The sequence below is a fragment of the Dysgonomonas sp. Marseille-P4677 genome, assembly GCF_016652235.1.
In the GTDB taxonomy this organism is placed as follows: domain Bacteria; phylum Bacteroidota; class Bacteroidia; order Bacteroidales; family Dysgonomonadaceae; genus Dysgonomonas.
On the sequence record NZ_JAEPKU010000002.1, the window covers coordinates 1 to 57,671 of the forward strand.

Below are 57,671 nucleotides of genomic sequence, written 5' to 3' on the forward strand. Positions count from 1 at the left end.
CTATTTATATTCTACTATATTCTTTGTACCACAAATACATACGACTAAGACCGTCTTGAATATTAACTTGGTGTTTCCAACCTAGAGAATTAAGCTTAGATACATCAGATAGTTTTCTCATAGTACCATCTGGTTTATTTATATTAAACCATAACTCACCATTAAAACCAACCATCTCTTTAATTAAGGTTGCAACATCTTTTATAGAAATTTCTTCTCCAGTTCCAATATTTATATGGGTATTCCGGATTTCTCTCCCTTCTATAACATCAGTTAAGTTCAAAAAGTTTACAGACTCCATAACAAAAACAGTAGCATCTGCCATCTCATCACTCCAAAGAAACTCACGCATCGGCCTTCCTGAACCCCACAATTCAACTTGAACCTCACCGTCCTCTTTCCTCCTCACACCATATTTTGCAATAATATCAAGAATATGCTTTTCCTCTGAATCGCCTGTTATTCCTTCTATTGGACGGAAATTTAAATCCTTTCTAATTATATCCCATGCACCCGTTTCCAAGCACTTACCTAAGTATATTTTTCGAAGCATAGCAGGTAATACATGAGATGTCTCTAGGTTAAAATTATCATTTGGGCCATATAAATTTGTGGGCATTACAGCAATAAAATCAGTACCATACTGAATATTATAGCTTTCACACATTTTTAGTCCAGCAATTTTTGCTATCGCATAGGGCTCATTTGTATATTCTAGAGGACCTGTCAACAAGGAATCCTCTCCCATCGGCTGATCCGCTTCCTTAGGATAGATGCAAGAACTTCCCAAAAATACTAATTTTTTGACATTATTTATATAAGATTGGTGAATAACATTATTCTGAATCATCAAATTCTCATATATGAACTGTCCTCGATACGTATTATTTGCTATAATTCCGCCAACTTTTGCTGCTGCTAAAAAAACATATTCCGGCTTTTCATTAAGAAAAAACTGTGCTACAGCATCCTGATTAGTTAAATCTAATTCAGCGTGAGTACGAAGGATAAAATTAATATAACCCTTATTTTTCAGATTTCTGAGAATCGCCGAACCAACCAATCCCCGATGTCCTGCTATATATATTTTAGCATCCTTATCTATCATCTAAATTCTATTTCTTATTCAAAATAGTTCAAAACTCGATAACCTCCATTTTTCAAAAACTCTTCTTTCTTCATCAACTCAACATCATGAGACATCATGTCTTGACAAAGAGCCTTTAAATCATATGTCGGCTCCCAACCTAATTTAGTACGAGCTTTCGTATTATCTCCAATTAACAATTCAACTTCGGTAGGACGATAATATGCTGGATCAACCCCAACAACACTTTCTCCTATTCTATTCTTAAATGCAGCTAAGTATTCCTCACCTACAACTTTAGAAAAGATTTCATCGTTAACATTTACTACAAATCCTTTTTCTTCTTCGTCTACGCCTCTAAATTCGACATCAACACCGACTTCCAAGAAAGACATTTTTATAAAATCTCGAATTGTAGTCGTAACCCCTGTCGAAATGACATAATCATTAGCAGTCTCTTGCTGGAGAATCAAATACATAGCTTTTATATAATCTTTTGCGTGTCCCCAATCTCGTTTACTGGACAAATTCCCCATAAACACTTTATTTTGAAGACCAAGAACTATTCGTGAAACAGCTCTAGTCACTTTCCGAGTCACAAAAGTTTCCCCCCTCAACGGAGATTCATGATTAAACAATATACCATTACTAGCATGCATTCCATATGCTTCACGGTAATTTACTGTAATCCAATAAGCATATAATTTCGCTACAGCATAAGGACTTCTTGGATAAAATGGTGTTGTTTCTTTTTGAGGTATCTCTTGAACCAATCCATAAAGCTCAGATGTAGAAGCCTGATATATCCTTGTTTTATCAGTTAGATTTAATAATCGAACAGCCTCTAAAACACGGAGAGTACCTATACCATCAGCATTGGCAGTATATTCAGGTATATCAAAACTTACCTTAACATGGCTCATTGCAGCAAGATTGTAAATCTCATCCGGCTGAATATCTCCAATAATACGGGTCAGATTCATACTATCTGTCATATCTCCGTAATGAAGAATCATATTTCTATTATCATCATGAGGATCTTGATATAAATGGTCAATACGATCTGTGTTAAACAAAGAGGATCTCCTCTTAATTCCATGAACTGTATACCCTTTTTTTATCAAAAATTCAGACAGATATGCTCCATCTTGTCCTGTAACGCCTGTGATGAGTGCAACTTTTTTACTCATAAAAAATACTTAATATGCGATGTATTAAGATTTGTAATTTAATTAATATTCTACACTATAAGTTCGATTCCAGTTTCCTGAATAGAACATACAAGACACAAAGATATAGTTTTTTTAACTAATTCAAATAAAATTATCTTTATTTTGGCCTATTTTCTTTAATTTCTCTTATTTTCAACACTAAAAAAATCAATATCACCAACTAAGGCGTAACGCTTAATGACTTTCTTATCTGCATCTAAAAGAAACATAGTCGGTGTGCTCATTACACCATAATTTATAAAATTACGTCCACCAAACCCTTTGAAGTCGCATAAATTATCTGAATTTGGCCATGGGAAACGAGCTGTATCTCGACTAAATGTTTCATTCTGCGTATCTGAAGATATAGCGACAATTCTAATTTTCCGTTTCTTCAAATCCGGATAAAGATTAATCAATTGATCTAATTGCACATGGCAATTATCACAATCCGGTGCATAAAAAATCAGCAAAGTCTTATTTGCGTCACTATTAATCAGAGGAAGAGACAAACCTTCCAATGGAGGAGCTTCTACTCCTTTTCGCACTTTTGCTAACGTAAATGCGACATACATATTTCCTTGTGGCACTTCTATCCTTCCCGTCTCTTGTATGTATGGCACAATTATATCAAAAGCATCATCCAGACCAAATTGCTGGGTAATGGTAATCAAATTATCTGCCAAGTGTTCAAATACTTCTTGTGATTTTATCCGCTTTAAAACGGTAATCATATCTTCTCCAAGCATTTGCTGACTGGAATTAAGCTTAACCATCCCATCAATTACATTATACCAGATACTACTTGTATATAATTTTTCCATATCTAACTGATTCAAAGCATATAATCGAGCTTTGGCTTTCTCCATGAGATTTACTCCTTGAGAAACCCGCTCCAATTGCTGCATATAACGTATCATATCAATAAAATGAAAAGCGTACAAAGATGTATCTGGAGCAGGCATAATACCACCTTGCATAATAGAGTATAAAAATTCATTTTCGGACGAATTTTCAAACACATATTTTCCTCCTGCATCTTGGGTTACACTAAAGTTTTCATGATTAATAATCACATTTAAAGGTTTGGTATCTTTAACTTGTAATGATCCCATACCAACATAATCTTTTTCATTGTTAGGAATATTTATTATCAAATCACCGGTAAAAGGTACGATACCCTTTTGTATAGTATCCTGTTTTATCCCTTTATTAAGAACAAATGCATATTCCTTATTCGAATTTTGTAGCAACGATATATTTATTTTCTGAGCATTCGACACGCTGGAACTCAAACAAAACATGGATATCAATAATCTATATATCAATTTCATAAATAATAATCGCTATGCTATAATAATGGAGAGAATAAACGAGTTACGGATTCTTTGAATTTCTCAAACCTAGACCTCTTATCCCATTCTTCAACTGACAACAATGTTGATTGCTCCATATCTTTAAAAAATATTTCTTTTGCTTGTTTACAAGTATCCTCATTATAGATGAAAGCATCCACCTCAAAATTATGCTCAAAGCTACGGGCATCCATATTTGCAGAACCTGTTATTGTTAGAGAATTATCTATAACCATTAATTTAGAGTGTAAGAATCCTGCTTCATAAAAAAAGACACTCACTTTTGCGTCGAGTATTTCTTTCAGAAAAGACATTGAGGCGATATGTACAAATGTGGTATCGGAATGACGAGGAAGCATCAAACGAACATCAACACCTCTCATCGAAGCCATTTGAATGGCTAATAATAAAGGATCGGTTGGAACAAAATAGGGGGTTTGAATATATATACACTCTTTTGCATTAGAGATTGATTGTAATATACCCAAATGTATATCTTTATATGGTCCTACCGGACCGCTTGTTACTAATTGCATTAAATTATCACCCCTACTTTCTAAAATAGGATAATATGAGTCTGAGGCCAAAAACTCCTTTCGGGAAGAATACCAATCTATGAGAAAAATAGTTTGTAAACCTGCCACTGCCTTACCTTCAATCTTAATATGACTATCGCGCCAAATTCCGAAACCAACTCCATCTATATATCTATCAGCGATATTCATACCGCCAACGAATCCTATTTCGCCATCGATTACAACAATCTTCCTATGGTTTCGATAATTCACACGACTTGTCAGAAATTTAAAAGCTACTTTCAAAAATGGTTGTACCTGAACGCCCTCTGCCTGCATCTCTTTGAAAAAATTCCGCTTAGCTTTCCACGAACCTACATCATCATATATTAATCGAACTTCAATCCCCTCTTTCGCTTTACGGACAAGAATATCTCGTACACGACAACCAATATGATCATCCAAGAAAATATAATATTGTATATGGATATGCTTTTTTGCTTTTTCCAGTTCTTCGAACAAAGCATCAAATTTAGTTTTTCCATCAGAATAAAATGTGACTTTACTTCCTCCATAAAGTGGGGCTCCTTTTAATCGGTTCAGTAAATTCACAAGCCCTTTATGATCTGTCGGCGGATTTAAAGTCTCCAACAACTCTTTCCTACCTATCGACCTCCTATTAAGCTTCTTATACATCTTGTGAGATATCAACCTTTGCTTCCGATTATCTTCTCCAAAAAAATAATAAATAATCAAACCGACCAAAGGCAACAATAGTAGGACAAGTACCCATGAAATAGTTTTCAATGGATTCCTATTTTCCGATATAACCACAATCATGGTTCCTAATGCAGTAACTACATAAAGAATTTGGAAAAAAAGAATTAAATTATTAGCTGCTTCCATAGGCTCTATTTGCTCATAAAATAGCTTATAAACCCAAAGTTATAACAAAATATGAGTTTTAAGTACAACCGTTTAAAATTAAATCGTCATTATCTAGTTTGTGTATAGATCCTTATTCTGAGAAATTTCTTCTCATAAAAAATTCAAATCACAGATATATCTACTTTCTGTATTTTTCCTCTGACTCTTCTTCCATCATACTTAAATAGGACTTATACCGGCTCTCACTTATACAGTGATTCTCTACTGCTTCTCTTACAGCACAACCCGGCTCATTCAAGTGAATACAATTATTGAAACGACAATATTTCGAGCATTTAAATATTTCGGGAAAATAATGGAAAATCTCCTCTTTTTCCATATCTACAACTCCAAAACCTTTTATACCAGGAGTATCGATAATAAAACCGCCTTGAGGGAGTTCTATCATTTCCGAAAAAGTAGTGGTATGCATACCTTTTCCATGATAATCGGATATAGCACCCGTTTTCAAATGGGTATCAGGTATCAGAGTATTTATCAATGTAGATTTGCCAACACCGGAATGGCCCGAGAACAGCGTTACTTTATTTTTTATTTTTTCTTGTAAAGTTTCTATTCCCTGTTTGTGTAAGGCTGATATCTTGATACTTGGATAACCTATATTATCATACAGACCTACCAGAGCATCCATATATTCAGTTTCATCTTCTGTGTAAATATCTGTTTTATTAAAAATCAAATTTACAGGTACGCGATAGGCTTCTGCCGAAGCTAAAAAACGATCTATAAACACAGTCGAGGTAACAGGATTATTCACTGTAACTATAAGAAAGCAAAGGTCTAAGTTGGCAGCTAAGATATGAGATTGCTTAGATAGATTTGACGAACGACGAACTATATAGTTCTTCCGATCCTCTATTTCAGAGATCAAGGCTGTACCTTCATTGTTTTCAACAATAGCAACCCTGTCTCCCACAGCTATGGGATTAGTGCTTCGAATTCCCTTTAAACGAAAATTCCCTTTTATCTTACATTCGATATTCAGCCCATCGTCTGTACGAACAAGATACCAACTACCTGTATTTTTTATAACAAGACCATGCTTCATATAATCATCTCACCAATAAAATATGCCAATGTGCCAATATAAAAACTTATTATTGACATATTGGCACTTTAGTCTATTGGCACATTTAGACTGTCAATATTTCTTTTTCCTTTATAATGAAGACATCATCTATCTTTTTGATGTACTTATCATGAAGTTTTTGCATATCATTTTCCGCATCTTTTCCAAGATCCTCGCCAACACCCTCTTTCACCGCTTTTTTGATAGAGTCAATAGCATCGCGACGGGCATTACGTATACTTACTTTAGCATCTTCCGCTTCTTGTTTTGCCTGCTTAACAAGATTTTTACGGCGCTCTTCTGTTAATGGAGGTATAGAAAGGCGTATAACCTCTCCATTATTATCGGGAGTGATACCTACATCAGAATTTAAAATAGCTTTTTCTACTTCTTTCAGCATTTGCTTCTCCCATGGCTGAACAATAATAGTTCGAGCATCGGGGGTATTGATTGATGCAACGCCACTGAGCGGAGTCAGTGTACCATAATATTCAAGCTTAATACCGTCGAGAATATGAGGGTTCGCTTTTCCTGCACGAATACGAGACAATGTTTCATCCAGAAACTCAACAGAAGCCTGCATCTTCTCTTCTGCTTTTTGTCCTATTTGTTTTAAGTCTACTGGCATATAAGTATATTTATATTTGATTTTCTTTAATTACGCATGTACATATGTACCTATATTTTCGCCTTTTATTAGTTTTTCCAGATTTCCAGGAGTATCCATATCAAAAACGACTATAGGCAGATTATTTTCTTTACACATTACGGTAGCTGTCATATCCATCACTTTCAAGCCACGATTATATACCTCATCGTAAGATATACGATCAAATTTGGTCGCTGAAGGGTCTTTCTCCGGATCTGCGGTATAAACACCATCCACACGGGTTCCTTTAAGCATAACATCGGCTTCTATTTCTATACCGCGAAGTGAAGAGCCTGTATCTGTTGTAAAAAAAGGATTACCTGTTCCACACGATAAAATAACAACTTCTCCGTTCTGCATAGACTCTATTGCCTTCCATTTGCTATAAATTTCACCGATAGGTTCCATTCTTATAGCTGTTAGTACGCGGGCTTTTTGCCCAATAGCAACGAATGCTGAACTTAAAGCCAGACTATTTATAACGGTAGCTAACATACCCATCTGATCACCTTTCACTCTATCATATCCTTTAGAGGCACCACTTAAGCCACGGAAGATATTACCTCCTCCGATAACAATACTTATTTGAACCCCCATATCAGCTACAGCTTTAATTTGTTCAGCATACGCATTCAGACGGGTCACATCGATTCCGTATTGTTGATTACCCATTAGTGACTCACCACTCAGTTTCAGGAGTATTCTATTGTATTTTATCATAATTTATTTTAGTAAGTGTACAGCAACCTTATTTATTTTGTAAGCAGTATCGACTCGCTATATTTTATTCTATGCAAATCTAGCATATTTTACTAAATAATGAAAACCAAATATTCCTAATCATATTTTATAACAGCAAAAAGATACTGTCTGATAAGTATTAACTATTTTTGCAATAGATCAAGGATAAAAATATATTATCAAAATATGATACAAAGTCTACTTATCATCATCTTTATTTTCTTATCAGTATTAATAGTTACAGGGACTGTAATATGGTCGTTAATAAAATGGAATAACAAAAAGAGTAGAGATACAGGATGTCTGATAGCTATACTATTTTTCATCCTAGCGTTATTAAGTGGAGGATATTTAATTTACAAAGGTGTAAATACAGTAATTAAGAAAGCTCCCGAAATTCGAGACCAAGCAATAGAAGTCCTTTCTGAATCCTTATCAATACACTTCAATGATACTCCATACATGGATAGCCTTAGAATAATGCAACCTATCGACTCTATTATCCCTGAAACATTTTTTACTTATGGAGGTTTCCGCGATAGCTATCGCATACCGTTGGTATATCCATATTCGATGGTGATGATAGACGAAATGAAGTATGGCTCCTTAAAGGATGAGAGTGGTATAAGTAATATCGCAACAGAAGTAAATAATTCTAAAGTTATAATATCTGGAATCACGTCTTTTGCCTTTGATAAAAATCATCTTTTAGCAAAAACAGAAGGAAAAACCAGTAAAGAAATTAAATATATATTATTTGATTTCAACTCTAAGCAAATAGAAATGTTCGACAGTCAGATCGATTTATTACAAAAAGCTAAAGAATCAGGCTTCGATATTTCAAACACGATGGATAATCCGCGTACGTATTACTATAATTTATTCTAAAAACATACCCTTTCTTTTTATTTTAAAACAAAATGAAAAAATATATACTAATCCTCCTAACATTATCAACCATAACTATGTGCAGTAGCAAACCCAAAGAACCTATTGTAGTTGTACAAACCAGCTACGGAAATATAAAGATCAAACTCTACAACGAAACACCTATTCATAGGGATAATTTCTTGAAATTGGCAGAAGAAGGTTTTTATAAAGATTTGACATTCCATCGTATTATAAAAGACTTTATGATACAAGGTGGAGATCCTAAGACTAGAAATAATCCTGATATGTCGTCGCAAGAAGACACAATAATGGGTAATACAATTCCTGCCGAAATTAAATTCCCTCTGTTTTTTCACAAACGAGGAGCATTGGCCGCCGCACGCTGGGGTAATGCCGAGAATCCGACAAAAGCATCGGATGCATCGCAATTCTATATTGTTACAGGCGAACTTAAATTTGATGACAAACTAAACGAAATAGAAAAACAAAGATTCGAGAGGCTTAAGCAAAGTATATATAATGACTTACAATCCTCGAACATGGACACTATAAAAGCTTTGTATAAAGAAGGAAACAGAGCCGGAATTACTGAATTGAGAAGCCAGTGGCAAAAATTAGCCGAAACAGAAGCTAATGAACGAAAATCAGAAATATTATACACGGAAGAGCAACGTGAGTTTTATAAAACCAGAGGAGGTGCACCACATCTAGATAATGAATATACAGTATTCGGAGAGGTGATAGAAGGGATGGATATCGTTGAAAAAATAGAGAATGTAAAAACTAACGAAAAAGACAAACCATTGAAAAATGTTTTTATGAATGTAATCATACTCGAAAAATAATGATCAAATATGAATCAAAGTAATATTTTCATCTTCCAAAAAGATATTGAATCCGAATCTGTCGGAGAAGGGATTACTCGTCAAATATTAGGGTACGACAAAAGCCTAATGCTAGTAAAAGTATCATTCATAAAAAGCAGTATTGGCGAGATACATAGCCATCCCCATGTACAATCATCGTATATAGAAAGTGGCACCTTTGAAGTCTCTATAAATGAGAAAAAAGAAATTTTAAAAACCGGTGATGCCTTTTTTGTCCCATCTAATATTAAACATGGCGTTATCTGCCTAGAATCGGGAACTATTATCGACACATTCAATCCAATCAGAAAAGATTTTTTATAAATACTATTATGAACAAAAGACAAGATGATAAGGCATGGAAAGTATTGAAAAGCGAATATATTTTTCAAGAACCTTGGCTTACAGTAAGACGAGAGCATATAAAACTACCAAATGGAAATGAAATTCCGGATTATTATTTATTAGACTATCCCAATTGGGTAAATATCATTGCCATAACCAAAGAAAAAGAATTTGTGCTCATTCGTCAGTACAGACATGGGCTAGGTTATTCTGCAATGGAATTATGTGCAGGAGTAGTAGAAAACTATGATCCGTCTCCTCTTGTTTCGGCTCAAAGAGAATTGCTAGAAGAGTCTGGTTATGGAAATGGAAATTGGGTCAAATATGCAGAGTTATCTGTGAATCCGGGAACTCACACCAATACAACATATTGTTTTTTGGCTACCGATGTTGAAAAAGTGTCGGAACAAAACCTTGAAACAACAGAAGATATATCTGTTCACCTGCTAACTTTAGAAGAACTAAAAGAAACTTTATTCAAGGACGGTATAAAACAAGCTGTTCAAGCAGCGCCATTATGGAAATATCTGGCAGAAAGCAAGTTGCTTTAAATAATAAGTGCTAGCCTGAATTTTATTAAGATTAAGTCAATAAAGCTCAGGCTAGCTCTTAAGAAATTCTAAAATTCCAGTTTATCTTTATAATTACGGGAATTAGGGTGCGGAACTCCAAAAACCTTCGTAGAAACAGAACTCATTTCCACTTTCCATACCCTAACATTATTTACAGCAGGAACAGAATAAGTGAAAACTCTTTCTGTATATTGTTTCATTATAATATTTAAAGCCTTTACTTTTTCATCAAAATCTTCTTCAAAGACTACATTTCCCCGGCATATAATACTTGCACCTTTCATTCGGTAACTACAGGCTACTTCTTTGTTTTGATATGTTAGAATAGGTTCTGTACAAAAGGTGATGCAAACATTCGAATTCTTTTCCAAAGCTTCTATACTTCCACCTTCTTGGGCCGAATGTAAATAGATAATATCATCTTGATAACCAAAATTCATAGGAATCACATAAGGCATACCATCAGGATCTATCATCCCCACATAACAAATCGTATTTTTTGCTATTATTTCTTCTATCAAATGTCTTTCTTCGACTGTTACTGTAATCATAGTATAGTATTGTTTCTTTATCCAAAACAAAGATATAAAGAAATTACGTCCCTTAAAATATCATTTCCAACCTCTCTATTTTTTCATTGTAATTATATAATTTCCCTGAGACAGAGATAATGTCTGTTTTGTTTTATGCTTATAAGCAGGATCGGGACTATATTGTTTTTCATCCAGAGGCTTTTTATTAATTGAAACCGACCAATCTCGATCTTCCGGCAAATAGATAATCCCTTTAGTTCCACGTGGTACGGTGATATTTAATGTAAAACCTTTTTCAGAATATGTATAGCTCGACTTAATTTCACCTTTCACAGAAGGAATAGTAAGAGACACACTCTTTAATGCGGTAAGACATGGTTCTACTTTAAATACTTTATAGCCTGGTTCGAGAGGATATATACCACAAAGATATTGACTTATAACAGTAAGTGCGCCACCACTCCATGCATGATTTACCGTTCCACCGCCAAAACCGCCGACTTCCCAACCTTCAAAAAGTGTTGTATAATCAATATTATTTACCATAGGTGAAAACCTTTTTTTCATCCTTTCCAATCCATAATCACCTTCACCCATAATGAAGAGAGCTTCCATTACATATTTTTCCATATATGGACTAGCGTGAAACTCGGTTCTAAAAACTTTTGATATTTCGGAATACTTCAGGTGATTTGCTATTCCTGATATTACCGCAAGCGCCTGTACTCGATCGTCTGTCTTTCCTTTATACTCTGGATGCCTATACGCAGTTCCATCCCAACAAGCATTATAACCTCCGGATACCTTCCCCATGATAGCTCTATAATTACTGGCATCGTCAATATATCCTAATTTATCGGCCATCAATGCAGCTCCCTTAAGTGCTAAATAATGCCATCCTGCAAAAATTAAACGCATATCCCGATTATTGCCCCAATCACCCCAGGCCCAACCTCCTTCTCGATAAGCAGTAAGGCCAGTTCTGTCTAGGCTCCATAAAGACAAGTATTTTTTCACGGCCGGATATACTTCTTTTATTGTCTCTAAATCTCCCGTATTCATATAATAGTTCCAAAAGCCATAATAACCAATACTGGCGAGCATCTGCCCTGGTAATTCTTGATCATAATTTCCTGAAGGTATAGGCGAGTACAAAACTCCATCGGGCTTTTGCCAACCAACCAGTTCTTTTATTGCTTTTTTCATTAAAAGGTGTGTGGATTCAGAATAGGTATAGAAACTCTCCCCCATAAGCATAACCACATCGCCCCACCATTGTGCCCGTTCACGGTCAGGACAATCGAAATAAGTATCACGCATATTTATATAAATAGTACGTAATGCTTTGTTCCAAAAACGCATAAAGAAGTCATCTTCACAGGTAAAAGCACCCTGAGGTGATGCATTGTAACCAGTTTCTCTATATTTTAAACTATTGACCTGTATATGAGACGGAACCACCAGATATATTTTCTGACCATTTAACCAACCTAACGACTCATATTCCTGTTTGCCTTGTTTTGTTATATACTCCGCCCTCAAATTTGTTTCACTTCCTCCGTGCAGATGATCTGTACAAATGGATATCAATTCTCCACCCTTAGAATCTACAATTTCTAAGATAGGAGTCATTTGCATATTATAGGGCAATGTACCTATTATAGTATCAGAGGTGTTACCTTTTATTCGTTGAAGTTGACCTACAGATTTCACACCAAAATCTTTCCAGAAAGGAATAGGTCTTTTTACTAAATTATTCCAAGGTGCGCTTCCCCAACTACCAATCTCGACTGCATTTGTAAAACCATATATCTTTTCACAATCTGCCGTTTGCCAGTCTATCATTTCTTTATTTGCATCGTATCGGATATTAGATTCGGGTAAACGATAATTAGGAAAAGGAGCTTCTGTATTGGCATAAGCGGGATGCATTTTACATAACCATGAATGATCTGTCGACAAATTAATTCCATCTTGCCCAGAATGCATTATAAATCCAGCTTTACCGCTATTTTTATGTGAAAAGCCGTCTTTTCCAAAATGCCATAAAAGTACAGCAATTTCATTCTTACCTTTTTTCAGAAAAGGGGCTAAATCTATTTCATCATAGTATGTATCCTGTGGATTAGGACCTCTTTTCAGTCCACCTTCAAAAATAACCATCTTTCCATTAACCCAAAGCCAATATTTGCTATCAACGGCTATTTTAGTCATAACCTTCCCAGGTACATTATTTATAGAAATATCCTTCCGAAAGCATACCCATTTATTAGCTGAATTTACATCAGCATCGGATACTGTTATCCATTTAGAAGCTATATTATCTGAATAAAGGTTTCCCACAGAAGAAAAAATAAGAAATAACAGATAAAAAATCTTTTTCATTTCGAACTCATTTGATGATTGTACAAAATCGTTAAATAATTTATTTTAAAACAAAAACGAATCAAACAAATAGATCTGAATTTTATCAGCCTTTTATGTTCTTGTTATATTACACAAAAAAGACATTCCTATAAAACTTGTCGTATACAAGTTTTACAAATCGAGTATGATAATTATTAATTGGCTCTATTTATTGCTTCAATAATTTTTATTTAAAGTGTCCATCCGTTCCCTTTCCCAATTGTGCTTTGCCTTCAAAATATTGGATGAATAAAATGAATCAAACAATATAATATTAAAGGTAGAGCTTTTAATCAACATAACAAAATGTTTTTAACATTAAATTTTAACAATTGCGATTATATATAATAATAAAAAAAGACGGAGCTATCGCCCCGCCTTTTACTATATTATTTGAATATATTACAATCTATCTTTTTTCGCTTTCAATGATGAATACCCTAAATAATATATTATAATAACATACATTACCAAAGCCAAGACTTCGGCAAAAGTACCACTCGCCCACTCTTCATTTACTAAGTTAATACCACCGAAGCGCATGGCAGCACTAACAACTCCCATCAATGCACCACCTGCTATAAATCCGGAAGCAAGCAATGTACCTTTCTCCAAACGAGCCGAATTCAAAGCCTCATCTTTACTTCGACTGCCCACATACCAATTGACAGCTCCTCCAATTAACAGAGGTGCGTTCAACTCCATGGGAATGAACATCCCCAAAGCAAAAGCCAATGCAGGCACTCGCAAGAAAGTAAGCAGTAGAGCTAACAATGCCCCTATTGCATACAATATCCAAGGAGCCCCGGCTCCCATCATAAGAGGCTCGATAACAGCAGCCATCGCATTCGCTTGTGGTGCAACCAAAGCATTGTCACCCGTAAATCCGTATGTTTTATTCAAAATAAGTATTACTCCACCTACTGTTGCTGCAGAAACCAACGTCCCCAAAAACTTCCACGACTCTTGTTTTGCCGGTGTTGTTCCTGCCCAATAACCTATTTTAAGGTCGGTAATAAAGCCTCCTGCCATAGAAAGTGCAGTACAAACCACACCACCTATTATAAGTGCAGCCACCATACCTGAAGTACCTTTAAGCCCTACCGCAACCATAACAACCGACGCAAGAATCAACGTCATTAACGTCATACCTGAAACAGGATTAGTTCCGACTATTGCAATAGCATTTGCTGCTACAGTAGTGAATAAGAATGCAATAATAGCTACAACCAAAATACCGATGATAGCATGGAATAAATTATGAATTACACCAAAGTAGAAGAATAGGAATGTTACAATAAGAGCAACAATCACACCAATCGATATAATCTTCATTGGCAAATCTCTCTGCGTGCGTTTATTTATCTGTTTAGTATCTGAAGCCACCCCTCTAAGTTCTTTCGAGGCTAAACCAACTGCACTTTTTATAATGCCCCAAGACTTTACAATACCTATAATTCCAGCCATAGCAATACCTCCGATACCAATATGACGGGCAAAAGTTGTAAAAATAGCCTCGGGAGCCATTGCAGAAATATCTCCCACAAAAGTAGGATTCAGCATCTGCAAAGCCGATTCCCCTAAAAAGGGTAAAGCTGGTACTATTACAAACCAAACCAAAGCCGATCCCGCACAGATAATAGCAGCATATTTCAATCCGATTATATATCCCAATCCCAAAACGGCTGCTCCAACATTTACCTTAAATACAAGTTTTGCCTTATCTGCTATTTCTGCTCCGAAAGGCAAAACTCGTGTAGTAAATGTTTCGGCCCATGCACCGAAAGTTGCTACAACGAAATCGTAAAGCCCCCCGATAAGGCCGGCCAAAATAAGAGGTTTTGCCTGATCTCCTCCTTTTTCACCAGACACCAGAACCTGTGTAGTAGCAGTGGCCTCCGGAAATGGATATTTACCATGCATATCGGATACAAAATACTTACGGAATGGAATGAGGAACAAAATACCAAGTATTCCTCCTAATAAAGAACTAAAAAACACCTGAAAAAAATCGACTGAAATTTCAGGATATTTAGACTGTAAAATATACAATGCAGGTAGGGTAAAAATAGCTCCGGCTACAATAACACCGCTACTGGCACCTATCGACTGGATAATAACATTCTCACCCAAAGCATTTTTCCGTTTGGTTGCACTAGACAAGCCTACAGCTATAATGGCTATAGGAATAGCCGCCTCAAAAACCTGACCAACCTTCAATCCCAAATAAGCAGCAGCGGCACTAAAAAGCACTGCCATCAACAATCCCCAAATTACCGACCAAGGGGTTACTTCTTTATATTGCTTTTCGGGCGACATAATAGGCCTATATTCCTCGCCCGGTTTCAGTTCTCGGAAGGCATTTTCGGGTAGCCCACTCACCTTTTCTTCATTTTCAGTTTTCACTTGATAGTTTTTTATCGGTTAAAAATGATTTCTACAAATTAAACACTACTTTATATTGTCTTACTCCTATTATAAATATACAAAAGTAACAAAAGACATAAGACCTCTAAGCTACAAAACTACATTATTTTCTTATAAAGAAAAAGCCGTCATAGAGACAGCCTTCTTATATCACAGTTTATTTACGAATCAATCGTTTTGATATGGGATATTTTTATATTCACACATTTCTACAATTTTCGCCTTTACGTTTTTCACATCATCATAAATAAGAACCGATAGGTCTAACTTTCGCTGCCTCTTCTCTCCATTAACTAAAAAGACTATATAGCTTACACCTATGTTGACACGACTTACACTTGTCCAATCGAAAGCAACTTTCCCTTGTTTTGGTAAATTAACGGCAATTATATTCGAGTCTATCTTTAATAGAGGTCCTGGCAACCACAAAGTATTACTTAACAATAATATAACAGACAAGATAAAACCTGCCATAGCGCAGAAAAACAATATTCCGTAGCGATTAGCTATGCCTTCCGTTATGCAAAAATAAAGGGTAAAGCCTGCAAGAAAAGCGCCGGTCATAACATTTACTATTTTTCTTATTTTAGAAATGCCGCTATAATCAATAATTAGTTCATTCATAAACCTTCGTTTTAAATTAAGATTATTACAAAAATACAAAAACCTTCGACGTATTAATTATTATTAAAAAAATGAATGAGAATATTTTTGGCTTTGATTATAAAAATTATGATTCTTTACAAATATCCTGTATAATCAAACCAGCCAATCTAAGACCAAAGGTCGCTGTTATATGCACTAAAGTTCCGTTGGTCTGTGCCTTGACACTCGGATTATCCTGTTTGAGTAATTGGGAGCTTTTAGATTCATCATTTTCATATTTGAATCCTCTATTTTCAAGTACCTCATCACTATATACGCACATAATTTTCTTAGAAGGTTTCATTCCTTGTTTCATTTTCCTACGCAAAGCAGCACCTAGCGGACAACCTTTCACTTTCCAAAATTCAGCGGTCTTAATCCTAGTCGGATCCATCTTCAAAGCAGCTCCCATAGAAGAAAAAACCTTTGCCTTTGTTCGAGTTGCCGTTAACAACAGATTAACCTTATGCTTAAGGCTGTCAATAGCATCGATGATATAGTCGTAATTTTCTAACTGAAAAGAGGCGGAATTCTCCTCACTATATACTCCGGCGATTGCTATTATTTCAACATCGGGATTAATATCTAATAAACGAGACTTTAAAACGTCGACTTTTCTTTGTCCTACTGTTTTAGTTGTCGCCATTAACTGCCGGTTGATATTAGTCTCACAAACAAAATCCGAATCAACAATTGTAAGATATTTTACACCTGTTCGAACAAGGCTTTCGGCACACCAACTACCTACTCCACCTACTCCAAACAGGATGATCCGTTTGCTGGCAATTTTTTCCATCAATTTATTACCAAGCAATAGTTCTGTCCGTTTAAATATTCCTTTTTCCTCTTGCATCGTATTTTTATTTTTTCGGGGTGTAAACTTACAATAAATATTTCTGTTTTTCATGTTAAGAAAATAATCATGTATCTTTGCTTTTCAAAGAATTAAGGTCATACTATATAACAATCATTTATGAATATACTATTACTAGGCAGCGGAGGCCGTGAAAACGCACTTGCATGGAAAATATTACAAAGCGAAAAAGTAAAAAATCTCTATGTAGCGCCGGGAAACGCCGGAACTGATTTGATTGCAAAAAACGTTAGTCTATCAATAACGGATTTTCCTGCGATCAAACAATTTGTTCTGAATAGTGACATCAACATGGTTGTAGTAGGTCCTGAAGAACCTTTAGTTAAAGGAATATATGACTACTTCGCCAATGACGCAGAAATCAAGAATATCCCTGTGATCGGGCCGTCTGAAGAGGCAGCTAAATTAGAAGGTAGTAAAGATTTTGGCAAGCAATTTATGTTGCGCCACAACATACCTACAGCTCGTTATAAAAGCTTTACACTAAACGAACTTAACGATGCTTGCCAATTTCTGGAAACTTTGGAAGCTCCATATGTATTAAAAGCTGACGGACTTGCTGCCGGAAAAGGAGTGCTCATCATAAATGACATAGATGAAGCAAAAAAAGAATTGAAAGAAATGCTTAGCGGCATGTTTGGCGAAGCTAGCAAAACTGTAGTCATCGAGGAATTTTTATCTGGATTAGAGTGCTCTGTATTTGTCCTTACAGATGGAGACTCCTATAAAATACTGCCAGTAGCAAAAGACTATAAACGCATTGGCGAAGGTGATACCGGACTAAACACAGGAGGAATGGGTGCCGTATCTCCTGTTTCTTTTGCCGATGACATATTCATGAAGAAAGTAGAGGACAGAATTGTTATTCCTACCGTAGAAGGACTAAAAAAGGACAATATAATATATAAAGGCTTTATCTTCCTTGGCTTGATAGAAGTGAAAGGGGAACCCATGGTTATAGAATACAATGTTCGAATGGGTGATCCGGAAACAGAGGTTGTTATGCTACGCATCAAATCTGATTTTGTATCACTACTTGAGGGTGTTGCGAATAAGACTTTAGGCGAAAAGAAAATGGAAATAGACACTCGCTATGCTACAACCATAATGATGGTTTCGGGTGGATATCCGGGTGATTACGAAAAGAATAAGGAGATTACAGGATTAAATCTGGTTGACGACAGTATTGTATTTCATGCAGGCACAAAGATTTCAGAAAACAAAATATTGACATGTGGTGGCCGTGTTATAGCAGTTAGTTCGTATGGAAGTACTAAGGAAGAAGCTCTTGCTACCTCCTATAAAAACGCAGAGAAAATATCCTTTGACAAAAAATACTTTAGAAAAGATATCGGTTTCGATCTGAAATAAATGGCAGCAATACCTAAGTCTTATAAGAAGAATGTTGTAGAAGGAAATGGCATTCTAATTTTTGCTATTCTTTTTTCTATTATTATCCGTTTTGTATATTATCTGAATTTCAATTCTATTGAAACAGATACAACAAGCGGATATATATGGGATATTCTTTCTCCTTTTTTCAATAACCGTGCGACTTCCATTATTTGTAGCGGGATATTTACTATTGGGCTAGCTCTTATCTGCGCAAACATAAACACAACACATGTATTAATAAGGAGGAAAACGATATTACCTCCTGCTATGGCAATATTACTATTTAGCTGTCACCCAATATTTATCAACATGTCAGCGGAATATATAAGTACACTCCTGTGCCTACTAATAATATCCATGCTTTTTATATCCTACAACGACAGTTATAAACAAAGAGCTGCATTCGGAACTAGTTTCATACTCACTTTAGGAAGTTTCTTTACATCTAGTCTCTTGATATATTTCCCTTTTCTATGGGTTGCATTGGCTATGATGAGGTGTATGAATTTCAAAGCGTTCCTCGCATCATTATTAGGTATTTTTATTTTATATATTCCGGCGTTTTCATTTTATATTTTCACCGATAATTTAGATACATTTCTTAGGCCTTTTACGTCTCTTAGCTTGCAACAACTAGTGCATATACCATCTATGAATCTGGATATTACACATTGGATTATCTTTGGGTTATCAATCATACTACTGGCCGTAATTTTCACTGATAATTATATCAATCGACATAAAGACAAAATCAAGACACGTGCATATCTAAGATTATTATCTACTCTAGTCGTGTTTAGTATATTAGCATACTTGTTTTTGAATATTCAACCAATGTTAAATATCTTCATCGCATTAAGTACGGGTTCACTTTTATTATCTCACTTCTTTGCTCTTGCCGAGAGAAAGATCACCGTAATTTTCTTTTACATTTCTATTATGGTTTATATTACTATTTGCCTTTCACCTTTTTTATTTTTATAAATAAAACATTTACAGGAGATAGCACGTTCTATTAATAAATAAAACAGAAAAGGGAGGATACTAAAATGAAGATCAAGACTATATTTATATTTATATCTATCTCAATATTACTTCTTGGTTGTAAGTCGGGAGATAGTTTAACTAAACAAGAGATAATAAACGATATTACTCAAAAACTAGAATCTCAAAACTATACATTTATACCCAGCACAGCTATCCCAATGGGAGGTAAATCTATACATCTAAATTATTCTTATTCTTTGAAAGTATCAAAAGATACGATTAATTCGTACTTACCTTATTTTGGGCGTGCATATGTAGCTCCATCTCCGACAGACGAAGGAGGCATAAAATTTGTCTGTACCGATTTTGTATACACAATTTCAGATAAGAAAAAAGGTGTATGGAATGTCGACATAGAAACTAAAGACGGGGTAAAAAAATACAAGCTCAGGCTGATTGTAGGAGACAGCGGATATACGACTCTATCTGTGCAAGATAACAGCAGGCAAGCCATTAGCTTTTATGGAAAGATCGAATAAATAAATAATATTTCACCTTCTACAACCGTTTTTTTAAGTATAAAAGTCATATATTTGGAAAATTATTATTTATTTCGCATCTCTCAACGGGACGCTAAATATTTTTGAATATTTTTTTATGCAAATATCCTTCACTGCAGAGCAAATTGCTACAGTATTAAATGGGACAATTGAAGGGGATTCTTCTGTTGTGGTAAATAATTTTTCCAAGATAGAAGAGGGTAGACCCGGGACTTTAACTTTTTTAGCTAACCCCAAATACACCCATCATATTTATACAACCAAAGCTAGCATTGTTCTTGTAAACAACGATTTTGTTGCCGAACAACCTATAAAGGCAACGCTTATACGCTGTTTTAACGCTTATGCCTCATTAGCCATATTATTAGATATGGTAGAAAAGACCAAGCCTAAAAAAAACGGAATAGAGCCGATGTCTTTTGTAGCTTCGAGCGCTTCAATAGGCGAAAATGTATATATAGGCGCTTTTGCCTATGTCGCTGATAATGTAACAATAGGTAAACAATCACAAATATATCCACAGGTCTATATAGGAGATGATGTAAATATTGGCGAAAACACCGTTATATATCCGGGTGTAAAAATATATGCTGGGTCTATAATCGGTAATAATTGCATTATACATTCTGGTGCTGTTATAGGAAGTGATGGATTCGGTTTTGCTCCTGAAAACGGAGTCTATAAGAAAATACCTCAAATGGGCATTGCAATTATAGAGGACGATGTTGAGATAGGAGCAAATACTACTATCGACTGCGCCGTCATGGATGCCACAATTATACATAAAGGTGTCAAACTTGACAATCTCATACAAATAGCTCACAATGTCGAAATTGGGGAGAATACCGTTATGGCTGCACAAGTAGGCGTATCAGGCTCTACAAAAGTAGGTAAAAATTGTATGATTGGTGGACAAGTTGGATTAGGTGGACATATAACAATTGGCGACAATGCTAATATCGGAGCTCAATCCGGAATTATAAGCAATATAAAGCCCGATTCGAAAATAATAGGATCGCCGGCTATTCCGGTTCGAGATTTTTTCAAATCCAGTGTTACATTTCCTAAACTACCCGACATGTATAAACAATTAGCACAACTACAGAAAGAAGTAGCCGAATTAAAATCTAATCAAAACAAATAAGAACCATTTATTATTGAATAATGAGCAAGCAACATACGCTTAAAAACAGTTTCACATTAGAAGGAAAAGGGTTGCATACAGGACTTCCTATAACTATCACATTTTGCCCGGCTCCAGAAAACCATGGGTACAAAATTAAGAGAGTGGATCTTGAAGACCAACCTATAATAGAAGCACTAGCCGAAAATGTTGGAAATACTCAACGTGGAACGGTTCTTATCAAAGACAATATACAGATAAGTACTATCGAGCATGCTATGGCTGCTCTTTATGCTTTAAGGGTAGACAATTGCCTGATAGAAGTTAACGCCCCGGAATTTCCAATTTTGGATGGTAGTTCGATAAAATATGTCGAAGCAATAAATGAAACCGGTATTGTCGAACAAAGTGAAGAGAGAGATTATTTTGTTGTTCGTCAAAAAATGGAGGTAATAGATGAAGAGACAGGATCAAAACTAACTCTACTTCCTGACGATCGCTTCTGCATCAACTCATTTATCGAGTTCGAATCTAAATATATTCCAAATCAGTCGGCATCGCTTGAAAACTTGGATAATTTCGTAAAAGATATAGCCAGTTCTCGTACATTCGTTTTTGTTCGTGAAATACAAAAACTTCGCGACGCTGGTTTGATTAAAGGAGGAGATTTAGACAACGCAATTGTAATCTACGAACGACAAATATCACAACCAGAATTAGATAGCTTAGCCGACCTGCTTGGTGTTCCTCATAAAGACGCATCTGAATTAGGTTATTTGAATAATAAACAGATACAATACCCTAACGAACCGGCTAGACACAAGCTACTTGATATCATCGGAGATATAGCGCTTATAGGAAAACCGATAAAAGGACGCATTATAGCAACTCGTCCGGGACATAAAATAAATAACAAATTAGCACGTTTAGTACGTAAACAGATAAAACTAAACGAAGTGCAGCCTCCTATATATAATCCAAACAAAGAAGCCATATTTGATATAAACAAGATCAAAGAGCTTCTTCCCCATAGATATCCATTTTTGATGGTCGACAAAATAATCGAGGTTGGACAGAAACATATCGTGGGTGTAAAGAATATATCGGTGAATGAACCTTACTTTCAAGGACACTTTCCACAAGAGCCTGTAATGCCTGGCGTTCTTCAAGTAGAAGCTATGGCACAGATCGGGGGACTACTCGTTCTTTCTCAAGTAGAAGAACCTGAAAGATATTCAACCTATTTTCTAAAAATAGATAATGTTAAGTTTAGAAGCAAGGTTGTACCCGGCGACACATTGATCTTTCGCCTAAATATGATTTCGGAGATAAGACGAGGCATTGCTATTATGAAAGGATATGCTTTTATCGGAGAGAAACTTGTATCTGAAGCTGAATTTACAGCTCAAATAGTAAAAAATAAATAATAAAATTTGGTATAACATGTCAAATATATCTGATCAAGCTTATGTTCATCCAGAAGCAAAGCTCGGTGAAAATGTAATAATTGAACCATTTGCTTTTGTAGATAAGAATGTAGAGATTGGGGATGGGACACTTATTATGTCCGGAGCTAATATTAGATACGGGGCACGTGTTGGGAAAAACTGCCGTATATCTCCGGGAGCTGTCATTGGTGGAGTTCCTCAGGACTTAAAATTTAAAGGAGAAGACAGTTTAGCAATTGTAGGGGACAACACATCCGTAAGAGAATGCGTAACTATCAACAGAGGTACAGCTTCCAAAGGACACACTATCGTTGGAAACAACTGCCTTCTAATGGCATACAGCCACATAGCTCATGACTGCGTTGTGAAAGACTTTGTAATTGTAGGAAATGCTACCCAGTTAGCTGGAGAAGTTGAAGTTGATCATCATGCGATTCTAAGTGGTGGAACATTGGTTCATCAGTTTACGCGCATTGGAGCACATGTAATGATTCAAGGTGGCACTCGCTTGGGAAAAGATATTCCCCCTTATATTATCGCTGGTCGTGAACCGGTATGTTATTCCGGAGTAAATCTAGTCGGTTTAAGAAGAAATGGATTTTCAAATGAAAAGATAAATGAGATACAAGAAATCTACCGTACAATATATCAAGCAGGATACAATTTTTCTGACGCTATAAACAAAATAGAAAAAGAATTTGAAGAGACAGATGAGATGAGATTTATTGTAGAGTTTGTTAAAAACTCACCTCGTGGAATAGTTAGAGGTTATATGGGATAAATATACTTAACGAAAAATAATTAAATCCATTTAGATGATCTAAATGGATTTTTTCTTATATAAAAACTGTATCTTTGCACCCTCAAATTATATATATGCAAAATATTAGAAACATTGCGATTATCGCGCACGTAGACCACGGCAAAACAACTATTGTAGATAAGATGCTTCTTGCCGGGCAACTATTCAGGGGCAACCAAACAACCGGAGAACTTATACTCGACAATAATGACTTGGAACGAGAAAGAGGGATAACAATTCTATCCAAAAATGTTTCAATCAACTATAAAGGAACTAAGATAAATATTATAGATACACCGGGACACGCCGACTTCGGAGGTGAAGTAGAACGCGTCTTAAACATGGCAGATGGCTGTTTATTATTGGTAGACGCATTTGAAGGACCAATGCCTCAAACACGCTTCGTTCTTCAAAAAGCGATCCAAATGGGATTAAAACCTATTGTTGTAATCAACAAAGTAGATAAGCCCAATTGCCGTCCCGACGAAGTACACGAAATGGTCTTCGACCTGATGTTCAGCCTCGATGCTTCTGAAGAGCAGCTGGATTTCCCTACAATATACGGGTCGGCAAAACAAGGATGGATGTCTGACAATTGGGCTAAACCAACAGAGGATATTACACCTTTGCTTGATGCAATAGTCAAATACATCCCGGCTCCACAGATACTAGAAGGTTCTCCTCAAATGCTAATCACATCTCTTGACTACTCCAAATATGTTGGACGTATAGCCATAGGACGTGTTCATAGGGGTGAGATAAAAGAAAATATGGATGTATCATTATGCAAACGCGATGGTAGCATTACAAAAACTAAAATAAAAGAAATCAATACTTTCGAAGGCCTTGGTCGTACAAAAGTCCCAAGCGTTCAATGTGGAGATATATGTGCTCTAATAGGAATAGAAGGTTTTGAGATTGGGGACTCAATAGCTGACATTGAAAATCCAGAACCACTGCCAACCATAGATATTGATGAGCCGACAATGTCGATGCTTTTCACAATAAACGATTCGCCTTTCTTTGGAAAAGATGGTAAATATGTGACATCGCGCCATATTCACGACCGACTAATGAGAGAACTAGACCGTAATCTGGCTCTACGTGTAGAACTTACAGAAAATGCAGATAGTTGGGTTGTTTTTGGTCGAGGTATACTTCACTTAGCTGTATTGATAGAAACCATGCGTAGAGAAGGATATGAACTTCAAGTCGGACAACCTAAGGTCATTATCAAAGATATTGATGGCGTCAAACACGAGCCAGTTGAACAACTAACTATTAATGTACCCGAAGAATACTCTAGTAAGATTATAGATTTAGTGACACGTCGCCGTGGTGAATTAACTATGATGGGTAGCAAAAAAGATCGTGTTTATCTTGAGTTTACAATCCCATCTCGTGGTATTATCGGCTTGAACAATACAGCCCTAACCCTATCAGCCGGCGAAGCTGTCATAGCTCACCGCTTTTTAGATTTCCAACCATGGAAAGGTGACATAGAAAAACGTAACAATGGATCTATCATAGCAAGTGAATCAGGTAATGCCTATGCCTATGCCTTGGATAAACTACAAGATCGTGGTCATTTCTTTGTTGAACCACAGACAGATATATACATGGGGCAAATTGTAGGCGAACATAGCAAGGAAGGAGATCTTGTAGTAAATCTAACCAAGTCAAAAAAGCTTACAAACGTAAGAGCATCTGGTACTGACGACAAAGCGAAGCTTGCTCCTGCCATCATATTCAGTCTTGAAGATGCGCTTGAATATATAAAAGAAGATGAGTATGTAGAGGTAACTCCTCATTCAATCCGCCTTCGCAAGATATTTTTAGATGAGAATGAACGAAAACGTATGGCTAAAAGTGGAAATTAAACTCAATTAGATATTACTTTTTCTTTTAAATGATATACAAACCCTTTCATAAAGAAAGGGTTTTATTGTCTTTACATAAAGACTCTTTTAACTATTTAGCCGACAACTATTTTGATAGCCTAAAATTGTATATCTCATAATAAAATCGTATCCTTGTATAAGAATACCTTTAATAGTTTACATCATGAAAAGAGTCATATATATAGCTTTCGTCCTGATCGCACTATTACCTTCCTGTAATTCTACATTTTTCTACTCTACGTTAAATACTGAAAATAAATATGTAGAAAAAGTTGACAACGGAGACTTTCTCCTTGAAACGGACAGCCTTTGGATAGCCTATTGCTTCAAAGGTGAAAGCGCACCAATACAAATTACAGTTTTCAACAAATTGGATAAGCCTCTATATATTGACTGGCAGCGTTCGGCCCTCATCATAAACAAAGTAGCATATTCATATTCAGGAAATAATGCTAGTTTCTCAGGTAAGAGCCAAACCTTCACCAATAGCTACAGCACATATCCCGGACAAACATCCAGTTATTCCGAAGGAGGATTTGATGGAAGTATGAATATGCCTCAAAATACTACATTCATACCTCCCAAAACAATGATTAGTCATATACCATTAAAACTTGATTTGAATTTTGATAATATAAATAAAAAGTCATTCAAGAAAGGATATATGGGCAACAAAAACAATGATGCCATAGGAATAAAAAGAATAGACTTTGATGAATCTAACAGCCCGTTACAATTTAGCAGCTACCTTACAATATATGCTAGTCCTGACAAACCCATGATATTCGAGCAAAGCTTTTACATGTCTAACCTAATAAAAACAAGCTCTATTACACCGAATAATCTACCTACAGAAATGGTTGACAGAGGAGATTTCTTCTACTTGGAAAAACCAGCAAACACGACGGCTCTAGATATCATTTTAGGCACAACCATTGTAGCTGGAGCAATAGCTATTGAGATTGCTGTGGATTCAGACAGATACTAGTGTAATCATCAGCGAATCTACCTAAGAATGGATAGATTTTAATTCGTTTTAATTTAAAGAAATAACTATCTTTGCGTCAATAAAAAATGCAACGAATTTGGTTATGGAATACAATTTTAAGGAAATAGAAAAACGCTGGCATCAATACTGGATAGATAACAAAACCTATAAGGTTAAAGAAGATAAAAACAAACCTAAATATTATGTACTCGATATGTTTCCTTATCCTTCAGGTGCGGGCCTACATGTCGGACATCCGCTAGGCTATATCGCTTCTGATATATTTTCACGATATAAACGTTTAAAAGGCTTTAATGTCCTTCATCCAATGGGATATGATGCCTATGGCCTTCCTGCCGAACAGTATGCTATACAAACAGGACAACATCCGGCTGTAACTACAGCTCAAAATATCAACCGTTACCGCGAACAATTAGATAAGATTGGATTCTCCTTTGATTGGAGTAGAGAAATACAAACCTGCGATCCAAGATATTATCATTGGACTCAATGGGCATTTATCCAAATGTTTAATAGCTACTATTGTAATGACGAACAACAAGCTCGTCCCATAGCGGAACTAATAGAAGCATTTGAAAACGTAGGAACAGATGGGTTGAATGTCGCTTGCAGTGAGGAGCTACACTTCACAGCCGAAGAGTGGAAATCTTACAACGAGGAGAAGAAACAAGAAATCTTACTTAACTATCGCATAGCGTACAGGAGTGAGACTTCGGTAAACTGGTGTGCTGATCTCGGAACTGTATTGGCAAACGACGAAGTTATCAATGGTTTGTCCGAACGTGGGGGCTACCCTGTGGAACAGCGTTTGATGCGTCAATGGAGCTTACGTGTATCCGCCTATGCACAACGCTTACTTGATAGATTAGATAAAATAGACTGGAGCGATTCGATCAAAGAAACACAGCGAAACTGGATAGGGAGAAGTGAAGGTGCAGAAATGAAATTTAAGGTAAAAGACTCGGATATAGATTTCGATATCTTTACAACTCGTGCCGACACAATATTTGGGGTTACCTTCATGGTACTTGCTCCTGAAAGCGAATATGTGAAGCTAGTGACTAAAACAGGCCAAAAAGCAGAAGTGGATGCTTATCTGGATACAACAAAACGCCGTACAGAAAGAGAAAGGCTAATGGATAAAAAGGTATCCGGTGTCTTCACAGGATCATATGCTATTAACCCGTTAAATGGACAAGAAATTCCAATTTGGGTATCAGACTATGTCCTTGCCGGATATGGAACCGGAGCCATCATGGCCGTTCCGGGACATGATAGTCGCGACCATGCCTTTGCCAAACATTTCGGTCTGCCTATCATTCCACTGATAGAAGGTTGTGATGTAACCAATGAAAGTTTTGACGCCAAAGAAGGTATCATGATTAATTCCGGTTTCTTAAATGGATTGAATGTAAAAGATGCAATAGAAAGGGCTAGACAGTATATCAAAGAAAATAATCTTGGACAAATAAAAGTAAACTATCGTTTACGTGATGCTATATTCTCTCGCCAACGATATTGGGGTGAACCATTTCCTGTTTATTACAAAAATGGATTACCATACATGCTGCCACTGGATAAATTGCCATTGGAATTGCCGGAAGTAGATAAATATCTGCCGACCGAAACAGGTGAACCGCCTCTAGGACGTGCAACAAAATGGGCATGGGATACTGTAAATAATGTAGTGGTAGAAACTTCTAAGATAGATAACAAGACTGTTTTTCCTCTCGAATTAAATACTATGCCGGGATTTGCAGGATCATCCGCATATTATCTGCATTACATGGATCCGTATAATGATAAAGAGTTGGTATCGAAAGAAAAAGACGAATACTGGCGTAATGTGGATCTATATATCGGTGGTACCGAACATGCCACAGGACACTTGATTTATAGCCGTTTCTGGAATAAATTCTTATACGACATAGAGGTTTCTTGTGAAGATGAGCCTTTTAAAAAGCTTATCAATCAAGGTATGATACAAGGACGCAGTAATTTTGTCTATCGTATAAATGGATCTAATAAATTTGTTTCTTATAATTTGAAAGATCAATATGAAACGACAGAACTTCATGTCGACGTTAATATTGTAAGTAACGATATCTTGGATATAGAAGCGTTTCGAGCATGGAGACCCGAGTTTAATAATGCAGAATTTGTTCTGGAAGATGGAAAATATATATGTGGATGGACTGTAGAAAAAATGTCCAAATCGTATCACAACGTAGTAAACCCTGACGATATAGTTAATAAATACGGGGCTGATACATTACGTATGTATGAGATGTTTCTAGGTCCTTTAGAACAGTCTAAACCTTGGGATACAAACGGTATTGACGGCGTAAACCGTTTCTTGCGTAAATTATGGAATTTATTCTACAAAGGAGATACATTAGCAGTAACCGACGAAGAACCTACTAAGGATGAATTGAAGTCTCTTCACAAACTTATAAAGAAAGTGTCGAGTGATATAGAAGGATTTTCATTCAACACCTCGATATCTGCATTTATGATCTGTGTAAATGAATTAAGTTCGGTCAAATGTAGTAAAAAAGCTGTTTTGGAAGACCTGATTATCCTAATTGCTCCATTCGCTCCATTTATAGCAGAGGAACTATGGCATGCACTAGGTAATACAACATCTGTTTGTGATGCAGAATGGCCTGCTTTCAATGAAGAGTATCTTGTAGAAGATGTTATCAACTATACAATATCATTCAACGGAAAAGCTCGTTTCAATATTGAATTCCCGGCAGATACGCCAAATGAGGAAATAGAAAAAACTGTTCTGGCACATCATAGTTCCGAAAAATGGATGGAAGGTAAAACTCCTAAGAAAGTAATTATTGTACCTAAGAAGATCGTAAACATAGTTTTGTAAGGGAAAACATGAGTGCTTTAAAAAGAATTGAAGCAATGCCAAAAAAATATCTTAAAGAATTTTATTGGAAAGATTATCTGAACATAACAATCGGACTCAGTTTATATGCCATTGGCCTGATTGGTTTTATTCGTCCAGGGGGTATTGTTACCGGTGGGCTTGCCGGAGTAGGACTCCTTATAGAATATGCTACTAGTGGTAAAATTGTTTTACAAGAAACTTATTTTGCCATCAACTGCGTTTTACTGATTGTTGCACTTAAGATACTCGGTCTTAAGTTTCTTGTTAAAACAATCTATGGAGTAGTTGTACTGACAGGTCTACTTACATTGGTGAGTTATCTTGTACAGAAACCAATTATAGCTGACGAACCTCTTCTTTCGGGTGTAATAGGCGGTATGATGTGCGGCGCAGGTATTGGATTGGTCTTTAGTGCCAATGGTAGTACTGGTGGAACAGATATTGTGGTTGCGATAATCAACAAATACAAGAATATTGCATTTGGACGAGGCATGCTACTATGTGACTTTATCATCATATCTTGTTCGTATTTTGTATTTCAGGATTTTAATAAAATAGTATACGGCCTGATTGTTATGGGTGTTATGACTTATTCGATAGATATGATCATAAACGGATTTCGTCAATCTGTACAAGTACTCATTATATCAGACAAATACGAAACCATAGCTAATGCAATAAACAAAGAACTCCACCGAGGATGCACACTACTGGATGGCATGGGTTGGTATACTCAAAAACCTACTAAAGTAATTATGGTTTTGGCAAAACGTACTGAAGCATTGGAAATGTTCAGACTGATAAAAAGTATCGACGAAAAAGCATTTATATCACAAAGCACAGTCAGAGGCGTTTATGGTGAGGGATTTGATAAGATAAAAACATAAATTATCTTATATAGTAGAATATAATCTTCCCAAAGTTTTATAGTATTATACAGAGATATTAGTAAACAAAAAAGAGTGTTGTATTCAATGGATTAAAACAAGTTATATGAATAAAGAATCATCCTGCATTTGCAAGAATTGTAATAATCCGGTAGATAATAATTATTGTGGTTTTTGTGGTCAATCTGCTAAAACAGGCCGAATTAATCTGCACTATTTTATTCATGAAATCCAACATAGCCTTCTCCATATAGATAAAGGAATCCTGTATACCACAAAAGAACTCCTTATACGTCCGGGAGTCACAATCCGTGAATATTTAAACGGCAAAAGAGTCAATCATTTCAAACCTTTTGCCTTTGTCATTATCCTCGGCACGATATATACTTTCGTTGCGCATTTCTTTAATTTATATCCTGAGAATGAAATTATAACTTTTGAATTAAGCAATCATCAAGAGGTTGCAAACATCAACAAAGTTATCATTGATTGGATATATAGCCACTATTCATTAATCATGCTTTCTCTTATTCCATTCTCTGCGATTGCTTCTTATATTATATTCAGAAAAAAGGGCTATAACTATCCCGAACATATTATTATATATTCATATATAACAGGGATACAAATATTATTACTGCTTATAGCCTATCCTCTTTATTATTTTCTACACTTTACATCCACTTATTATATTATACTTTCTTTATCCTTCATATATAATATTATAGTACTGGTTTTGTTATTTAAGGATAGATCTTGGTTTATTACTACATTAAAGGCTTTATTAAGCATAATGTTGTCCACGACATTTATCTTTATTGTAAGCATTATTATATCGATACTAGTCGCATTAAGTAAATATGGTTGAATAAATGGATTTGAATGGGAAAAATATTATTATAACCGGAGCATCTTCGGGCATAGGCAAGGAAGTCCTCCATATTCTTTCCGCCTATAGAAATGTAAAAATTATTGCAGTTGCTCGCCATATAGAAGATATTCCTCTGATAGAAGATGTGATTTATCCTCTTAGATGTGATGTGAGTTCGGCAAAAGGTGTAGACAAAGTATTTGAGTATGCACAAAAAACATGTGGACATATTGACATATTCATAGCAAACGCAGGTTTTGCTTATCTCGAAAAATTAGAAATCCCTGACTGGAACCATATAGAATATATATATAATCTCAATGTATTCTCTCCTATCTATTCTCTAGAGAAACTTGTTTCAGAAAACGGAAAAAGGTCAATTACATTTGTTTGTACAATATCGGGCGCAGGTTTAGTTTCATTACCTGCATATTCACTTTACTGCTCTACGAAAGCCGCACTTCATCATTTCATACAAACATATAGGCATGAACAATCTAAAAATCTTCAATTAACAGCAGTTTATCCGGTCGCCACCCGTACAGATTTCTTCAATAAAGCTACCGGTGAAGACGACACCCCTCTACCCTTTCCTACTCAGAAAACCAAAATTGTCGCAAAGAAAATAGTAAAAGGTATAGAGAAAGGAAAAAGGAATATTTATCCGTCTTTCTTATTTCGACTATTTTTCCCTATAGGCAGAACTTTCCCTTTATTTTCAAAAATATATTCCCAAATGGAAAAAAGAAAAGTAAAGAAATGGCTAGGGTTTTAGTAGCTCTTTCTTTTCTTTGAAATTTTGGAAAAGCTTATAACCTAAAATCCCTATCATTATACCGAATAGTATACCGACCAAAACGTCGAACGGATAATGCTTTGCCACATAAATACGGCTATAAGCAACTATTGTAGCCCAGACAAGAGCAATTACCCCATATATTTTCTTCTTTCGAAAAAATAATAAGAAAAAAACAGCCATTGTAAAAGTCGTAGCCGAATGAGATGAGAAAAAGCTAAAACTATCGCTAAACTTTTCAATAGCATGGATCGTATCCTGCCAAGTTTCATTATGTATTGGACGCGGACGCTCTATGATAAGCTTTATAATATTTGTAAACAGAGCACTCAGCCCTGTGGATAAAGAGAAAAAGAAAACACCGGTCTTTTTCCATATTTCTGCTTTAAAATAGATAAATGCAGACATAAGCAGAAAAACCAATATCCATCCTGTATATGAACTAAAAAAGAGCATAATGGGGTCCAACCAATCGATATGCTTACTATTTAGAAATAAAAATAGTTCTCGATCCCATTCCAGTAGCTTATCTAACATTTGTGTAACTTTTCAATTTGATACAAAGAAAATATCTTTTTATGGTTAATCTACACAGATTGCATATCTTTTATATTTTTTAGGACTTCTCTATTAGGAGTAAATTAATACTGATAGTGTGTAATTTAAATATATTGATGTAAATTTGCATTCATAGCTTATTATGGAAGAAACATTCAATATACATAGAGGTAGCCTGAACGAGAACGAAAAGGAATTTGAAAATGCCTTACGTCCTCTTACATTCAGCAGTTTTAGCGGTCAAAGCAAGGTTGTGGAAAATCTGCAAGTTTTTGTTACTGCTGCTAAAATGAGAGGAGAGTCACTAGACCACACCCTACTCCATGGTCCTCCGGGACTTGGAAAGACTACGTTGTCAAATATTATAGCAAACGAATTAGGCGTCGGCTTTAAGATAACATCGGGTCCGGTACTAGATAAACCAGGCGATCTGGCAGGTCTTCTGACATCGCTAGAACCAAATGATGTACTCTTTATTGACGAGATTCATCGACTATCACCTGTGGTAGAAGAGTATTTATACAGTGCAATGGAAGACTATCGTATCGATATTATGATAGATAAAGGCCCTAGTGCCCGTTCGATACAAATAGAGCTAAATCCTTTTACGCTGATAGGTGCAACAACCCGTAGCGGCCTACTAACAAGTCCTCTACGTGCACGTTTTGGCATCAATATGCATCTGGAATATTACAATATGGATACATTGACTAATATTATTCTTCGGTCTTCAAATATATTAGATGTACCTACATCGAAAGAAGCTGCTGTAGAGATAGCTTCACGTAGTAGAGGCACTCCCCGCATAGCAAATGCACTTCTACGTCGGGTTCGGGACTTTGCTCAGGTAAAAGGGTCGGGTAAAATAGATAAAGCCATTGCTACATACTCTCTCGAAGCTTTGAATATTGATAAATATGGACTGGATGAAATAGACAATAAGATACTCCTTATACTTATCGATAAATTCAGAGGTGGCCCCGTCGGTATCTCTACCATTGCCACAGCACTAGGAGAAGATGGCGGTACAATAGAAGAAGTATACGAACCGTTCCTAATCAAGGAAGGATTTATGAAGCGGACTCCACGAGGCAGAGAGGCTACAGAGCTAGCCTATGAGCATCTGGGAAGAAAGCGCGAAAGTCAACAAGGATATTTATTTTAATTATAAACTATGGAATATCAATTATGAGCATTGTTTGCTGATAACTGATAGCTGATAACTGGACTCATATTGAACTTAGAACTATTTATAGCAAAGCGCATCCACTTCGGTGGAAATAAGGGAGAAAAGCGAGCCTCGTCTCCAGCCATAAAAATAGCTATTGCCGGTGTTGCGATAGGATTAGCAGCCATGATATTAGCTTTATCGATCGTTATCGGATTTAAAACTGAAGTACGGAATAAAGTTGTAGGATTTGGCTCGCATATACAAATATCAAACTTGAGCAATAACAGCACTTACGAAACACAATCTGTCTGTGTCAGCCCAGAGTTAATCAACCAGCTAGAGCACATAGAAGGTATCAAGCACGTTGAAACATTTGCTACAAAACCCGGAATAATCAAGACAGATAGTGCTTTTCAAGGAATTATTCTTAAAGGAATAGGAAAAGATTATGACTGGGGATTCTTCAAACAAAATATGATTGCCGGGTCAATCATCGATCCAAATGATACGATTCATGTCAATCAGGCAATATTATCAAAAAACATATCAAACAAACTTAATCTTAAAACAGGAGATAGTTTTCTTTGCTATTTCATAGGAGATAACGTTAGATTCAGAAAGTTTTACATAACAGGAATATATAGTACCAATTTTGAAGATTACGACAAGCTTTTTGTTGTTACAGATATAGACCTGATCCGTAAATTAAACAATTGGGAACAGGATGAAGCCAGCGGCATTGAGTTGCTGGTAAAAGATTATAACAAACTTGATGAAATTCAGCAGGCTGTCTTTGTTGAGATGATGAGTTATCGCGACCGTAAGGACAACACGTTCTTAACCAGGTCTATCAAAGAGATGAATCCAATGATATTCAACTGGCTCGATCTATTAGATATGAATGTAATCGTGATAATAGTTCTAATGTTTTTAATATCTGTATTCACTATGATATCAGGATTGCTTATCATCATCCTTGAGCGAACTAACATGATTGGTATGCTAAAAACGCTTGGAGCCCGTAACTATAGTATACGTAAAACATTCTTATATATATCCTCATTCCTCATTCTTAAAGGTTTGTTCTGGGGTAATATTATTGCTATCGCTATCCTAATTATACAAAAACACTTTGGACTGATTAAGCTAGATCCTGATACATACTATGTTTCAGAGATGCCTGTGGATATAAATATCCTTTATATACTACTTATTAATTTAGGTACACTTCTCTTATCTATGTTAATGATGATAGGACCATCATATTTGATTGCCAGAATTTCACCAGCTAAGTCTATTCGGTTTGAGTAAATAATTTTCAAATCATATCATAAATAAAAAACGCCTTATTCTATATGAAATAAGGCGTTTCTGTTATTGTCTTAAAAAGATTATCCACACTTAGATGCACCACAATTAGTACACTTCATGCAACCTTCCTGATATACTAATGTTTCCAAACCACATACCGGACATTTCTGACCTTTGGCTTCTGTTTCGCTTGGCAAATATTTCTTCAACGCACGCTCAACACCGTTTTTCCAAGTATTGATCGTTTCACTGTTAAGTTCAAGACCCTGTACAAGTTTTACGACCTGATCAATCGGCATACCATAACGAAGCACTCCGGAAATCAATTTAGCATAATTCCAAAACTCCGGATTAAACTTACCATTAAGCCCTTCGATAGTAGTTTTGTAACCTCTCTTATTTTTAAATTGAAAATCGTATGAACGATGTCCCTCATCATTTATTGTTTTGATAATAGTACCGGTATTTACATTTTTTGGCAACATCAATCCCTCGTCATCGTCAGATAACCCGGTAAATATTTCATACGGACGACCATTATGTAAACCGATAAATGCAATCCACTTTTCTTTATTATTCTGGAACTTGATTACATCTGCAGTAAGTTCACGAGGACGCTCCTGTAATATCTCGGGACGCTCATAACAGTCGTCGCACTCTGCTTCTGTTTTCTTGTTATCAGCTGCAACCAATACTCCTGCACGAGATCCGTCGCGATAGACAGTACAGCCTTTACAGCCACTCTTCCAAGCCTCAATATACAAATTATTAACAAGCTCCTCCGATACATCGGAAGGTAGATTAATCGTAACACTGATAGAATGGTCTACCCACTTCTGAATACGTCCTTGCATTTTTACTTTTTGCAGCCAATCTACATCATTTGAAGTTGCTTTATGATAAGGAGATTCCGCCACCATTGCATCAACTTCTTCGTTTGTATATCTCTTGGTTGTAGAATAGCCCTTACTTTCCATCCATGTTACAAACTTATGATGGAATACAATATATTCTTCCCACGAGTCTCCATTCTCATCTACAAAATCTACACGTACTTCTTTATCGTTCGGATTCACCTTACGGCGACGCTTGTATACAGGCATGAATACAGGCTCGATACCCGAACTGGACTGAGTCATCAAACTAGTAGTACCAGTAGGAGCAACTGTCAAACAGGCAATATTGCGTCGTCCATATTTCTCCATATCCTTAACTAGCTGAGGATCAACTTCTGCTAAACGATTGATAAATGGATTGTTTTTTTCACGTTTAAAATCAAATATTTCAAACGCTCCACGTTCTTTTGCCATATCTACAGAAGAACGATACGCAGCAATAGCTAATGTACGATGTACTTCTTCTGCAAAAGCTGTAGCTTCTTCCGTTCCATAACGAAGTCCCATAGCAGCAATCATATCACCTTCAGCAGTAATACCAACTCCTGTACGACGACCTTGAAGCGTTTTGGTACGTATTTTTTCCCATAGATGTCTTTCAGGCCATCTTACTTCATCAGTTTCTGGATCATCACCTATCTTCTGTAATATTTTATCTATCTTTTCAGTTTCAAGATCAATGATATCATCCATTATACGTTGAGCCAGACCGACATGTTTTGTGAAAAGTTCAAAGTCGAAATAAGCATCTTCTTTAAATGGATTTACCACATATGAATATAAGTTTATTGCGAGTAAGCGGCAGCTATCATATGGGCAAAGAGGAATCTCACCGCAAGGATTTGTAGAGATAGTTTTGAATCCTAGATCTGCATAACAATCCGGCACTGACTCTCTAATAATAGTATCCCAAAATAGGACACCAGGCTCGGCTGACTTCCATGCATTATGTACAATTTTAGCCCACAAATCCCTAGCCTCTATATCTTTAGATGTAGTAGGATTTGACGAATCGATAGGATATTGTTGAGTATATTTACTGCCATCAACAACCGATTGCATAAAGGCGTCATCAATACGTACAGATACATTAGCTCCGGTTACTTTACCTTCAACCATCTTTGCATCTATGAAAGACTCTGAATCAGGATGTTTAACCGACACGCTTAACATTAATGCTCCACGACGACCATCTTGAGCAACTTCACGTGTAGAGTTCGAATATCTTTCCATAAATGGCACCAATCCTGTCGAAGTTAATGCTGAATTCTTTACAGGAGATCCTTTTGGGCGGATGTGAGACAAGTCGTGACCAACACCTCCGCGACGTTTCATCAACTGAACCTGCTCTTCATCTATACGAATAATTGCCCCATACGAATCTGACGGACCATCCAGACCTATAACAAAACAGTTAGATAATGATGCTACCTGAAAATCATTACCAATACCAGTCATAGGGCTTCCTTGTGGTACGATATATTTAAAATGATCGAATAAATCGTATAACTCTTGACTAGATAGCCCGTTTTGATATTTAGCTTCTATACGACCAATTTCATTAGCCAGACGCCAATGCATATCTTCAGGTGAATGTTCATAAATATTACCCTCCGCATCTTTTAATGCATACTTATTCACCCATACTTTTGCAGCGAGTTCATCACCATTAAAGTATCCCAATGCGGCATTATACGCCTCATCAAAAGTGTAAACCTTTTGTGCCATTTCCTCTTATACTTTTAGATTATTTCTGTTCTTGTCTGTGAAAAAAACAAGTAATATTTTTCATAGTACAATATTACTCAATTCAAAAAGACGAAACAAATTTTACAACAACATTTTATAAACAAAAAGATAAGTTTTCTAATTTAAAACTTAAACACCTATATATCTTATACTTAAAAAATATCATTAGCAAAAAAGTTTTCCTTTTTTATTTTCACTATATATCATAAAACAAAATAAACAACATAAAGTTTTCAAAAACGGAACAAAAAAAAGTCAAAAAAGTTTTTCACTTTCTCAACTTTTTTTTATTTTAAATAGATTCGATCCTTATTCTACAGGAGCAATAAGTTCTGGATCAATCATTATACGTCCACAATATTCGCAAACGATAATTTTCTTTCCCATTTTAATGTCCATTTGTTTTTGTGGCGGTATCTTATTAAAACATCCCCCACAAGCTCCACGTTCGATACAAACAACAGCCAAACCATTACGAGCACTTTTACGAATACGCTTAAATGCTTGTAGCAAGCGAGGCTCTACATCTGTTTCTATTTCTTTGACATCTTCACGAAGTTGCTCTTCTTGCTGTTTTGTTTCAGCAACAATATTATCCAGCTCTTCTTTCTTTTGTGTCAAATCTGCCGTACGCTCTACTAAAAAAACTTTACTTTTTTCAATTTGCTCACTTAAATTCTTTGACTCTTGAGCAAATTCACGAGTACGCTTTTCCGACAATTCGATTTCCAATGTTTCGAATTCAATTTCTTTGCTTAAATGATCGAATTCGCGATTATTACGTACATTATCTAATTGCTCTTTATATTTTTCTATTTTTAGCGCACTGTCTTTTGCTTTCTGTTTTTGATGAGAAACAGTAGTATCCGATTCTTTTAGCTCCGCCTCATATTTCTTAATACGCGTTTCCAATCCTATAATCTCATCTTCTAAGTCTGCTACTTCCAAAGGAAGCTCACCGCGAAGAATCTTTATATTATCTATTTCAGATAACTTTTGCTGTAAAGAGTAAAGCGTTTTCAGCTTTTCTTCTACTGTTATTTCTTTTTCTTGTTTCTTAGCCATATTACTTGTGTTTTATTATAAATCTCAAAATATTATTATAAAAAAATGCAGTAATCAAATAGCTTTAAACCATCCTCTTACTACATCATTTGTAAAAGTGGGAGTAAATCACCACCTAACTACAAATAGTTTACAGGATTTACATCAAATCCTGACATATATACTGCAAAGGTAGGATATTTTTTCGAGATAATATCAAAAAATATATTCTTTGTAAATATTTCAGATTCATAATGTCCTACTACAGCTAGCAATACTTTATCTTCAACGTCATAATAATCATTATATTTTGCCTCACCTGTTATAAAAACATCAGCACTATATGATATGGCCTTAGGTATAAGAAATGCTCCGCTACCACTACAAATCGCAATATCACGAACAGGCTTTCCTCTAAGAACCGAATGCTGGATAGTTTTTAGATGAAATGTATCTTTCAATAAATATAAGAAATCTTCCTCATCCGTCTCTTCAGGTAAAGTTCCAACTATTCCGCTTCCGGCCTTCTCCCACTTATTCTGTAAAGTATAAAAATCATATGCAGGCTCTTCATAAGGGTGTACAGCTATTAAAGAACGAAGGACTTCTCCTTGTTTGTACACAGGTAAAACCATTTCGATGCGAACTTCTTGTTCGGTATGCAATTCTCCTATTTCCCCACAGTAAGGCTTTGCTAAATCGCCCGCCCTAAATGTCCCCTCGCCTGCGACATTATAACTACAACAATCATAATTTCCAATATGGCCTGCACCTGCATTAAAGAGGGTGCTACGAACCAACTCCGCATGAGAATGAGGTACATAGGTAACAAGCTTAAGCAGTTTCTCTTTTTGTGGATCAAGTATTCTTATATGCTGTAAATTAAGCATATCCGCCAGATATCGATTAATACCCTCCGAGGCATTATCCAAATTAGTATGAGCTGCATAAACAACAATGTCATGCTTACATGCTTTTATCATGCAACGTTCTGTATAATTCTTTCCTGTAAGCGATTTAAAACTACGAAACGCCAGAGGATGATGCGAAATAACAAGATTACACCCCAAAGCAACAGCTTCATCCAAAACAGCTTCGGTCACATCAATACATACGACAGCACCTTTAGCCTCCTGATTAACATCGCCTATCTGGACACCACTATTGTCATAGCTTTCTTGCAAAGGAAGTGGTGCTAATTGCTCTATCGAGTGTAAAATCTCTTTTATCTTCATAATTTACCATATTAAGTAAATCCAAAGATAAAAATTTATTGAAAGATTTAGCAATATTAAATAGTGAAACTATAAATAAGCAGCAAAGGCTCTCCTCTCGAAAAGCCTTTACCATAATATATACATTTAATAGAAAACAGATATTCAATCAAACATTCTTCTAAAATGACTAAATATCTTCTCCTTAACCGACTTGCTAGGTTGGAAATTTGGAGAATTTTCGAGCCCGTTTAAAGTCTCTTTTTCGCTATCACTTAAGTTCTCTGGAATATATACGCTTATATTGATCAATAGGTCTCCCGTACCATATCTATTGATACTAGGCAACCCCTTATTCTTTAAGCGAAGTACTTTTCCCGGTTGTGTACCCGGTTCTATAGTAACTTTAACTTTGCCATCTATTGTAGGAACTACAACACTTCCGCCTAATGCTGCGGTAGATACGGTAAGTAAAAGATTGTAAACAACGTCATTATCATCTCTAAACAGCTCTGGATGTACCTCTTCCTCTACTAATATAAGTAAATCACCATTCACTCCTCCATGACGGGCTGCATTTCCTTTACCACTCATCGACAACTGCATCCCCTCTGCAACACCTGCTGGTATGTTGATAGTAATTACCTCTTCTTCACGAACAATACCTTCACCTGAGCAATGGCTACATCTTTTCGTAATCGACTTACCTTCTCCATTACATGTCGGACAAGTAGACTGAGACTGCATTTGTCCCAGAATAGTATTTACCACACGTGTTACGACTCCGGAACCTTTACATGTGGAACATGTCTCATAAGCAGTGCCACCATCGGCACCAGTACCCCTACAATGAGAACAAGCAACAAACTTATTTACCTTTATCTTTTTCTCAACACCGGAAGCTATATCTTTCAATGTTAGCTTTACTTTCACGCGCAGATCCGAACCTCGATTCTGCCTTGGGCCACGCTGACCACCAAATCCACCACCAAAATGACCGCCAAAGATATCTCCAAATTGAGAGAATATATCATCCATAGAGAATCCGCCTGAATGACCACCAAATCCACCCGGAGCGGTATGACCATAACGATCATATCTGGCTCGCTTTTGTTCATCACTTAGTATTTCATAAGCTTCAGCCGCCTCTTTAAATTTTTCTTCGGCCTCAGTATCTCCCGGATTCTTATCAGGATGGTATTGGATTGCTTTCTTGCGATAAGCCTTTTTTATTTCTTCGAAAGTTGCTGTTTTTGTAACTTCCAATATTTCGTAGTAATCTCTTTTAGTTGCAGTTGCCATCAGCTTTGCTCTTTATTATTTTGCTACAATTACTTTAGGGTAGCGAATTACTTTATCATCGAGTATATACCCCTTTTGAATACTATCTACAATCTTATCTTTATCATCCTCTGTTTGCGCCGGAACAGTCGTTATGGCCTCATGTTTATCTGTATCGAAAGGCTGTCCGATAGTTTCAATTTCTTTTATACCATGCCTTGTCAAAAAGGTTCTGAATTTACTATAAATAAGATCCACCCCCTCTTTTACAGCTTCAATATCCTCTGTTTTAGATATATTATCTAAAGCACGCTCAAAATCATCTACTACAGAAATAATATCCAACAAAACCCTTTCACTACCTAACTTCAACAAGTCTGCTTTTTCCTTTAATGTACGTTTACGATAATTGTCGAATTCGGCATTAAGACGTAAATAAGAATCATTCAACTCATTATATTTTGTTTCCCAATCGGTCACATTGTCATTTGATTCAATTTCTGGCGTATCAGCCAACTGATCATTTGTCATATTTTCTGACTCAGGAGATTCTGTGTTTTCAAATTTCTTTTCAGTAAATTCTTCTTTCATATCTTAGTATTTATTTTATTCTTAAGCGATTAAAACACAAAAACCGGCAAATCCAATAAGACGACTTACCCTCTATTTTTTATGTACCTTATATATAACAAAAGGCTTGCCAAATTTGCAGGATTTATTGAATGTGCACTTATCTCTAAAATACATTGTTGATATCGGCTAACAATGTCTAATAAAAAATGTCTTTAGCTAAAAGATTTTAACTAAAGACATCGAATACTATATTACTCCAACAAAAAAATTATCTTAAGCTAATTTTTTGCACACCGCCCTTCAATTGAACCGTATTCCCTTCCCAAACAAATACACCTGTTATGTCGGATGGGATCTCTACAATTCCGGTTATTCCGGTTACTCCCTGACGTTTTAAATCAACCTTTATCATTCCTTGAGGATGAGGAGTAGATGCCGTAACTTCTTTTAGTTCTCCAAGAGAAGGTTCTATTTTTACCGTTTTGAAATTGGGTGAGGTTGATGATATTCCGCAAATAATAGCAAAATAATCATACAAGGGACTTGCACTCCAGGCATGACAGTCGGATCGTGCCGGCTCCGGTTTCTCAGCAAATGTGGTTAACCCAATTTTGATCATGTCACGCCAATAATCAAGTGATGGATAATACAGATCACCCAATCCTGAAATCTTTAATGCCTGCGTCAGATAAAATCTATAATAAAAAGTAACTGGAATCAAAGATGTATCGTTTACTACTTGCTCCATTACTGTCTGTCTTTCTTTATCAACAATAGCATCACTTAGAACAGCCATTATACCCGCATGTTGACTATAAGACGTCTTTTCCGGTGTATCAGCCATTGCATTTCGCTTATTATCGAAACAATTATCATAAGTGGCTTTATTCAGACTATCCGCCAATTTGAGATATCGATCCGACTTATAATCCATTCCGAAATAACGATATAATTGAGCAACCTGATTGAGAGTATAAGCCAAATGCAATGTAATGACTGAAGAATTTCCATCATCAGCTCCAGGAGGTACACCATTTGGAAATCCATCAGTGTAATCGGTAAAATTCCACCATGTCATAGGGCCTAACATGCCCTTACTTTTGTCAATATTCTTTTCATACCAGTCTAAAACAGGCTCTATAGCCGGAAGAAATTGAACAACAAAAGCATCATCTTGTCTGTACATCCAATAATCGTAAATCATCGATATCCAATACAATGAATACGGAGGTATAACTTGCAAACGACTACTCGGATAACGTCCCTGAGTTAAACCATTAGGAACCCTGGAATTATAAAAATCAAGAATTGCTTTACGCATGAGACGATCATCGCCTGTCACATATAGGGATATCAACGATTGTATGCGGGTATCGCCCGGATATTGAAGTTGTTCGTAATACGGACAATCATAATAAGTCTCTCCTGCACAAAGACGAGCCGTACGCCAACCTACATTCCATATATCCCCCAGAGATTTATCATTTGAAGAAAAGCGGGCCACTTGTTTAAATGGGTATCCTGTATAATAACCATATAGATCATTGATAATTAAGGGCTCATTTGAAGTTGTAACATCAACCTGCATATAACGATAAGTCCTAAACCACAGCGGACTAAATCTTCTATCTACACCTCCATCTGGCAGAAACACATCATAATTACCAATAACAGAACGTCCTTCCACCTCGTTTCTATTCGCCTTCTGCAAATTACTATCCAATAAGGCTTCTGTATAAGTCAACTGTACAGATGCTCCTTTTCCACCGGTTACAGATAACATAGGATACGCAGTAGTATTTACTCCCTGATCGATAAGAATTGATACTTTAGTATTAGCAGGAACAATTAAAGGGCTTGTACCCTGTAAGAAATTATCAGGTACTACAATTCCATCAGCCTTTCTTACTTTTTGCAACCGCTGTATACTTTCTTCCATCAAAGGAATATTCCGCGGGGTCAACTGCCATAAATTATCAGTTCCTACGCCATAGGGAGATGGTGATGTAACTATACTCGCGCTACTCCAAGGATCATCGTCAAACTCCAAACTCTCCCATCCCCAAGGATATTCAGTTCCATCGATTCGGTCTCCCGGCCCGACTACCATGTATGCATGTAAACGTGCTCCATTATCTGTAGAACAAGGGGTATATGCTTTATTTTGCAAAACTTTCCAACTACTATCTGTATTTATCACTTGCTCAGCATCCCCATCTCCCTGAATAACAAATCCGGTTTGATTAGAAATCTGGGCTACAGGTGCTAAAACACCCATATTCCATACTGTAGAAGCGATAATATTATTCCCTTTTTGAAGATAGGGAGCAATATCTATCGTTTCGAAATACCAATTTACTAAGTCGCCTCGAGCAGGGCCACTGCAAACGGACTTCCCATTCACAAATAAACGATAGCGATTATCTGCCGAAATATGTATAATAAATTTATCGGGAGACTGTCCCAGATTTATTTGTTTCCTAAAATGAAATACACCATAGTCTTTCTGCGCAACATCGGGACAGGTAATCCAACTTGCAGTCCAATGATGCTTCAACAGTTTAGAATTAATCTCTTGTGCAAAGGAAGTACTCCCCACCAATAAAAATATTAATAATAACAAATTAAAACGTTGAAACATAATATATAGCATTTAAGGTTTTTTCGATGGTTTATAAAATTACCCGATTTACTTTGTATATATATTATCTAAAATGATAAAAATCATTTAAATTTTGATCTTTGTTATAAGCAGATAATAATAAATACTATTTAATTCATATTAATCAAAAGTATTCGCTCCAGACTGTAGTATTTTTTATCTTTGCATGAATCATAAAGAGAAAACAAACTGATAATAATTATATTCAATTATGGAACTATCCTCTCTCTTATCTCCTATCAATATAACTCTATCAATTCTAGTCATAGCCTCAATTTTCTTTATGCGAGGCAAGGTCCGATCCGATTTAGTGGCAGTATGCGCATTATTAGGTTTAGTGTTGTTCGGAATACTAGCTCCATCTGAAGCTTTAGCAGGATTCTCAAATTCGGTTGTAATTATGATGATCGGGTTATTCGTTGTTGGAGCTGGCATTTTCCGAACAGGACTCGCCAAAATGATAAGTAGCAAAATATTACAGACAGCCGGAAACAGTGAAAATAAATTATTTATATTAGTTATGCTGGCTACAGCTTCGATTGGCGCTTTTGTCAGTAACACAGGTACTGTTGCTGTTATGATGCCTATTATTGTAAGTATGGCTGCCAGTGCAAATATTAGTCCGCGTAGATATCTGATGCCTTTAGCTTTTGCGAGTAGTATGGGGATGTTTACATTGATTAGTACTCCACCCAACCTTGTCATTAATAATGCTTTGATAGAAGCGGGATATACTGCTCTTTCATTCTTCTCGTTCGCTCCCATTGGCTTTGTAGCCTTATCAGTAGGAGTTATTGTCTTGTTCTTTTTAAGTAAGATGCTTATATCGAAAAGTGATTCTTCTGACAATAAAAAGAAACAAGGTAAATCCTTAAAAGAACTTGCGGAAGAATACAACCTATCTCATCAATCGTATAAAATTGACGTTAAGGACGATTCACCTCTAGTTAATAAAAGTCTAGCTGAGCTCAAAATTGCAACACATTATGATGTTAGTATAAGCAAAATAATAAGAAAAACGGGTAATTCGAGATTCAGAAAAAACTATACTGAAGAAGTAGCCGGACCAAAATCAATTATACAAAAAGATGATATACTTTATTGCCTTGGAGCAAAAGAAAACATTGAACGCTTTGTTTCAGAAAATAATTTACATCTTGAAAGACATAATGATAAAGATGTTTTCTCGGAATCCCAAGATTCTGGTATTGCCGAAATATTCATTATGCCAAATTCAAGATTAATTAACAGAACAATATCTGACATTCGATTTCGCGAGGAATACAATGTAAATGTATTGGGTATTCAACGACAAAAAGAATACCAGATGCACGATATAAAAGATACAAAGTTACACTCCGGCGATGCCCTATTAATACAAGGAACATGGAAAGACCTCGCAAACCTGGATGATCGGCAAGATGATCTGGTATTGGTTGGTCAACCTCTTAAAGAAGCTTCAAAAGTCACTCTGGACCAGAAAGCCCCAATAGCCGCCATCATTATGCTCCTGATGATCATTGCTATGGTATTTGAATTTGTACCTTCTGTTATCGCAATAATGCTTGCAGCCACAGCAATGGTTATAACAGGCTGTCTGCGCAATGTTGAAGAGGCTTACTCAAGCATTAACTGGGAAAGTGTTGTTCTTATAGGTGCCATGCTACCAATGGCTACAGCTTTTCAAAATACAGGGGTTGACACTCTAATTTCTGGAGGGTTAGTTAATAAATTAGGTAATATGGGGCCATACGCGCTAATGGCTGGTATTTATTTTTGTACATCGTTGCTAACAATGTTTATAAGCAATACGGCTACAGCTGTATTATTTACTCCTATTGCACTAAAGGCTGCTATTGGAATGGGAGTTAGTCCTTATCCGTTTTTGTTTGCCGTTGCCGTAGCTGCAGGTATGTGTTTTGCTTCGCCATTTTCCACCCCACCAAATGCATTGGTTATGACAGCGGGACGCTATAGTTTTATGGATTATGTAAAAGTAGGATTACCCTTACAGATTGTTATGGGAATAGTGATGATATTAGTACTGCCCTTGTTATTCCCATTCTATGAATAACAATCAAAAACGAAGTTATAATAAATTAACTATTTGTTGAAGATAGCGAGCATCTGTTTCATCGAAATGATTTAGATACTCGCTATCGATATCCAGTACGGCTATCACCTCATCTTTATCGAACAATGGTACTACAATTTCAGATTGGGATGCTGCATCACAAGCAATATGTCCCGGGAATTGATGTACATCTTCTACTACAATTGTTCGCTTTTCTTTCCATGCTGTTCCACAGACACCTTTACCACATCTTATACGTGTACAGGCTATCGTTCCCTGGAAAGGGCCAAGTACAAGCTCTTCATTTTTTACAATATAAAAACCTACCCAGAAAAAACCGAAAGTCATCTTCAATGCCGCTGATATATTTGCAAAGTTGGCAATAGTGTCCGTCTCCCCTTCTATTAATGCTTTTAGTTGAGGAAGAAGGGATAGATAGGTTTCTTCTTTAGAAAGGGTGGTGGCAAGATGGAGTGTGTGGAACATAAGAAATAGAATTTATAAAAAGTTTATCAGTAAAATATAAACTATTCTCTAAATTTAAGATTATTTATAAATTCCACAAAAGTCAAACTCGTTTTTCACTTGCTTTTTACTCAGTGATAAGAATTCTTTATGACGTACTAACCAAACTATTATATCGGCCTGTTTATATGCTTCACCATACGAAATTAAGCTAAAAGTCTTATGTTTATCTACATTTGGCTCAACAACCAATACCTCTGCTCTAGCCTCCGAAATTATTCGAGATGTTATATACTTTGCTGGAGATTCCCTCAAATCATCTATATCTGGTTTAAAAGCAAGCCCCATACACGCAACAACTGGTTCTCGTTCATTCTCAATTTCAAACTGGTGGCAAGCCTCAATAACCTTATTTGCGCACCAATCGGCTTTATAATCATTTGTTTCTCTGGCTCTTTTAATTATATTCGCTTGTTCCGGATAATCCGATACAATAAACCAAGGATCAACAGCTATGCAATGACCTCCAACACCCGATCCTGGCCACAAAATATTAACTCTAGGATGCTTATTAGCTAACTCTATTAATTCCCAGACATTAATCCCGGCTTTATCACAAATCATAGAAAGTTCATTTGCAAATGCTATTTGGACATCTCGGGATGAATTCTCAGTTAGCTTACACATCTCAGCAGTCCGAGCATCTGTTTTATGTAAAGTACCTTTTACAAATATAGAATAAAACTCGATTGCTTTATCAGAAGATTCCTCATTAATCCCCCCTATTATACGATCATTATTCTCCAACTCATATATAACATTGCCAGGAAGAACTCTTTCTGGACAATAGGCGATATAAATTTTCCCTTGCAATTCCGGACGTTCTTTAAAGATAATCTCAGCCATCCTCTCTGTTGTCATAACAGGTGATGTCGATTCAATTACAAATAAATCACCTTCTTTTAGAAAAGGAATAACAGTACGAGTTGCACTTTCTACATATGCGGTATCAGCCCTATGATTCTGTTTAAATGGTGTTGGTACTACAATTAAAAATACATCAGCTTGTTCTGGATTAACCGCTGCACGCAAACAACCTTTTTCAACAACCTTTTTTACAAGCTTATCTAGTTCCGGTTCTACAATATGAACCTTTCCTTGGTTTATTGTTGCTACAACATCAGGATTTACATCTACTCCTAGCACTTCTACCCCTTTATTAGCAGCAACTGCTGCAGTTGGTAGGCCTATATAACCTAATCCCATAAATACCGCTTTCATAACTTTTTTTATTTTATATAGTTAACTATCCTTTCTACTGCATTTCCATTACCATACGGATTATGCGCTTTTTGCATCGTCTTGTAATAATCAACATCATCAAGTAGTCTTGATAACTCAGATACAATTTTTTGCTTATCCGTTCCTACGAGCTTAACAGTTCCTGCAGACACAGCTTCTGGTCGTTCTGTAGTATCCCTCATGACAAGCACTGGTTTTCCTAAACTAGGTGCTTCTTCTTGAACACCACCACTATCTGTTAATATTATATGGGATTTATTCATCAGCCAAACAAATGCCGGATATGCTAATGGATTTATCAATTTTATATTATCAATATTTCCTAATAGAGAATGAACGAGATTTGACACATTCGGATTTAAATGGACAGGATAAACTATCTCAACATTTGCATATTTTTCAGATAAATCTCTTAGAGCCTTACAAATATTCAAAAAGCCATTTCCAAAATTTTCTCTACGATGCCCTGTTACGAGTATAACTTGTTTAGTAAAATCAATACTCTTCTGTAAATTGCCTATTTCTTCATCAGAGTATGATTTTAACCTATTTGTTGCATATAGCAAAGCATCAATAACAGTATTCCCTGTAATATATACATTTTTTGTTATACCTTCTGATAATAAATTATTTTTAGCTGTTTCTGTCGGAGAAAAATGAATATCTGCCAAACGGCCTGTAATTTGACGATTTATTTCTTCCGGGAAAGGAGCATATTTATTATAAGTCCGTAGACCTGCTTCCACATGGCATATTTTCGCACCAGCATAGTATGCAGCTAATGCAGCAGATGTTGATGTAGTTGTATCACCATGTACAAAAACATAATCTGGATTATATTCTTCCAAGATCGGTTTTAGTCCGATAATGACATCAGCTGTTAATTGATATAGGTTCTGCCCTGGACGCATAAGGTTCATATCATAATCAGGCTTTATATCGAAAAAATTCAGTACTTGATCTAGCATTTGTCTATGCTGGGCTGTAACACATACTTTAGCATCAAATACACCTGTATATTTCTTGAATTCCTTTACCAAAGGAGCCATCTTTATAGCTTCTGGACGAGTTCCAAAAATCAGAAGTACCTTTTTCATGTTTTTAATTTTTTATTTTCCTATATTAATTCTTTCTTTAATAACTAGTTCTATAAACTTATAATTCCCAATAATATATCTTCTCCACATTCGTCTAGGTTCTTGAATTAAACGAAAAAACCATTCCATCCCTATTTTTTGCATCCATATTGGTGCACGAGCTGTATATCCAGCTATAACATCAAAAGATCCCCCAACTCCCATAGTAAATCCAACAGAAGAGAGTATATCCCTATACTTATCTAGGAATATTTCTTTTTTAGGGGAGGTTATAGCTACAAACAATAAATCAGCATTACTTTGAGCTATTTGCTGCGCTATATACAGTTCATCTTCCTTTACATAATATCCGTTTTTGTACCCTGCAATTATATCTTTTGAATATTTATTTGTATAAACTTGTACTACTTTAGATACAACTTCCTCTTTAGCTCCAAAGAAGAAACATTTATATTTTCTTTCATATGCCATTTTCACAAGATTTTCCATCAGATCAATCCCAGATACACGTTCCGGTATATACTTACCAAGAAATCTAGCAGCCCAAACGATACTTTGTCCATCTGCATTTATAAGATCACAATTAACAACACTCTCATGCAATTCTTTATTACTTTGCATCGCAACAACTTTCCCTGCATTTACAACGACATGGGTTAACGACTGATGTCTCTGTAAAGTACTATCAATCTTATTGATAGTTTCTTGCATGGTCAGAGTATCTATCGGAATATTTAAAAAATCAATTCTATTTCTGTCTTGCATAAATATCTTTTTTGTTTTAGTAGTCGCTGTTAGCCACTACTGAGAAATGTTTATAGATGATAGTTCTATCTTTAACAAATCCATATCAATAGTTCCTTTTCAATTGCATTAAATATAAACTATCATCTATTGTTAAGTCTTGTATATCTTCATGGTTTTACATATAAACAAGCACAAATATACGGCATTTAGAGCACTCCAAAGTACATGACCACCAATAAAAGCCATGGAAAAAAACAAAACTGAAAACATAGTCTTATATGATCGATGTATTTGGCTAAAAATTTGCTTATATATCAATAAAAAAATTACAGCACCTACGAATCCAAAGATCATGATAAGGTCTAATAAATCCATTTCTGTTGTTATGTGACTATTCCCCTCTGTCAATACCCCTCCAAATAAGTAATTTGGCCAAGACCAAGAATCTAAAGTCTCAATAAACCTATATATAAATCCATCTCGTCCGGATAAAAATATAGATACAGCATCCATCTTATCTAACCTCCAGACAAAATAAGAAAACATCTCAACGGATTTTAAGTATTCACTAATTTTTTCATAATAAACACAAACAAAAACCATCGTTGCCAATAATAAAAATGCAACAATTTTTTTACCTGTATTTGGATAGAGTTTATAGAAGAACCAAGGAACAGAAACCAAAACACAAATCCATGCTGCTTTTGTCCCTAATAATAAGCAAGCAATTACAGAAAAGACGAGAGGTAATTTCTTTTTTTCCTCTTTATAAATATAAAAACTATAAAATAAAGCGATTAACCAAAATAATGAAGCTTCATTCTGGGCAGGAATAAAACCTATATATCCAAATCTTACAGTGCTGTATGCTTTAAATAATGGAACATTAGCTATAAAACCTAAAATAGCGCAAAAACTGTTGATATAAATAATCAGTTCGTAAGCTTTAAAAATATATTTTCTCTGAATTAAATTCATTTTTTCAAGAGCATTATGTACAAATATAAAGCAGAGAAAAAAGAACATTGTTTTATTCAACAAGGAGAAAAATACTGCAAAGTTTCCAACCCCACTATTTAATAATAGAATCCAATATGAAAAAATACTACTAACAATTATAAAACAACAATAAGCTAATATCTGAGAATCTTTTACTACAATCTTGCGGTAAAAAAATAACCAGATCAGAATAAGAATTTCAAATAACCCTCTAAAATATATCGAAAATTTCGGATAGTCGGCCCCTGTTACATGTGAGGACATGAGTATAGTATTCACTGCGTCTGCAAAAGCAAAACTTAAAATAGTGAAAAATAAGATGGTGAAATAAAAATCTTTAAATAGCCTCATAAGGTCTCATTCCCTTAACTACTGCAGGATTTCCTGCAACAATTGTGTATTGCGGAATTTCTTTCGTTACTACACTACCTGCTCCAATTATTACGCCTTTACCAATTTTATTTACTTTACCCAGTATAATAGAATTTGCACCAATCCAAACATCATCTTTAATAACTAAATCAGATTTTGGTAATTTTCCTTGCTTTATCATCGGAATATCTCTTCTATCAAAATTATGTCCTCCCCCTATAATAGTTACATTTTCAGCAATCATAATATTTTCTCCTATTGACAAAACTACCTGTTGCATATTGAAATTTGTTCCTAAACTAGAACCATTGCCCATCTCAATATTTTTTCCACTACCAAAATATACTTTTCTTTGAATCGTTTCAGTTTTACCCAAACTTTTAAATAATCTTCTACAACAAAACTGTCTAATTCGATTAAAATATTTTCCTATAATTGGTAAATAAGAACTAGGTAAATATTGAGCAAAACAATAGTATAATAGGAAAAAGAATAAACGCTTAAATTTTTTCATACATTTCTTCCAGTTTTTTCAATACAATCTGAGGTGAAAATCGATCTCGAACGTCTTTCCAGGCATTTTTACCCATTTTTATCCGTAAATCTTTGTCGCATACTAATTGTTCTAAAGAAGCTGTTAACTGCTTTATATTTCCAAATTCAACAAGTAATCCCGTTTCTCCATTTTTTACTATTTCTGGAATAGCCGGACCAAAAGTGCCTATAACAGGTAATCCGATTCCCATTGCCTCAACATAGACCAATCCAAATGTCTCATATTTACTAGGCAACACTAAAAAATCGTAATTTGGTAGTAACCTTAAATATTCACTATGTTCAATCCAGCCATGAACTGTTATGTTGTTTTTTCCGATCCTTGGTAAAGTTCCGCTACCAAATAGGTCTAAACTAACAGACTGATCAAATTGAGCGCTTTCAAAAGCTTCTATTAAATCAAAAACACCTTTATCTGGGACAAAAGCTCCGCAATAAACAATTCTTATAGGTTCTGTTCGACTTGACAAATCAAGGGGGATATCTGTTATTGTTTCGCAAAGATTAGATATAACGAAAACTTTTTTTTTGATATGAAAATTTTCTGCAAGGAAATTTTTCATATCTTTTGTAATACAAACAATAGCATTCGAGTGCAGCAAAAGATTATAAATAAATTTCATTTCAAATTTTGATCTAGAAATAACCTCTTTAAATCTGCCACCATGCAGATGAACAACATACTTCTTTTTTCTTAAACGAACGAAGATACTGATAAATAATTTTCTAATAACAGACCCTTTGTGAGAGATATGTAAATGATAAATTTCATGATTATCAAATAAAATACGAATACAAATAAAAAAAGTTTTAAACAAACTTTTTATAAAAGAACCATTATGGCTACTCCAGTAATTTTTTTTAGGCAAAGCAAATAATCTAACATAGCTATTAACAACACTAGACATACCACCATTACTTGATGTACAGATGTGAATTGTGTCCTCTATCATATCAACAATCTTCTTTGGTAAGAATTTTATTATACTTATTTACCCTTCTTCTAAAATATTTTTTTAATATATTGTGAGGTAAATTAGTTTTCACATAATATCTAAACTTCCATATTATATATTCAAGTGTATATTTCATTTTCCATGAAATTTTATGTTCAATTCCTTGTATTTGGGCTTTTTCACGTCTATTAATTTTAAAATTACTAGATACACCTGTATCGTAATCAAATACAGCAATTGGAATAGAAATATATTGAAATATTTTATTGTCCCGATAACAATGTAAAAAGAAATTATAATCACTCTTGACTTTATATTTTGTATCAAAAAGTATAGCTTTCATTAATATAGTTTTTACAAAAGCTGACTGATGGCAAAAGATCATGTTAGATTCTATACATTCTACAGGATATGGCTTCTGAAGATATGAAATATCCATTTTTGCTATATTATTAATAGTATCTCCATAGACTATATCTGCATTTGAATCATGCAAATTAGTAAACATCTCAATTACATTCTCATCTATTAAATAATCTCCGCTGTTCATAAAATTAATCCAATCCCCAGTAGCCTTCTCAATACCTTTATTCATGGCGTCATAGATACCATTATCAGGTTCACTAACCCAATATGTAATTTTACTCTCATATTTTTTTATGATATCTACTGTCCCATCAATGCTCCCCCCATCAATAATGATATACTCAATATTTGAGTAAGTTTGATTAATGATTGATAGGATTGTCGCCTCAATCTTATCAGCCATATTATATACTATCGTGATTATAGAAACCTTACAACTGCTCATATTTTTCAAAAAATAGCCTAGGATTATTAAATAAACTATAATTCCTTTTTAGATATTTTACATCTTGATTCCACCATTGGATTTCTAATAATTTGTTTATATCATCATCATCAAATCGTTTTTTCATGAATTTTGCAGGAACACCCCCAACAATGGTATAAGGTCCTACATCCTTTGTAACAACTGCCCCTGCTGCAATAATAGCACCATCTCCAATAGTGACGCCATCCAAAATAATAACATTTGCACCTATCCACACATCATTCCCTATATTAATTTCTTCGTGTTCTTTAAATAATTCCTTATCACAAAAAGAGATTTGACATTGCTTGGCTATGGAAAAAAATGCAGGAAATGTGGATATATAATTTATCGGATGCATGCCAAGACCTATTTTACATCCTGGTCCAATAGAGCAGAAACTTCCTATATTTGTATTTCTAATAAACGAATTACCTGCTATATATACAAAATTACCAAAATGAGTATTCACTATATTAGTATATTCATACAAAGTGTTATATTGGCCAAAAGAACACTTTCTTACATTAGATAAATACCCTATATACAGATGATTACCCCTATTATTAAACATTAACCAACTAGCGTTAAGCATCCATCTAAACCATAATGTTAACGGATTTTTTAATAGAAACTTTATCATTTTAAAACGGATGAAAATAATACTCTAAATAACAATAATTTTATCATTTTTCGTATGTTCAAATTGTTATAATCATAGAATGCCTTTTTATATTCAATCTCATATTTATCCCATCTTTTTTTCTTCAATATTACATTCTTTGAAGTATCGTATATATATATATCATTTCCATAATTTTCGAGCGTTATATTCAATTCATGAGGTTTTAAATTTAATTTATAGGCGGAAACTATTTCATAAGGATATTTATTCATTGTTAGTAAGTAACGTTTATTCTCTAAACGTTTCTTTGTTCCATACAAATCAACAGAAATATCTATCAATGAAGAATCCATAGACAAAAATTTATCTTTTCGCTCATAGAAGGCATCATAAAGAATCGCATCTTCTATAGTTGGAAATACATAATTTATGTAAAAAATATTCAAATCTACTTGATAAGAATGTTGTTCTTCCTTATTATGTGTTCCTACATCCGAAAAATTTGTAGATAAGGATAAATAAGGATAAACAAAATATCGATCAGTCTTTATTACGTATTTTATAAAATACCTCAGCCATGAAGAATTTGGCCAATTTAATACTGCATCTGGGATTTCATCATCAATGTTCTCCCACTTTTCATTCTTAATATACCATTCATAAAACTGGCTCCACATTCTTCTAGACCAACACTGCCCCCATGATTGCGCATATTGTAGAAAAAATACATCATACTTATTTTTTAATGGGATAAATGGTCTATTACAATTTGTATTTTGTTTGTGTTTATATAATGATATACCTGCAATATAATCTTTATCACCGTAAAAATCTAATGCTTCTTGAGCATAATGATAAAAATATGGGGAGACATATAAATCATCTTCCAACATTATAATAGCATCATAATTTTTTGATAGATTTCCACAACTGATAACATGATTCCGTAAACCTAAATTCTCTTTATGTACTATAACTATTTTTTCCCCGTTGGACCATTCAAAATTATTAGCTATATCTATCACTGTTGAATGTTCTTCAGAATCCTGATAATCGACACTAATAACTAAAGATAAATTTCTGTCTGGATAATGAGCTCTCTCAATAGAATCAAGTAATCTTCTCAAAGATTTTGGTCTATTATATGTAACGACAATTATAGCTATGTCCATTATTTTTTCATTTTATTTTTTACTAACCCAAGTAAATCATATTCCTTTCGAAGCTGTATGTAAGAAGCAAGAATAACAACAAATATAACACTCTTTATTATCAAAGAAAGTATTAAATACAAATCTTCTGTTAAATCACTGACTATATAAAGAACTATAGCCATGATTATTGTGACAATAAGAGGCGAGACTAAATGCTTAAAGAAAATTACAAATCTTTCTTTAAATACTTGGCAATACATCATCCAATAACATTGAAAAAAGTTGAAAGTAAATGTTATAACTAAGGCCCAAGCCACAGCATTTATTGATCGAAAAGCAAGAATTGCAATTATAAGTCCCAGAACATTAACTATAGCTGAAAATAATCCAGACACAAATAAGGCCTTTGTTGTATTAGCAGCCTGAAAGATTGAACCTGATGTTGACAATATTATTTGAATTCCTACAGACAAAGAAAGAATTTTAAATACAGGTATCGAACCTATCCACTGATCTCCAAATACAAGCAGAATGAGCTCTTTAGATGTGAAAAACAACAAAATGGATAAGGGAAAACTGATAAACGATAAAAAACGAACTATTTTTAAATAATGGCTTGAAAGTTGTTTCAAATCATTCTGAAATCCAGCAAATACTGGATGCATTACAGGTGTAATCACATGGGTAATATTCTGTAAAGGTAACATCATCAGCCTATAAGATTTATCATAATAACCGAGTGGAGACATACCTATATATCTACCAATTACCAACTTATCCAAATTTCGAGAGAAGTAATTAATAAAGTTAAACAAAAACTGATAAACAGAAAACGTTGAAATTAGCTTTAATGAAGAACAATTTATTTTCAATACTAAAGATTGAGGCTTAACATAAAAATTCACAAAGAAAATACCAATACTAGTTAATATAGGATTAATTAGTAAAGCATAAATACCAGCACCCATGAATGCTGCAAAAACAGAAATAAGCCCACCAACCAATTGAAATATCAAAGTTCGATATGCAATAAATTTAAACTTCTTTTCTTTCAACAAAAGAGCATTTGGTACAATATTTATAGATGCAAAAAAAATATTTATTGACAAAATCTGACATATGTAAATTAATATTTCTTCCTTATAATAGGCACCCAAAAGCCAAGAGCAACAAAAAAACAAAAGAGATATGGTTAAGCCAATATAAACTGTAAAAGAAAAGATATTAGAATAATCTTCTCTTTTTAGATTCTGATTTTGGACAATAGCAGGACCAATACCTAAATCACTAAATATACTAAAAAAAGTAATCAAGACCGTTGCGATCGCAACTACACCAAAATCTTCAGGTGAAATCAATCTCGCTAATATTGCAGAAATAACTAAGGAAACAATTATCCCTGCATATTTTGATATTGCAGTATAAAACACACCCCCAATCAATTGCTTTTTTATAGGATTTTCAAGCATTATTAATTATAATCTATCTAAATATCTTCTTATAAGCAGGTCGTAACAAAGACTTGCTATATTTAACAACTAATTTATATGAAAATAAAAAAGGAAATGACAATTTTGTTAATAAAAGAGAATTTTTGCTAGTTATTATTTTAAAAAAAGCATTAAAACAATCCATCTTACTCTTTTCAAGATACATAAGATATCTAGAATCTTGAGTAAATAGCAAATTCATTTCTAATAGATAGCGTTGTAATATTTTTAAATCTATTTTTTTATAATTATCAAATATTTCATTAACTAAACCATCTTCTCCATACCCCCAATCCTTTTTCTCCTGACCAGGTTGAGTTACTTTCACGGGATATTCTGTAAGATGGTAAGTATTCCCATTTAATATAGAAATAGATACAAAAAAGATAAAAGGGTAGATATTCTGAACATTTCGTTGCATATAATTCTCATACAATCCTGCTCTTTTAAATACGAGTCCAGATAACTGATGCCCCCTATTAGACAAGCTTAAGCAACTTCTAAATCCTTTTCTGTATTTTTTTGTTATAGCATTTATATCTCTCTGAATAGTCGGAATAACTGTTTTATCTAGTTTAATCCCAATAAAACTAGGAATTATGCAATGAACATCTTTTTCTGAACTAATAATACAAATAACTCTTTTCAAGTATTCTTCATCTATATAATCATCATCTCCTAGAAACATTACATACTCAGAAATAGCTTTACTCAATGTGAATATTA

Annotated in this window: 50 protein-coding genes (1 of these 50 running past the window's edge); 19 read left to right on the forward strand and 31 right to left on the reverse strand. The window is 35.0% G+C overall.

The genetic code is table 11. From position 1 onward, the window contains the following. Positions 1-4: 4 nt before the first annotated feature. The 7 genes from JGH11_RS00830 to pyrH form a co-directional block, all read right to left on the reverse strand. A complete protein-coding gene (locus tag JGH11_RS00830) occupies positions 5-1,105 on the reverse strand; it encodes a GDP-L-fucose synthase (protein WP_201109763.1) in 1,101 nt (366 codons plus the stop codon). 17 nt (positions 1,106-1,122) lie between these two features. Beyond that, the gene (gmd, locus tag JGH11_RS00835) at positions 1,123-2,277 is read right to left on the reverse strand and encodes a GDP-mannose 4,6-dehydratase (RefSeq protein WP_201109660.1); all 1,155 of its coding nucleotides are present in this window, start codon (positions 2,275-2,277) and stop codon (positions 1,123-1,125) included. A gap of 158 nt (positions 2,278-2,435) precedes the next feature. Next, complete coding sequence (locus JGH11_RS00840) at positions 2,436-3,632, reverse strand: peroxiredoxin (RefSeq protein ID WP_201109661.1); 1,197 nt, start codon at positions 3,630-3,632, stop codon at positions 2,436-2,438. Between the two features lie 17 nt (positions 3,633-3,649). Next, positions 3,650-5,074 carry a cardiolipin synthase gene (cls, locus tag JGH11_RS00845; protein ID WP_201109662.1) on the reverse strand — a complete coding sequence of 475 codons (1,425 nt, stop codon included), beginning with the start codon at positions 5,072-5,074 and terminating at the stop codon, positions 3,650-3,652. A 160-nt stretch (positions 5,075-5,234) separates the two neighbouring features. Continuing rightward, positions 5,235-6,164 (reverse strand): ribosome small subunit-dependent GTPase A, encoded by a 930-nt coding sequence (gene rsgA, locus JGH11_RS00850; protein ID WP_201109663.1) that lies wholly within the window; start codon positions 6,162-6,164, stop codon positions 5,235-5,237. Positions 6,165-6,249: 85 nt separating this feature from the next. Further along, the gene (gene frr, locus JGH11_RS00855; protein ID WP_201109664.1) at positions 6,250-6,813 is read right to left on the reverse strand and encodes a ribosome recycling factor; all 564 of its coding nucleotides are present in this window, start codon (positions 6,811-6,813) and stop codon (positions 6,250-6,252) included. Positions 6,814-6,843: 30 nt separating this feature from the next. Next, positions 6,844-7,554: a UMP kinase gene (gene pyrH / locus JGH11_RS00860; protein WP_201109665.1), complete on the reverse strand. Its 711-nt coding sequence runs from the start codon at positions 7,552-7,554 to the stop codon at positions 6,844-6,846. Positions 7,555-7,761: 207 nt separating this feature from the next. Between pyrH and JGH11_RS00865 the strand changes: the two genes are divergently transcribed. From JGH11_RS00865 to JGH11_RS00880, 4 genes are read left to right on the forward strand one after another with little or no spacing between them, the layout of a single operon-like run. After that, a complete protein-coding gene (locus JGH11_RS00865) occupies positions 7,762-8,463 on the forward strand; it encodes a hypothetical protein (RefSeq protein WP_201109666.1) in 702 nt (233 codons plus the stop codon). A 32-nt stretch (positions 8,464-8,495) separates the two neighbouring features. Then, entirely contained in the window at positions 8,496-9,311 is an 816-nt protein-coding gene (locus tag JGH11_RS00870) for a peptidylprolyl isomerase (protein WP_201109667.1), read from the forward strand. Positions 9,312-9,320: 9 nt separating this feature from the next. Next, positions 9,321-9,656 (forward strand): cupin domain-containing protein, encoded by a 336-nt coding sequence (locus tag JGH11_RS00875; protein ID WP_201109668.1) that lies wholly within the window; start codon positions 9,321-9,323, stop codon positions 9,654-9,656. A gap of 8 nt (positions 9,657-9,664) precedes the next feature. Beyond that, a complete protein-coding gene (locus JGH11_RS00880; protein WP_201109669.1) occupies positions 9,665-10,228 on the forward strand; it encodes an NUDIX hydrolase in 564 nt (187 codons plus the stop codon). A 68-nt stretch (positions 10,229-10,296) separates the two neighbouring features. Here the strand turns inward: JGH11_RS00880 and JGH11_RS00885 are convergent, their stop codons facing one another. The 5 genes from JGH11_RS00885 to JGH11_RS00905 form a co-directional block, all read right to left on the reverse strand. Further along, positions 10,297-10,800, reverse strand: a complete 504-nt coding sequence (locus JGH11_RS00885) for a pyridoxamine 5'-phosphate oxidase family protein (protein WP_201109670.1) — start codon at positions 10,798-10,800, stop codon at positions 10,297-10,299. 75 nt (positions 10,801-10,875) lie between these two features. Next, on the reverse strand, positions 10,876-13,167 hold the full coding sequence (locus JGH11_RS00890; protein WP_201109671.1) for an alpha-L-rhamnosidase C-terminal domain-containing protein: 2,292 nt from the start codon (positions 13,165-13,167) through the stop codon (positions 10,876-10,878). A gap of 423 nt (positions 13,168-13,590) precedes the next feature. Further along, on the reverse strand, positions 13,591-15,594 hold the full coding sequence (locus tag JGH11_RS00895; RefSeq protein WP_201109672.1) for an OPT family oligopeptide transporter: 2,004 nt from the start codon (positions 15,592-15,594) through the stop codon (positions 13,591-13,593). Between the two features lie 189 nt (positions 15,595-15,783). Beyond that, entirely contained in the window at positions 15,784-16,239 is a 456-nt protein-coding gene (locus JGH11_RS00900; protein ID WP_201109673.1) for a hypothetical protein, read from the reverse strand. Positions 16,240-16,345: 106 nt separating this feature from the next. Then, positions 16,346-17,113, reverse strand: coding sequence for a ThiF family adenylyltransferase (locus tag JGH11_RS00905; protein ID WP_201109674.1), 768 nt, complete (start codon positions 17,111-17,113; stop codon positions 16,346-16,348). A 120-nt stretch (positions 17,114-17,233) separates the two neighbouring features. On the opposite strand from JGH11_RS00905, the gene purD reads away from it, so the two are divergent. The 12 genes from purD (at position 17,234) to JGH11_RS00965 (ending at position 31,797) form a co-directional block, all read left to right on the forward strand. Next, positions 17,234-18,505, forward strand: coding sequence for a phosphoribosylamine--glycine ligase (gene purD, locus JGH11_RS00910; protein WP_201109675.1), 1,272 nt, complete (start codon positions 17,234-17,236; stop codon positions 18,503-18,505). Continuing rightward, positions 18,506-19,513 (forward strand): hypothetical protein, encoded by a 1,008-nt coding sequence (locus JGH11_RS00915; RefSeq protein ID WP_201109676.1) that lies wholly within the window; start codon positions 18,506-18,508, stop codon positions 19,511-19,513. It begins immediately after the preceding gene. Between the two features lie 65 nt (positions 19,514-19,578). After that, entirely contained in the window at positions 19,579-20,055 is a 477-nt protein-coding gene (locus JGH11_RS00920) for a DUF4251 domain-containing protein (protein ID WP_201109677.1), read from the forward strand. Between the two features lie 124 nt (positions 20,056-20,179). Then, a complete protein-coding gene (gene lpxD, locus JGH11_RS00925) occupies positions 20,180-21,220 on the forward strand; it encodes a UDP-3-O-(3-hydroxymyristoyl)glucosamine N-acyltransferase (protein WP_201109764.1) in 1,041 nt (346 codons plus the stop codon). 20 nt (positions 21,221-21,240) lie between these two features. Further along, on the forward strand, positions 21,241-22,626 hold the full coding sequence (locus JGH11_RS00930; RefSeq protein WP_201109678.1) for a bifunctional UDP-3-O-[3-hydroxymyristoyl] N-acetylglucosamine deacetylase/3-hydroxyacyl-ACP dehydratase: 1,386 nt from the start codon (positions 21,241-21,243) through the stop codon (positions 22,624-22,626). A 16-nt stretch (positions 22,627-22,642) separates the two neighbouring features. Continuing rightward, on the forward strand, positions 22,643-23,428 hold the full coding sequence (gene lpxA, locus JGH11_RS00935) for an acyl-ACP--UDP-N-acetylglucosamine O-acyltransferase (RefSeq protein ID WP_201109679.1): 786 nt from the start codon (positions 22,643-22,645) through the stop codon (positions 23,426-23,428). A 95-nt stretch (positions 23,429-23,523) separates the two neighbouring features. After that, positions 23,524-25,329, forward strand: a complete 1,806-nt coding sequence (typA, locus tag JGH11_RS00940; protein WP_201109680.1) for a translational GTPase TypA — start codon at positions 23,524-23,526, stop codon at positions 25,327-25,329. A 184-nt stretch (positions 25,330-25,513) separates the two neighbouring features. Beyond that, positions 25,514-26,338 carry a hypothetical protein gene (locus JGH11_RS00945; protein ID WP_201109681.1) on the forward strand — a complete coding sequence of 275 codons (825 nt, stop codon included), beginning with the start codon at positions 25,514-25,516 and terminating at the stop codon, positions 26,336-26,338. A gap of 103 nt (positions 26,339-26,441) precedes the next feature. After that, positions 26,442-29,243 (forward strand): leucine--tRNA ligase, encoded by a 2,802-nt coding sequence (gene leuS / locus JGH11_RS00950; protein WP_201109682.1) that lies wholly within the window; start codon positions 26,442-26,444, stop codon positions 29,241-29,243. A gap of 35 nt (positions 29,244-29,278) precedes the next feature. Then, positions 29,279-30,151 (forward strand): YitT family protein, encoded by an 873-nt coding sequence (locus JGH11_RS00955; protein ID WP_201109683.1) that lies wholly within the window; start codon positions 29,279-29,281, stop codon positions 30,149-30,151. 106 nt (positions 30,152-30,257) lie between these two features. Beyond that, positions 30,258-31,019, forward strand: a complete 762-nt coding sequence (locus JGH11_RS00960; protein ID WP_201109684.1) for a DUF3667 domain-containing protein — start codon at positions 30,258-30,260, stop codon at positions 31,017-31,019. A gap of 4 nt (positions 31,020-31,023) precedes the next feature. Then, entirely contained in the window at positions 31,024-31,797 is a 774-nt protein-coding gene (locus tag JGH11_RS00965) for an SDR family oxidoreductase (RefSeq protein ID WP_201109685.1), read from the forward strand. Here JGH11_RS00965 and JGH11_RS00970 read toward each other — a convergent pair. After that, on the reverse strand, positions 31,786-32,355 hold the full coding sequence (locus JGH11_RS00970; protein WP_201109686.1) for a phosphatase PAP2 family protein: 570 nt from the start codon (positions 32,353-32,355) through the stop codon (positions 31,786-31,788). The genes JGH11_RS00965 and JGH11_RS00970 overlap by 12 nt on opposite strands. 163 nt (positions 32,356-32,518) lie before the next feature. Here JGH11_RS00970 and ruvB point away from each other — a divergent pair, with 163 nt between their 5' ends. Beyond that, positions 32,519-33,541, forward strand: coding sequence for a Holliday junction branch migration DNA helicase RuvB (gene ruvB / locus JGH11_RS00975; protein WP_201109687.1), 1,023 nt, complete (start codon positions 32,519-32,521; stop codon positions 33,539-33,541). 69 nt (positions 33,542-33,610) lie between these two features. After that, a complete protein-coding gene (locus tag JGH11_RS00980; protein ID WP_201109688.1) occupies positions 33,611-34,858 on the forward strand; it encodes an ABC transporter permease in 1,248 nt (415 codons plus the stop codon). An 80-nt stretch (positions 34,859-34,938) separates the two neighbouring features. Here JGH11_RS00980 and JGH11_RS00985 read toward each other — a convergent pair whose 3' ends face one another. The 6 genes from JGH11_RS00985 to JGH11_RS01010 all read right to left on the reverse strand — a co-directional run bounded on the left by JGH11_RS00985 (position 34,939) and on the right by JGH11_RS01010 (position 44,256). Then, on the reverse strand, positions 34,939-37,482 hold the full coding sequence (locus tag JGH11_RS00985; protein ID WP_201109689.1) for an adenosylcobalamin-dependent ribonucleoside-diphosphate reductase: 2,544 nt from the start codon (positions 37,480-37,482) through the stop codon (positions 34,939-34,941). 330 nt (positions 37,483-37,812) lie between these two features. Further along, positions 37,813-38,568 (reverse strand): zinc ribbon domain-containing protein, encoded by a 756-nt coding sequence (locus tag JGH11_RS00990; RefSeq protein WP_201109690.1) that lies wholly within the window; start codon positions 38,566-38,568, stop codon positions 37,813-37,815. Positions 38,569-38,687: 119 nt separating this feature from the next. Next, positions 38,688-39,782: a Nif3-like dinuclear metal center hexameric protein gene (locus tag JGH11_RS00995; RefSeq protein ID WP_201109691.1), complete on the reverse strand. Its 1,095-nt coding sequence runs from the start codon at positions 39,780-39,782 to the stop codon at positions 38,688-38,690. Between the two features lie 144 nt (positions 39,783-39,926). Further along, positions 39,927-41,063, reverse strand: a complete 1,137-nt coding sequence (gene dnaJ / locus JGH11_RS01000; protein ID WP_201109692.1) for a molecular chaperone DnaJ — start codon at positions 41,061-41,063, stop codon at positions 39,927-39,929. A 15-nt stretch (positions 41,064-41,078) separates the two neighbouring features. Further along, complete coding sequence (locus tag JGH11_RS01005; protein ID WP_201109693.1) at positions 41,079-41,633, reverse strand: nucleotide exchange factor GrpE; 555 nt, start codon at positions 41,631-41,633, stop codon at positions 41,079-41,081. A 250-nt stretch (positions 41,634-41,883) separates the two neighbouring features. Beyond that, entirely contained in the window at positions 41,884-44,256 is a 2,373-nt protein-coding gene (locus JGH11_RS01010) for an alpha-L-rhamnosidase N-terminal domain-containing protein (RefSeq protein ID WP_201109694.1), read from the reverse strand. Positions 44,257-44,515: 259 nt separating this feature from the next. On the opposite strand from JGH11_RS01010, the gene JGH11_RS01015 reads away from it, so the two are divergent. Then, positions 44,516-46,351: an SLC13 family permease gene (locus JGH11_RS01015; RefSeq protein WP_201109765.1), complete on the forward strand. Its 1,836-nt coding sequence runs from the start codon at positions 44,516-44,518 to the stop codon at positions 46,349-46,351. Between the two features lie 15 nt (positions 46,352-46,366). On the opposite strand, the gene JGH11_RS01020 is transcribed toward JGH11_RS01015, so the two are convergent. The 12 genes from JGH11_RS01020 to JGH11_RS01075 form a co-directional block, all read right to left on the reverse strand. Next, positions 46,367-46,837, reverse strand: a complete 471-nt coding sequence (locus tag JGH11_RS01020; protein WP_201109695.1) for a GAF domain-containing protein — start codon at positions 46,835-46,837, stop codon at positions 46,367-46,369. 60 nt (positions 46,838-46,897) lie between these two features. Beyond that, complete coding sequence (gene wecC, locus JGH11_RS01025) at positions 46,898-48,097, reverse strand: UDP-N-acetyl-D-mannosamine dehydrogenase (protein WP_201109696.1); 1,200 nt, start codon at positions 48,095-48,097, stop codon at positions 46,898-46,900. An 8-nt stretch (positions 48,098-48,105) separates the two neighbouring features. Further along, positions 48,106-49,215 carry a non-hydrolyzing UDP-N-acetylglucosamine 2-epimerase gene (gene wecB, locus JGH11_RS01030; RefSeq protein ID WP_201109697.1) on the reverse strand — a complete coding sequence of 370 codons (1,110 nt, stop codon included), beginning with the start codon at positions 49,213-49,215 and terminating at the stop codon, positions 48,106-48,108. Between the two features lie 12 nt (positions 49,216-49,227). Then, positions 49,228-49,980, reverse strand: a complete 753-nt coding sequence (locus tag JGH11_RS01035) for a WecB/TagA/CpsF family glycosyltransferase (RefSeq protein WP_201109698.1) — start codon at positions 49,978-49,980, stop codon at positions 49,228-49,230. Positions 49,981-50,112: 132 nt separating this feature from the next. Further along, positions 50,113-50,940, reverse strand: a complete 828-nt coding sequence (locus tag JGH11_RS01040; RefSeq protein WP_236263818.1) for a hypothetical protein — start codon at positions 50,938-50,940, stop codon at positions 50,113-50,115. Between the two features lie 358 nt (positions 50,941-51,298). Then, entirely contained in the window at positions 51,299-51,847 is a 549-nt protein-coding gene (locus JGH11_RS01045; RefSeq protein ID WP_201109700.1) for an acyltransferase, read from the reverse strand. After that, complete coding sequence (locus JGH11_RS01050; RefSeq protein ID WP_201109701.1) at positions 51,834-52,841, reverse strand: glycosyltransferase family 4 protein; 1,008 nt, start codon at positions 52,839-52,841, stop codon at positions 51,834-51,836. Before JGH11_RS01050 ends, JGH11_RS01045 begins: the two co-directional genes overlap by 14 nt. Position 52,842: 1 nt before the next feature. Continuing rightward, complete coding sequence (locus JGH11_RS01055; protein ID WP_201109702.1) at positions 52,843-53,655, reverse strand: glycosyltransferase family 2 protein; 813 nt, start codon at positions 53,653-53,655, stop codon at positions 52,843-52,845. Beyond that, positions 53,642-54,271, reverse strand: coding sequence for a CatB-related O-acetyltransferase (locus JGH11_RS01060; RefSeq protein WP_201109703.1), 630 nt, complete (start codon positions 54,269-54,271; stop codon positions 53,642-53,644). The genes JGH11_RS01055 and JGH11_RS01060 overlap by 14 nt, the downstream gene beginning before the upstream one ends. Positions 54,272-54,315: 44 nt before the next feature. Continuing rightward, entirely contained in the window at positions 54,316-55,473 is a 1,158-nt protein-coding gene (locus JGH11_RS01065) for a glycosyltransferase (protein WP_201109704.1), read from the reverse strand. Then, positions 55,473-56,924, reverse strand: a complete 1,452-nt coding sequence (locus JGH11_RS01070; RefSeq protein WP_201109705.1) for a lipopolysaccharide biosynthesis protein — start codon at positions 56,922-56,924, stop codon at positions 55,473-55,475. Before JGH11_RS01070 ends, JGH11_RS01065 begins: the two co-directional genes overlap by 1 nt. Positions 56,925-56,937: 13 nt before the next feature. Further along, positions 56,938-57,671: the 3' portion of a glycosyltransferase gene (locus JGH11_RS01075; protein ID WP_201109706.1), read on the reverse strand. The gene runs 235 nt beyond the window's last position; 734 of the gene's 969 nt are visible here — the last part of the coding sequence; the start codon falls outside the window, past its right edge; the stop codon is at positions 56,938-56,940.

What these genes read in the sequence shown, in the direction of transcription:
- JGH11_RS00990 (WP_201109690.1), bottom strand. Translation starts at nt 38,568, where the DNA reads ATGGCTAAGAAACAAGAAAAAGAAATAACAGTAGAAGAAAAGCTGAAA.
- JGH11_RS00965 (WP_201109685.1), top strand. Translation starts at nt 31,024, where the DNA reads ATGGATTTGAATGGGAAAAATATTATTATAACCGGAGCATCTTCGGGC.
- JGH11_RS00960 (WP_201109684.1), top strand. Translation starts at nt 30,258, where the DNA reads ATGAATAAAGAATCATCCTGCATTTGCAAGAATTGTAATAATCCGGTA.
- JGH11_RS01065 (WP_201109704.1), bottom strand. Translation starts at nt 55,473, where the DNA reads ATGGACATAGCTATAATTGTCGTTACATATAATAGACCAAAATCTTTG.
- JGH11_RS01010 (WP_201109694.1), bottom strand. Translation starts at nt 44,256, where the DNA reads ATGTTTCAACGTTTTAATTTGTTATTATTAATATTTTTATTGGTGGGG.
- JGH11_RS00865 (WP_201109666.1), top strand. Translation starts at nt 7,762, where the DNA reads ATGATACAAAGTCTACTTATCATCATCTTTATTTTCTTATCAGTATTA.
- frr (WP_201109664.1), bottom strand. Translation starts at nt 6,813, where the DNA reads ATGCCAGTAGACTTAAAACAAATAGGACAAAAAGCAGAAGAGAAGATG.
- JGH11_RS00870 (WP_201109667.1), top strand. Translation starts at nt 8,496, where the DNA reads ATGAAAAAATATATACTAATCCTCCTAACATTATCAACCATAACTATG.
- JGH11_RS00945 (WP_201109681.1), top strand. Translation starts at nt 25,514, where the DNA reads ATGAAAAGAGTCATATATATAGCTTTCGTCCTGATCGCACTATTACCT.
- dnaJ (WP_201109692.1), bottom strand. Translation starts at nt 41,063, where the DNA reads ATGGCAACTGCAACTAAAAGAGATTACTACGAAATATTGGAAGTTACA.
- ruvB (WP_201109687.1), top strand. Translation starts at nt 32,519, where the DNA reads ATGGAAGAAACATTCAATATACATAGAGGTAGCCTGAACGAGAACGAA.
- pyrH (WP_201109665.1), bottom strand. Translation starts at nt 7,554, where the DNA reads ATGATAAAATACAATAGAATACTCCTGAAACTGAGTGGTGAGTCACTA.
- wecC (WP_201109696.1), bottom strand. Translation starts at nt 48,097, where the DNA reads ATGAAAGCGGTATTTATGGGATTAGGTTATATAGGCCTACCAACTGCA.
- gmd (WP_201109660.1), bottom strand. Translation starts at nt 2,277, where the DNA reads ATGAGTAAAAAAGTTGCACTCATCACAGGCGTTACAGGACAAGATGGA.
- JGH11_RS01060 (WP_201109703.1), bottom strand. Translation starts at nt 54,271, where the DNA reads ATGCTTAACGCTAGTTGGTTAATGTTTAATAATAGGGGTAATCATCTG.
- JGH11_RS00880 (WP_201109669.1), top strand. Translation starts at nt 9,665, where the DNA reads ATGAACAAAAGACAAGATGATAAGGCATGGAAAGTATTGAAAAGCGAA.
- JGH11_RS00970 (WP_201109686.1), bottom strand. Translation starts at nt 32,355, where the DNA reads ATGTTAGATAAGCTACTGGAATGGGATCGAGAACTATTTTTATTTCTA.
- JGH11_RS01020 (WP_201109695.1), bottom strand. Translation starts at nt 46,837, where the DNA reads ATGTTCCACACACTCCATCTTGCCACCACCCTTTCTAAAGAAGAAACC.
- lpxA (WP_201109679.1), top strand. Translation starts at nt 22,643, where the DNA reads ATGTCAAATATATCTGATCAAGCTTATGTTCATCCAGAAGCAAAGCTC.
- cls (WP_201109662.1), bottom strand. Translation starts at nt 5,074, where the DNA reads ATGGAAGCAGCTAATAATTTAATTCTTTTTTTCCAAATTCTTTATGTA.
- JGH11_RS00955 (WP_201109683.1), top strand. Translation starts at nt 29,279, where the DNA reads ATGCCAAAAAAATATCTTAAAGAATTTTATTGGAAAGATTATCTGAAC.
- JGH11_RS00875 (WP_201109668.1), top strand. Translation starts at nt 9,321, where the DNA reads ATGAATCAAAGTAATATTTTCATCTTCCAAAAAGATATTGAATCCGAA.
- JGH11_RS00985 (WP_201109689.1), bottom strand. Translation starts at nt 37,482, where the DNA reads ATGGCACAAAAGGTTTACACTTTTGATGAGGCGTATAATGCCGCATTG.
- JGH11_RS00905 (WP_201109674.1), bottom strand. Translation starts at nt 17,113, where the DNA reads ATGCAAGAGGAAAAAGGAATATTTAAACGGACAGAACTATTGCTTGGT.
- rsgA (WP_201109663.1), bottom strand. Translation starts at nt 6,164, where the DNA reads ATGAAGCATGGTCTTGTTATAAAAAATACAGGTAGTTGGTATCTTGTT.
- JGH11_RS00915 (WP_201109676.1), top strand. Translation starts at nt 18,506, where the DNA reads ATGGCAGCAATACCTAAGTCTTATAAGAAGAATGTTGTAGAAGGAAAT.
- JGH11_RS01055 (WP_201109702.1), bottom strand. Translation starts at nt 53,655, where the DNA reads ATGAGCAGTTGTAAGGTTTCTATAATCACGATAGTATATAATATGGCT.
- JGH11_RS00840 (WP_201109661.1), bottom strand. Translation starts at nt 3,632, where the DNA reads ATGAAATTGATATATAGATTATTGATATCCATGTTTTGTTTGAGTTCC.
- JGH11_RS00920 (WP_201109677.1), top strand. Translation starts at nt 19,579, where the DNA reads ATGAAGATCAAGACTATATTTATATTTATATCTATCTCAATATTACTT.
- typA (WP_201109680.1), top strand. Translation starts at nt 23,524, where the DNA reads ATGCAAAATATTAGAAACATTGCGATTATCGCGCACGTAGACCACGGC.
- JGH11_RS01050 (WP_201109701.1), bottom strand. Translation starts at nt 52,841, where the DNA reads ATGATAGAGGACACAATTCACATCTGTACATCAAGTAATGGTGGTATG.
- JGH11_RS01040 (WP_236263818.1), bottom strand. Translation starts at nt 50,940, where the DNA reads ATGAATTTAATTCAGAGAAAATATATTTTTAAAGCTTACGAACTGATT.
- JGH11_RS00885 (WP_201109670.1), bottom strand. Translation starts at nt 10,800, where the DNA reads ATGATTACAGTAACAGTCGAAGAAAGACATTTGATAGAAGAAATAATA.
- JGH11_RS01070 (WP_201109705.1), bottom strand. Translation starts at nt 56,924, where the DNA reads ATGCTTGAAAATCCTATAAAAAAGCAATTGATTGGGGGTGTGTTTTAT.
- JGH11_RS01045 (WP_201109700.1), bottom strand. Translation starts at nt 51,847, where the DNA reads ATGAAAAAATTTAAGCGTTTATTCTTTTTCCTATTATACTATTGTTTT.
- purD (WP_201109675.1), top strand. Translation starts at nt 17,234, where the DNA reads ATGAATATACTATTACTAGGCAGCGGAGGCCGTGAAAACGCACTTGCA.
- JGH11_RS00890 (WP_201109671.1), bottom strand. Translation starts at nt 13,167, where the DNA reads ATGAAAAAGATTTTTTATCTGTTATTTCTTATTTTTTCTTCTGTGGGA.
- JGH11_RS00995 (WP_201109691.1), bottom strand. Translation starts at nt 39,782, where the DNA reads ATGAAGATAAAAGAGATTTTACACTCGATAGAGCAATTAGCACCACTT.
- JGH11_RS00930 (WP_201109678.1), top strand. Translation starts at nt 21,241, where the DNA reads ATGAGCAAGCAACATACGCTTAAAAACAGTTTCACATTAGAAGGAAAA.
- JGH11_RS01005 (WP_201109693.1), bottom strand. Translation starts at nt 41,633, where the DNA reads ATGAAAGAAGAATTTACTGAAAAGAAATTTGAAAACACAGAATCTCCT.
- JGH11_RS00900 (WP_201109673.1), bottom strand. Translation starts at nt 16,239, where the DNA reads ATGAATGAACTAATTATTGATTATAGCGGCATTTCTAAAATAAGAAAA.
- JGH11_RS01035 (WP_201109698.1), bottom strand. Translation starts at nt 49,980, where the DNA reads ATGCAAGACAGAAATAGAATTGATTTTTTAAATATTCCGATAGATACT.
- leuS (WP_201109682.1), top strand. Translation starts at nt 26,442, where the DNA reads ATGGAATACAATTTTAAGGAAATAGAAAAACGCTGGCATCAATACTGG.
- wecB (WP_201109697.1), bottom strand. Translation starts at nt 49,215, where the DNA reads ATGAAAAAGGTACTTCTGATTTTTGGAACTCGTCCAGAAGCTATAAAG.